The 40,605-nt window shown below is 71.0% G+C and carries 33 protein-coding genes, 1 tRNA gene and 1 pseudogene; 18 read left to right on the top strand and 17 right to left on the bottom strand.

Going from position 1 to position 40,605, the window contains the following annotated elements; translation table 11 throughout:
* Positions 1-310: 310 nt before the first annotated feature.
* A complete protein-coding gene (locus ABZ484_RS10840; RefSeq protein WP_358865553.1) occupies positions 311-1,717 on the top strand; it encodes a pyridoxal-dependent decarboxylase in 1,407 nt (468 codons plus the stop codon).
* The gene (locus tag ABZ484_RS10835) at positions 1,714-3,216 is read left to right on the top strand and encodes a SidA/IucD/PvdA family monooxygenase (RefSeq protein WP_358865552.1); all 1,503 of its coding nucleotides are present in this window, start codon (positions 1,714-1,716) and stop codon (positions 3,214-3,216) included. The genes ABZ484_RS10840 and ABZ484_RS10835 overlap by 4 nt, the downstream gene beginning before the upstream one ends.
* A 24-nt stretch (positions 3,217-3,240) precedes the next feature.
* Here the strand turns inward: ABZ484_RS10835 and ABZ484_RS10830 are convergent, their stop codons facing one another.
* Positions 3,241-5,067: a 5'-nucleotidase C-terminal domain-containing protein gene (locus ABZ484_RS10830; RefSeq protein WP_358865551.1), complete on the bottom strand. Its 1,827-nt coding sequence runs from the start codon at positions 5,065-5,067 to the stop codon at positions 3,241-3,243.
* A gap of 268 nt (positions 5,068-5,335) precedes the next feature.
* On the opposite strand from ABZ484_RS10830, the gene pyk reads away from it, so the two are divergent.
* Complete coding sequence (pyk, locus tag ABZ484_RS10825) at positions 5,336-6,772, top strand: pyruvate kinase (protein ID WP_358865550.1); 1,437 nt, start codon at positions 5,336-5,338, stop codon at positions 6,770-6,772.
* A gap of 6 nt (positions 6,773-6,778) precedes the next feature.
* Here pyk and ABZ484_RS10820 read toward each other — a convergent pair whose 3' ends face one another.
* Both ABZ484_RS10820 and ABZ484_RS10815 read right to left on the bottom strand, forming a co-directional pair.
* Positions 6,779-7,546, bottom strand: coding sequence for a helix-turn-helix domain-containing protein (locus tag ABZ484_RS10820; RefSeq protein WP_358865549.1), 768 nt, complete (start codon positions 7,544-7,546; stop codon positions 6,779-6,781).
* Positions 7,547-7,651: 105 nt separating this feature from the next.
* A tRNA-Leu gene (locus tag ABZ484_RS10815) sits at positions 7,652-7,724 on the bottom strand.
* Between the two features lie 107 nt (positions 7,725-7,831).
* On the opposite strand from ABZ484_RS10815, the gene ABZ484_RS10810 reads away from it, so the two are divergent.
* Positions 7,832-8,506 (top strand): response regulator, encoded by a 675-nt coding sequence (locus ABZ484_RS10810; RefSeq protein WP_358865548.1) that lies wholly within the window; start codon positions 7,832-7,834, stop codon positions 8,504-8,506.
* Positions 8,507-8,591: 85 nt separating this feature from the next.
* On the opposite strand, the gene ABZ484_RS10805 is transcribed toward ABZ484_RS10810, so the two are convergent.
* From ABZ484_RS10805 to ABZ484_RS10775, 7 genes are all read right to left on the bottom strand, one after another.
* Positions 8,592-9,308, bottom strand: coding sequence for an ABC transporter ATP-binding protein (locus tag ABZ484_RS10805; RefSeq protein WP_358865547.1), 717 nt, complete (start codon positions 9,306-9,308; stop codon positions 8,592-8,594).
* The gene (locus ABZ484_RS10800) at positions 9,305-10,297 is read right to left on the bottom strand and encodes an ABC transporter ATP-binding protein (RefSeq protein WP_358865546.1); all 993 of its coding nucleotides are present in this window, start codon (positions 10,295-10,297) and stop codon (positions 9,305-9,307) included. The genes ABZ484_RS10805 and ABZ484_RS10800 overlap by 4 nt, the downstream gene beginning before the upstream one ends.
* Positions 10,298-10,303: 6 nt before the next feature.
* Entirely contained in the window at positions 10,304-12,082 is a 1,779-nt protein-coding gene (locus ABZ484_RS10795; RefSeq protein WP_358865576.1) for a branched-chain amino acid ABC transporter permease, read from the bottom strand.
* A gap of 5 nt (positions 12,083-12,087) precedes the next feature.
* Positions 12,088-13,026 carry a branched-chain amino acid ABC transporter permease gene (locus ABZ484_RS10790; RefSeq protein WP_358865545.1) on the bottom strand — a complete coding sequence of 313 codons (939 nt, stop codon included), beginning with the start codon at positions 13,024-13,026 and terminating at the stop codon, positions 12,088-12,090.
* 109 nt (positions 13,027-13,135) lie between these two features.
* Complete coding sequence (locus ABZ484_RS10785) at positions 13,136-14,359, bottom strand: branched-chain amino acid ABC transporter substrate-binding protein (protein ID WP_358865544.1); 1,224 nt, start codon at positions 14,357-14,359, stop codon at positions 13,136-13,138.
* Between the two features lie 638 nt (positions 14,360-14,997).
* Positions 14,998-15,489, bottom strand: a complete 492-nt coding sequence (locus ABZ484_RS10780) for a hotdog fold thioesterase (protein WP_358865543.1) — start codon at positions 15,487-15,489, stop codon at positions 14,998-15,000.
* A gap of 77 nt (positions 15,490-15,566) precedes the next feature.
* Positions 15,567-17,858, bottom strand: a complete 2,292-nt coding sequence (locus ABZ484_RS10775) for an FdhF/YdeP family oxidoreductase (protein ID WP_358865542.1) — start codon at positions 17,856-17,858, stop codon at positions 15,567-15,569.
* Positions 17,859-18,025: 167 nt separating this feature from the next.
* On the opposite strand from ABZ484_RS10775, the gene polA reads away from it, so the two are divergent.
* Together polA and ABZ484_RS10765 are read left to right on the top strand one after the other, a co-directional pair.
* Entirely contained in the window at positions 18,026-20,752 is a 2,727-nt protein-coding gene (polA, locus tag ABZ484_RS10770) for a DNA polymerase I (protein ID WP_358865541.1), read from the top strand.
* 349 nt (positions 20,753-21,101) lie between these two features.
* Entirely contained in the window at positions 21,102-21,689 is a 588-nt protein-coding gene (locus ABZ484_RS10765; RefSeq protein WP_358865540.1) for a hypothetical protein, read from the top strand.
* 445 nt (positions 21,690-22,134) lie between these two features.
* Here ABZ484_RS10765 and ABZ484_RS10760 read toward each other — a convergent pair.
* Positions 22,135-22,914, bottom strand: a pseudogene (locus ABZ484_RS10760) (DUF4184 family protein); the annotation flags it as partial.
* A 285-nt stretch (positions 22,915-23,199) separates the two neighbouring features.
* Between ABZ484_RS10760 and ABZ484_RS10755 the strand changes: the two are divergent.
* Positions 23,200-24,960: a lytic transglycosylase domain-containing protein gene (locus tag ABZ484_RS10755; protein ID WP_358865539.1), complete on the top strand. Its 1,761-nt coding sequence runs from the start codon at positions 23,200-23,202 to the stop codon at positions 24,958-24,960.
* 202 nt (positions 24,961-25,162) lie between these two features.
* Here ABZ484_RS10755 and ABZ484_RS10750 read toward each other — a convergent pair whose 3' ends face one another.
* Positions 25,163-27,910, bottom strand: a complete 2,748-nt coding sequence (locus ABZ484_RS10750) for an ATP-dependent helicase C-terminal domain-containing protein (RefSeq protein ID WP_358865538.1) — start codon at positions 27,908-27,910, stop codon at positions 25,163-25,165.
* Positions 27,911-27,965: 55 nt separating this feature from the next.
* Positions 27,966-28,787, bottom strand: a complete 822-nt coding sequence (locus tag ABZ484_RS10745) for a class I SAM-dependent methyltransferase (protein ID WP_358865575.1) — start codon at positions 28,785-28,787, stop codon at positions 27,966-27,968.
* A 371-nt stretch (positions 28,788-29,158) separates the two neighbouring features.
* Here ABZ484_RS10745 and rpsA point away from each other — a divergent pair, with 371 nt between their 5' ends.
* The 4 genes from rpsA (at position 29,159) to ABZ484_RS10725 (ending at position 32,878) form a co-directional block, all read left to right on the top strand.
* Positions 29,159-30,649, top strand: coding sequence for a 30S ribosomal protein S1 (gene rpsA / locus ABZ484_RS10740; protein WP_030167530.1), 1,491 nt, complete (start codon positions 29,159-29,161; stop codon positions 30,647-30,649).
* Between the two features lie 175 nt (positions 30,650-30,824).
* Positions 30,825-31,763 carry a PAC2 family protein gene (locus ABZ484_RS10735; protein ID WP_358865537.1) on the top strand — a complete coding sequence of 313 codons (939 nt, stop codon included), beginning with the start codon at positions 30,825-30,827 and terminating at the stop codon, positions 31,761-31,763.
* Positions 31,764-31,808: 45 nt separating this feature from the next.
* Positions 31,809-32,447 carry a dephospho-CoA kinase gene (gene coaE / locus ABZ484_RS10730; RefSeq protein WP_358865536.1) on the top strand — a complete coding sequence of 213 codons (639 nt, stop codon included), beginning with the start codon at positions 31,809-31,811 and terminating at the stop codon, positions 32,445-32,447.
* A 50-nt stretch (positions 32,448-32,497) separates the two neighbouring features.
* On the top strand, positions 32,498-32,878 hold the full coding sequence (locus tag ABZ484_RS10725) for a tetratricopeptide repeat protein (protein WP_358865535.1): 381 nt from the start codon (positions 32,498-32,500) through the stop codon (positions 32,876-32,878).
* Between the two features lie 40 nt (positions 32,879-32,918).
* On the opposite strand, the gene ABZ484_RS10720 is transcribed toward ABZ484_RS10725, so the two are convergent.
* Entirely contained in the window at positions 32,919-33,185 is a 267-nt protein-coding gene (locus tag ABZ484_RS10720) for a DUF6343 family protein (RefSeq protein ID WP_358865534.1), read from the bottom strand.
* Between the two features lie 272 nt (positions 33,186-33,457).
* Here ABZ484_RS10720 and ABZ484_RS10715 point away from each other — a divergent pair, with 272 nt between their 5' ends.
* Positions 33,458-33,907: a DoxX family protein gene (locus tag ABZ484_RS10715; protein ID WP_358865533.1), complete on the top strand. Its 450-nt coding sequence runs from the start codon at positions 33,458-33,460 to the stop codon at positions 33,905-33,907.
* A 59-nt stretch (positions 33,908-33,966) separates the two neighbouring features.
* On the opposite strand, the gene ABZ484_RS10710 is transcribed toward ABZ484_RS10715, so the two are convergent.
* The gene (locus ABZ484_RS10710; RefSeq protein WP_358865532.1) at positions 33,967-34,512 is read right to left on the bottom strand and encodes an RNA-binding S4 domain-containing protein; all 546 of its coding nucleotides are present in this window, start codon (positions 34,510-34,512) and stop codon (positions 33,967-33,969) included.
* A gap of 66 nt (positions 34,513-34,578) precedes the next feature.
* Here ABZ484_RS10710 and ABZ484_RS10705 point away from each other — a divergent pair, with 66 nt between their 5' ends.
* The 4 genes from ABZ484_RS10705 to ABZ484_RS10690 all read left to right on the top strand — a co-directional run bounded on the left by ABZ484_RS10705 (position 34,579) and on the right by ABZ484_RS10690 (position 37,525).
* Positions 34,579-35,277 carry a uracil-DNA glycosylase gene (locus ABZ484_RS10705; RefSeq protein ID WP_358865531.1) on the top strand — a complete coding sequence of 233 codons (699 nt, stop codon included), beginning with the start codon at positions 34,579-34,581 and terminating at the stop codon, positions 35,275-35,277.
* A gap of 95 nt (positions 35,278-35,372) precedes the next feature.
* Positions 35,373-36,380 (top strand): prolyl aminopeptidase, encoded by a 1,008-nt coding sequence (gene pip, locus ABZ484_RS10700; RefSeq protein WP_358865530.1) that lies wholly within the window; start codon positions 35,373-35,375, stop codon positions 36,378-36,380.
* Positions 36,377-37,162 (top strand): nucleotidyltransferase domain-containing protein, encoded by a 786-nt coding sequence (locus ABZ484_RS10695; RefSeq protein WP_358865529.1) that lies wholly within the window; start codon positions 36,377-36,379, stop codon positions 37,160-37,162. The genes pip and ABZ484_RS10695 overlap by 4 nt, the downstream gene beginning before the upstream one ends.
* Positions 37,163-37,339: 177 nt before the next feature.
* Positions 37,340-37,525, top strand: coding sequence for a hypothetical protein (locus tag ABZ484_RS10690; RefSeq protein ID WP_358865528.1), 186 nt, complete (start codon positions 37,340-37,342; stop codon positions 37,523-37,525).
* 126 nt (positions 37,526-37,651) lie between these two features.
* Here the strand turns inward: ABZ484_RS10690 and ABZ484_RS10685 are convergent, their stop codons facing one another.
* Together ABZ484_RS10685 and ABZ484_RS10680 are read right to left on the bottom strand one after the other, a co-directional pair.
* Positions 37,652-38,143 (bottom strand): hypothetical protein, encoded by a 492-nt coding sequence (locus tag ABZ484_RS10685; protein WP_358865527.1) that lies wholly within the window; start codon positions 38,141-38,143, stop codon positions 37,652-37,654.
* The gene (locus ABZ484_RS10680; RefSeq protein ID WP_358865526.1) at positions 38,134-38,850 is read right to left on the bottom strand and encodes an ATP-binding protein; all 717 of its coding nucleotides are present in this window, start codon (positions 38,848-38,850) and stop codon (positions 38,134-38,136) included. The genes ABZ484_RS10685 and ABZ484_RS10680 overlap by 10 nt, the downstream gene beginning before the upstream one ends.
* A gap of 288 nt (positions 38,851-39,138) precedes the next feature.
* Between ABZ484_RS10680 and ABZ484_RS10675 the strand changes: the two genes are divergently transcribed.
* Complete coding sequence (locus ABZ484_RS10675) at positions 39,139-39,999, top strand: helix-turn-helix transcriptional regulator (RefSeq protein ID WP_358865525.1); 861 nt, start codon at positions 39,139-39,141, stop codon at positions 39,997-39,999.
* Positions 40,000-40,290 carry a DUF397 domain-containing protein gene (locus ABZ484_RS10670; protein ID WP_030167484.1) on the top strand — a complete coding sequence of 97 codons (291 nt, stop codon included), beginning with the start codon at positions 40,000-40,002 and terminating at the stop codon, positions 40,288-40,290.
* The last annotated feature ends 315 nt before the right edge of the window (positions 40,291-40,605 follow it).

The following is a 40,605-nucleotide window of genomic DNA, read 5'->3' as shown; positions in this document are numbered from 1 at the left end:
TCACGTGGCCTGTGCCGCACGTGGCCTGTGCCGCACGTGGCCTGTGCCGCACGTGGCCTGTGCCGCACGTGGCCTGTGCCGCACGTGGCCTGTGCCGCACGTGGCCTGTGCCTCACGCGGCCCGCACCCCACCGGGCCCCGCCCACCTCACCCGGCCCCGACGTGTCGGCCCCCGCACCCCACCACGCCAACACGTTCTGCCCGCACGGCAGTACCCACTTTCGGGTTCCCCCCGCACGGCATTCCGGGCGCGTCGGACTCCAGGCGTACAAGCTGGACCCCCCAGGCCCCGCGCCCCGGAGGACAGCCGATGAGTACGCCGCCCCCACCCCCGTCCCCAGCGCGCCTCGCCTCCGGCGCCGAAGGCCCCGACGCCCTGCGCCCGCTGCTCGACACCGTCCTCGACGCCCTGCACAGCGGCCGTCAGGCCCGCGGAGGACCACTGCCCGTCGGCGGCCCCGACACCGTCACCGCCAAGTTGCGCGCCGCCGTCGGCGACGTCCTGCCCGAGCACGGCGACCCCGACGCTCTGCGCACCCTCGTCCACGCCCTCGCCGAAGGCGCGGCCGACCCCGCCGACCCCCTGTGCGCCGCCCACCTGCACTGCCCGCCCCTCGCCGTCGCCGCCGCGGCCGACCTCGCCGCCAGTGCCCTCAACCCCTCACTCGACTCCTGGGACCAGGCCCCCGCTGCCTCCGCACTCGAAGCCCTCGTCACCCGCGAACTCGCCCACACCACCGGCCTCGCCGATGCCCTCGTCACCACCGGCGGCACCGAGTCCAATCAACTCGCCCTGCTCCTCGCCCGCGAAACCCGCCCCGGCGGCGTCCGCCTCGTCTGCGGCGCCAACGCCCACCACTCCCTGCCCCGCGCCGCCTGGCTGCTCGGTCTGCCCGAACCCGTCGTCGTCCCCGCCCCCGCCGGCACCCTCGACCCCGCCGCCCTCCACCAAGCCCTCACCGACCTCGCCGGCCCCCACGGCGCCGGCAGCCCCCGCACCCCCCTCGTCGTGGCCGCCACCGCGGGCACCACCGACGCCGGCCTCATCGACCCCCTCCCCGAGATCGCCGGACTCTGCGCCGCCCACGGCGCCCGCCTCCACATCGACGCAGCCCACGGCGGAGGCCTCCTGTTCAGCGACCGCCACCGCGACAAACTCACCGGCCTAGAAGCCGCCCACACCATCACCCTCGACCTGCACAAACTCGGCTGGCAACCCGTCCCTGCCGGACTCCTCGCCGTCCGCCACCCCCGCGACCTCACCGCCCTGCACCACCACGCCGACTACCTCAACGCCGACGACGACACCGAAGCAGGCATCCCCGACCTGCTCGGCCGCTCCCTGCGCACCACCCGCCGACCCGACATCCTCAAGATCGCCGTCACCCTCAAGACCCTCGGCCGCAGCGGCCTCGGCGCCCTCGTCGACCAGGTCTGCGCCCGCGCCCGCGAACTCGCCGACCTCATCCACGCCCACCCCGGCCTCGAGCTCTACGACCGGCCCACCATCAGCACCGTCCTCTTCCGGCCCACCGGCGCCACCGACGACACCGTCGCCGCCGTCCGCCGCACCCTCCTCACCGACGGCCGCGCCGTCCTCGGCCGCGCCCGCCTCGACGACCGGCTCTGGCTCAAGGCCACCCTCCTCAACCCCCAGACCCGGCCCGAAGACCTGGCCACCCTCCTGAAACTGGTGGAAGGAAACACCCCCGCATGAACCCCCCGAACGACCTGACCCGCCCGAACCACCTCAACCCCCGGAACCACCTCAACCCCCCGAACCACCTCAACCCCCCGAACCACCTGAGCCACCCCACCCCCCGAACCCCCCACGACCTCGTCGGCATCGGCATCGGCCCCTTCAACCTCTCCCTCGCCGCCCTCGCCCACCCCCTCACCCACCTCGACACCGCCTTCTACGAACAACGCCCCCGCTTCCACTGGCACCCCGGCCTGCTCATCGACGACGCCCGCGTCCAGGTCCCCTTCCTCGCCGACCTCACCACCCTCGTCGACCCCACCAGCCAGTGGACCTTCCTCAACTACCTCAAGACCCGCGAACGGCTCTTCCCCTTCTACTTCGCCGAACACCTCCACATCCGGCGCACCGAATACGACGCCTACTGCCGCTGGGTCAGCGACAACCTCCCCACCGTCCACTTCGGCCACCAGGTCGACGCCGTCCGCTGGAACCCCGAACACCGCCTCTTCGAGATCGACTACACCCAACTCGACACCGACGGCGAAGCCGAAGCACTCGGTCGCACCTACACCCGCAACATCGTCCTCGGCATCGGCACCCAACCCCACATCCCCGACGCCCTCAAACCCCTCGCCGACGCCCCCGGCGCCCCCGTCATCCACGCCGCCGACTACCTCGACCACCGCGACACCCTGCTCACCGCCGCACACATCACCGTCGTCGGCACCGGACAGTCGGGCGCCGAGATCTTCCTCGACCTGCTCCGCCACCGCCCCACCGGCCACGAAGGACTCCACTGGATCGGCCGCACCGAGGCCTTCGCCCCCATGGAGTACTCCAAACTCGGCCTCGAACACTTCACCCCCGACTACACCCACTACTTCCACGCCCTGCCCGAACCCGTCCGCGACCGGCTCCTGCCCGCCCAGTGGCAACTCCACAGAGCCGTCGACGCCACCACCCTCGCCGCCATCCACGACGAGCTCTACCACCGCACCCTGCACGGCGGCTGGCCCGACACCGTCCTCACCCCCGGCGTCCGCGTCCGCACCGCCGGCCGCGTCGCCGGCACCAAGATCGAACTCCACCTCGAACACACCCAGCAGGCCACCCGCACCCGCCTCACCACCGACGCCGTCGTCCTCGCCACCGGACACCGCCCCCGCCCCCTCACCCCCCTCCTCGCCGGCCTCGACCCCTACCTGCGCCGCGACAGCGCCGAACGCCCCCGCATCGACGACCAGTACCGCCTCGTCCTCGACCCCTCCATCACCGCCACCGGCTGCCACGCCTACGTCCAGAACGCCGAACTCCACACCCACGGCATCGGCACCCCCGACCTCGGGCTCGCCGCCTGGCGCAGCGCCACCATCCTCAACGCGATCACCGGCACCGACCCCTACCCGCTGCCCACCCGCACCGCCTTCACCACCTTCGGCCTCACACAGCAACGGCCCCAGATCCCGCCCGTGCGCCAGATCAGGACACTGACACCCCTGGCAGACGGAATCTGAGGCCGTCCCCACCCAACCGAACCGCTAGAACACCGGCGTACCGTTCCGCGTCAGCCGCCAGTCCACCGAAGCGAAGTCCTTCGGATCCAGCTCACCCTTCGCCGTCACCCACTCGGCGATCCGGGTACGGATCTCCGTCGACTCCGACCACAACTCCTTCGCCGACGCCACGAACGGGAACGCCCCACCGCCATTGGCACGGTAGTTGTTCACCGCCAGCACGAACTGCTGCGCGTCGTCCAGCGCCGCCCCGCCGAACGTCAGGTTCCTGATCCGCGAACCGACCGGCTGGGCCACGTCGATGTCGTACCGCAGACCTGACACATAGTCGTAGTTGTAGTCCGGACGCCCGCCCGCGTTCGTCAGCTTGTCCACGTCGACCGCCGCGTCCGCCGCCGTCTGCACGTAGTACCCGGCGGAGTACTCCAGGTACGCACGCACCTGGGCACCCGTCATCAGCTTCGCGACCAGCGTGTTGTCGTACACGTACAGACCCGACAGATCCCGGATCGTCACATCGCCGGCCGGGATCTCGGACGTCCGCGAGAACGGCGAGGCCTGCGCGATCACCGGCAGCGAGGCGTACTCGGTGCCGGCCAGCGCCGCCTTCACCACGTCCTCCTGCACCTTGGTGATCAGATCGATGATCGGCGCGTCCTTGTACCGGGCCTCCACCGTCGTCAGCGTCTGAGTCGCCCGGCCGACCACCTGGTTTACGTACGCCACGACTTTCTCGTGCTCGTCGTCCAGCAGCTTCGTGATCGCCGGATCGTCGGCCACCGAGTTGGAGTTGCGCAGCGACGCCGCCACCGACTCCACCTCCCAGCGGCCCTTGACGAACACCAGCTCGATGTCGAACAGCGACAGCCGCTCCGCGAAGCACAACGGCTCCGACAGCACCACCGTCTTCCCGGTCTCCTCGTTGACGACCTTCAGCTCCGGAATCTCCAGATGCGCGTGACCCACCAGGATGGCGTCGATCCCCGGCACCTGCCGGGCCACGTTCGCCGCCGCGTCCTCCACATACGGCAACTGGTCACCGTACGACGACTGACCCGACGTACCCGAATGCGCGGACACGATCACCACGTCCGCACCCATCGAACGCAGCTTCGGCACCCACTTCGCCGCCTGCTCCTCCAGCCCCGGGAACGTCAACTTCCCCTGTACATACGCCTTGTCCCAGATCGCGATGCCCGGATTGGTCAGGCCCAGCACCGCCACCTTCACCGGCGGCGCACCGTGCGGACGGAACTCCTTGATGAAGTACGGCGCGAACGCCGGCCGCTGCGTCTTCGCGTCCAGCGCGTTCGCACCCAGCAGCGGGAAGTCGCACTGCTGCTCGAACTTCCGCAGCGTCTCGATGCCGTAGTTGAACTCGTGGTTGCCCAGCGCCGCCGCGTCGTACCCGATCGCGTTCATCGCCTGCGCCATCGGGTGCACCGGACCACCCGTGGCCGTGATCGGATCCACCTTGGCGTAGTAGTACGTCAACGGCGTGCCCTGGATCGTGTCACCCGCGTCCAGCAGCAGCGTGTTGCGACGGCCCTTCTCCTCACGGACCTGGTTCACCAGCGTCGAGATCCGCGCCAGACCCTGTGCGTTGCCCGCCTTGTCGGCGTACTCGGCGTCCTTGAAATAGTCCCAGTTGAAGACGTGCCCGTGCAGATCCGTCGTGCCCATCACGGTCAGCGAGTACCGCTTGGGATGCCTGCCCGGACCATGCGCCGCCGCGGAATCCGTCGAGGCCTCCGCGGCGTGCGCCGCCGGAGCCGCCGCCGCACCCGCCAGCGCCACCCCCGCCCCCGTCGCGGCCGACTTCTTCAGGAACTTCCGGCGGTCCAACGCCATGCTGGCTCTCCTCGCGAGAAGGGGCAAAAGGTTTCACAACGCGCGTAGATGCGCCCGCACAAACACACGGACGCGCGTAGATTCTGACCGGAGCACGGTGAACGGAACAGCCCCTGGACATTGCGATCTGATGACCGACACCGACATGCAATCAGATGAGCGCCACCCCGCACAGTTCAACAAGTGTCAATGACGGTTCACCCAAAGGCCGTTGAGTGGTCACGTCACACCAAGTCTCTACCGACCGGTAAGGCCTAGGCTCGATACCATGCGCCGAGCAAAGATCGTCTGTACATTGGGGCCCGCCACAGCCACGTACGACCAGATCAAGGCACTGGTCGACGCCGGAATGGACGTCGCCCGCCTCAACCTCAGCCACGGCCGACACGCCGAACACGAGGAGCTCTACCAGCACGTACGCACAGCCGCCGACGAAACCGGCCGCAGCGTCGGAGTCCTCGCCGACCTTCAAGGCCCGAAGATCCGCCTCGGCCGCTTCCACGAAGGACCCGTACTCCTCGAACGCGGCGACACCTTCACCATCACCGTCGAAGAAGGCGTCGAAGGCGACCGCCACATCTGCGGCACCACCTACGCCGGCCTCGCCGACGACGTCACCCCCGGCGAACGCATCCTCGTCGACGACGGCCGCGTCGCCCTCAAGGTCACCGCCGTCGACGGCCCCCGCGTCCACACCCAAGTCGTCGAGGCCGGCATGGTCTCCGACCACAAGGGCCTCAACCTCCCCGGAGTCGCCCTCTCCGTCCCCGCCCTCTCCAAGAAGGACGAGGACGACCTCCGCTGGGCCCTGCACACCGGCTTCGACGTCATCGCCCTCTCCTTCGTCCGCAGCGGCCGCGACATCCTCGACGTCCACCGCATCATGGACGACGAGGGCCGCCGCCTCCCCGTCATCGCCAAGATCGAGAAACCCCAGGCCGTCGAGGCCATAGACGACATCGTCGCCGCCTTCGACGGCATCATGGTCGCGCGCGGCGACCTGGGCGTCGAAATGCCCCTCGAACAGGTCCCCATCGTCCAGAAGCGAGCGATCAAACTGGCCAAACGCAACGCCAAACCGGTGATCGTCGCCACCCAGATGCTCGACTCCATGATCGACAACGCCCGCCCCACCAGGGCGGAGGCATCGGACGTGGCCAACGCCGTCATCGACGGCACCGACGCGGTGATGCTCTCGGGGGAGACCAGCGTCGGCAACTACCCCGTCCAGACGGTCCGCACCATGGCGAAGATCGTCGCGGCGGCGGAGGAGGACATCCTGGCGAAAGGCCTGCCACCCCTCACCGAACGCAACAAACCCCGCACCCGGGGCGGCGCCGTCGCCCGCGCCGCCGCCGAGATCGGCGACTTCCTCGGCGCCAAGTTCCTGGTCGCCTTCACCCAGTCCGGCGACACCGCCCGCCGCCTCTCCCGCTACCGCTCACCCATCCCCCTGCTGGCCTTCACCCCGGAACCGGCCACCCGCTCCCAGCTCAGCATGTCCTGGGGCGTGGAAACGTTCCTGGGTCCCCACGTCGACTCCACGGACGCGATGGTCGCCCAGGTGGACGAGCTGCTCCTGAAGTACGGCCGCTGCGAGCGGGGCGACGCGGTGGTGATCACGGCGGGGTCCCCTCCGGGGATCCCGGGCGCGACGAACATGGTCCGCGTCCACCACATCGGGGAGGACGACAGTCCCAAGTAGGGGGCTTCAGTATTTGGGGCCTACGTGGGCGTCCATGAGGGCTACGGAGGCCTTCTTGGCGACGGAGATGTTGTACGGGTTGCCGTTGCGGGTGCAGTGCGTCCACGCGATGCCGAGCTTGTCGAGGGTGTTGGTGTAGAGCTGTCGGATGTCGTCGGACACGTTGGTGAAGAAGTACCTGGGATATTCGTAACGCTTGCGCTCACCGCCGACGAGGCGAGTCGTCCAGTTGGTGAAACGGCAGCCGTCCGAGTGAATAAGACCCCGGATGAGCTCCCAGGGGTGCTCGTCGACGATCTCCTGCTGCCAGGGTTCGAGGGCGATGTGACGCTCGTGCTTCTTGCCGGGACCGTGTTGTGGGAACAAGCAGACCCAGTGCTGCGTGTAGGACTTGACGTCGACGCAGCCTGTGCGTTGTAGACGGCTCACGTTGGGCCAGGGCAGGACCTTGCGCATGGCGTCTTCGGCGGCTTCGACGAGCCCTGGCCATGAAGCCGTACATGTGACCATGAGGTAGCGCTGCTTGGGCTTGCAGATGATGTAGCCGTCGCCCAGGTACAGGCCCAGCAGGTAGGCGTACGCGGCGGGATCTCCAGGCGACTCGGGCGTCTTTTGGCACCGGACGCAGAGTGGGGTTCGTGATACGGGTTCCAGCCGACTCAGCCAGCACGTGATCGCGTGCCGAGAGATGCCCATCTCTTTGCTGACCGAGTTCAGGCTGCGGCCTTGCGCCACCAGTGCAACGGCTCGCTTACGTGTGCTGAGGTCGTACATGTGCACACTCTGTGAGAGTGGTCGTGTCGACACACAGCGAAAAGCGGAAGTTCACCGGTACGTGAACATCCGCTTCAGATTGTGACCTTGGGATCGATGGAAAAGTACCCCGGGTCGGATTCGAACCGACGCTGGATGGTGTTTGAGACCATTGCCTCTACCGCTGGGCTACCGGGGCGCCCTTCAAAATGAAGATCGACGGTCACCCGCCGTGCCCCCACCTTACCGCAGCTAGGTAGGCTCTTGGCAGCAGGATCTGCCTCCCCCGAAACAAGGAGCGCCCCCGTGACCGCCCCCGAGTCGCCCCAGCCCGTAGACGTGCCCGACGACGACAAGTCGCACGTGCCTCCGCTGACGACGCGTGTCGTCATCGCGGAGGACGAGGCGCTGATCCGGCTGGATCTCAAAGAGATGCTGGAGGAGGAGGGGTACTCCGTCGTCGGTGAGGCCGGGGATGGTGAGCGGGCGGTGGAGCTGGCTCGGGAGCACCGGCCTGATCTGGTGATTCTTGATGTGAAGATGCCGAAGCTGGATGGCATCTCGGCGGCGGAGAAGATCGCTGAGGAGCGGATCGCGCCGGTGTTGATGCTGACGGCGTTCTCGCAGCGTGATCTGGTGGAGCGGGCTCGGGACGCGGGTGCGATGGCGTACCTGGTGAAGCCGTTCAGCAAGAGTGATGTGGTTCCGGCGATCGAGATGGCCGTGTCGCGGTTCACGGAGCTGAAGGAGCTGGAGAAGGAGGTCGCGGACCTCTCTCAGCGTCTGGAGACGCGGAAGCTGGTGGATCGTGCGAAGTCGATCCTGCAGACGGAGTACGGGCTGACGGAGCCGGCGGCGTTCCGCTGGATCCAGAAGACGTCGATGGATCGTCGTATGTCGATGCAGCAGGTGGCGGAGGCGGTCATTCAGGACAGCGAGGAGAAGAAGGCGGCGAAGGGCTGGAAGTCCGAGAAGGGCTGAGCGCGCCCGTCTTCTTCGATGTGTGCGGCGAGGCCCGCACCCCTTCACTGGGGTGCGGGCCTCGTTGTCGTTGTGCGGTGTGGTGCTAGTCCTCGCCGAGGTAGGCCTTGCGGACGGATTCGTCGTGGAGGAGTTCCTGTCCGCTGCCGGAGAGGACGATGTTGCCGACCTCCATGACGTGGCCCTGGTCGGCGAGGGAGAGTGCCGCCTGGGCGTTCTGTTCGACGAGCAGGATGGTGGTGCCCTGGGACTTGAGTTCCGAGATGGTGGCCATGATCTTCTGCATCATGATCGGCGAGAGGCCCATGGAGGGTTCGTCGAGCATGAGGAGTTTGGGCTGGGACATGAGGGCGCGGCCCATGGCGAGCATTTGCTGTTCGCCGCCGGAGAGGGTGCCCGCGGCCTGCTTTCTGCGTTCCCCGAGGATGGGGAAGAGGTCGTAGGCGCGCTGGATGTCCTTTTCGATGCCTTCCCTGTCCTTGCGGAGGAAGGCGCCGAGCTGGAGGTTCTCGGCGATGGTCAGGCGCGGGAAGATGTGCCGGCCTTCGGGGGAGTGGGCGAGTCCGAGGGCGACGATCTTGTGGGCGGGGACGCCGGTGAGTGGCTTGCCGTCGAAGACGATCTTGCCGGATGTGGGCTTGAGCAGGCCTGAGAGGGTGCGCAGGGTGGTCGTCTTGCCGGCGCCGTTGGTGCCGATGAGGGTGACGACCTGGCCGGCTTCGACGCTGAACGAGATGCCTTTGACGGCTTCGATCTTGCCGTAGGCGACCCTGAGGTCCTCGACCTCCAGCAGTGCGGTCACTGGGCCTCTCCCTTGGTGGTGCTGTCGTTCTCCTCGCCGGTGCTGTCGGCGTCGCCCGTGTCGTCCGTGCCGGCGGGGCGGTCCGCTTCGCCGCCGCTGTCGGAGTCGGCGGTGTCGTCCGCGTGGCCGCTGTCGTCCGCGCCCGCGGTGTTGTCCGCGTCGGCGGTCTCGGCTGCGGCCTCCGCGGCCTCGACCTCGGCCGCTTCCGCTTCGCCGGGGTCGCCCTCGAAGGGTTCGCCCAGGTAGGCGGCGACGACGCGTTCGTCGGCCTGGACGACGTCGGAGGTGCCCTCGACGAGCTTCTCGCCCTGGACGAGGACGGCGACGCGGTCGCACAGGTTGAAGATGAAGCGCATGTCGTGCTCGATGACGAGCACGGCGATGCCCTTGTCGCGGATGGCGAAGACGAGTTCCTCGGTGGTCCGGGTCTCCTGCGGGTTCATGCCGGCGGTCGGTTCGTCGAGCAGGAGCAGGCCGGGTTCGCTGGCGAGGGCTCGGGCGATTTCCAGCTTGCGCTGCTCGCCGTAGGGCAGGTTGCGGGCGAGGTGGTCGCGTTTGGCGGCGAGGCCGACGAACTCGAGGAGTTCCATGGCTTTCGTCTCGGAGGCCTTCTCGGCCTTGCGGAAGCCGGGGCCGCGCAGCAGTGCGGACCACAGGCCTTCCTTGGTCCGGGTGTGGCGGCCGACGAGGACGTTCTCCAGCACGGTCATGTTGGCGAACAGCCGGATGTTCTGGAAGGTGCGGGCGATGCCGGCCTGGGTGACCAGGTGCGGTTTGGGCGGCAGCACTTTGCCCTGGTAGGCGACGGTGCCCTCGGTGGGGACGTACAGGCCGGTGAGGCAGTTGAAGAAGGTGGTCTTGCCGGCGCCGTTCGGGCCGATGAGGCCGACGATCTCGCCGCTGTTGACCGTGAAGTCGACGGATCGGACGGCGGTGAGGCCGCCGAAGCGCATGGTGACGTCACGGGCTTCGAGTACAGGTGTCGTCATGGTGTCTTACGCCCCTGCCTTGGTGACGGCCGGTTCGTCGGTCAGCGTCTTCTGTTCTGGTAGGTCGAGTTGGTCGCTCTCGTGGAACTCGAGCTGGCGGCGGCGGTTGGCGATGATGCCTTCCGGCCGGAAGCGCATGAGCAGCACGAGTGCGATGCCGAAGGCGAAGAGCTCGTAGTTCTGGAGGAACTGGAGCTTTTCGGGGACCAGGTAGAGGACGCTGGCGCCGAGCAGGGGGCCGCTGACGGTGCCCATGCCGCCGAGGACGACGGCGGCGAGGAGGAAGGCGGAGTTGGGCGGGGCGGCGCCGGCGAACTGGTAGGGCTGGGGGTTGACGCTGTAGTTGACGTGGGCCATGACGCTGCCGGCGAGGCCCGCGAGGGAGGCGCCGAGGGCGAAGGCGATGAGTTTGACGCGGAAGCCGTTGATGCCCATGGCGGTGGCGGCGGTCTCGTCCTCGCGGATGGCGATCCAGGAGCGGCCGATGCGGGAGTCGGCGGCGCGGGTGAAGACGAGGACGACGATGGCCGTGACGATGAGCATCAGGAACAGGTAGTTGGCGAATCGGCCGAGGGTGAATCCGCCGATGTCGTGTGCTTCGCCCAGGTGGAATCCGAGGATGTCGAGGTCGGGGATCTGGGTGATGCCGTTGGGGCCGCGGGTGATGTTGGGTCCGGAGTCGCCGTCGAGGTTGTTGACGGTGATGCGGAAGATCTCACCGAAGCCGAGGGTGACGATGGCGAGGTAGTCGCCGCGCAGTCGCAGGGTGGGTGCGCCGATGAGTACGCCGAAGACGAGTGAGGCGGCCATGCCGGTGAGGGCGGCGGCCCAGAAGGGGAAGTGGACGCCGGAGAACCGGGAGTACTCGGAGCCGGAGACGAGGGCGGCGGCGTAGGCGCCGACGCCGAGGAAGGCGACGTAGCCGAGGTCGAGGAGGCCGGTGAGGCCGACGACGATGTTCAGGCCGAGGGCGACGGTGGCGAAGATGAGGATGTTGACGCCGACGTTGGCGTTGTGGTCGTCGCTCTGGGTGAAGGGGAAGATCACGGCGGCGACGAAGGCGAGGGCCGCGGCGAAGCCCTTGTGCTGTGCGGAGATCGTCGCGTAGCGGTCGACGAGGCCGGTGTGGATGAGTCCCCAGGCGGCGAAGACGACGAGCAGCAGGTAGCCGATGAAGGTTTCGCTGGCGTCGTTGTCGATGCCGATGCCGTAGGTGAAGGCGATCAGGGCGATCGCGGTGCCGGCGGTGATGATGCCGCGTTCGGCGATCGGGCTGATGCCGCGGGGGCGGGGCTGCTGGGGCTTGGTGAGGTAGCCGCGCAGGCCGGTGCCGGGGGCCGGGTGGGGCAGGGCGAGGGCGCCGAGGACGGGGAGTGCTGAGGCCGCCATGGCCACGTAGGCGCCGGGGTCGAGGTTGACCAGGCCGCCGAGGTCGACGGCGATGGCGATGCCGGTGAACCAGCAGACGGTGAACGCCGACATGGCGGTGAGGAGCACCGGCGAGGAGGCGTTCGACGGGTTCAGCCAGCGCAGCCCTTTCACGTTCCACTGGTTGAGTGCGAACAGCAGGGTGAGGACGCCGGCCACGAGGGCGAGGATCTGCAGGCCCGCGGGGTAGCCGTAGACGGTGAGGTCGCCGGGGAATTCGGACGTCCAGGTCCAGCTGAGGAAGGTGCTGGCGACGGTGGCGACGGCGCCGGCGGCGATGAGCGGGCGGGCGAGGGCGGCCGGCAGCGGGATGGGTCCGCGTCCGGTGCCGGCGGGGGTCTTGGTGGTGTCGGTCATGCTGTTCACGCCCTGTCCGCGACGCGTTCACCGAGCAGGCCTTGTGGCCTGAAGAGGAGTACGAGGATGAGGAGGACGAAGGCCCATACGGCGGCCCAGCCGCCGCCGCCGAGCTGCTGCATGCCGGGGATGTCGGCGATGTAGGCGGTGGCCATGGCCTCGGCGACGCCGAGGACGAGGCCGCCGAGCATGGCGCCGTAGATGTTGCCGATGCCGCCGAGGACGGCCGCGGTGAACGCCTTCAGGCCGGCGATGAAGCCCATGTCGTAGGAGACGGAGCCGTACTTGAGGCCGTAGGAGACGCCGGCGACGGCGGCGAAGAAGCCGCCGATGGCGAAAGCGATGACGATGATGCGGTTGGTGTCGATGCCCATCAGCTGGGCGGTGTCCGGGTCCTGGGCGGTGGCCTGCATGGCGCGGCCGGTGCGGGAGAGGCGGACGAAGAAGGCGAGGACGGCCATGCACACCGGGGCGGCGATGATCAGGAAGACGTCGCCGCTCTGCACGGTGACGGAGCCGATGTGCAGGGGGCCGAACGGCAGTTGCGGGAAGACGCGGGCCGACTTGGCGTCGCCGCCGACCTTGTACCAGTTGAAGACGGCCTGCTGGAGCGCGAGGGAGAGACCGATCGCGGTGATCAGCGGGGCGAGGCGTGGTGCGCCGCGCAGTGGCCGGTAGGCGAAGCGCTCGGCGCCGACGGCGATGAGCACGGCGACCAGTGCGCCGCCGATGAGCATCGCCGGCAGGGCTATCCACATGGATATGCCGTCCGGCAGGACGAGGTAGACCGTGAGGGCTCCGAAGCCTCCGGTCATGAAGATCTCGCCGTGGGCGAAGTTGATGAGCTGGACGATGCCGTAGACCATCGTGTAGCCGATGGCTATCAGCCCGTACATCGAGCCGAGGAACAGCCCGTTGGCCAGCTGCTGCGGCAGGGTGTTCACCGCATGGCCTCCATGTGGTGGGGAGAGTCAAGGGGGGCGTAGAAGGCGGGCCGCGCGGTGACGGTGGTCTGCGCCGCGCGGCCCTGGTGGTGCGGAGTGTCCGGCTTGGTTACTTCGGGGTGGCGATGCCGCTCTTGACGGACTTCCATTCACCGTTGGTGACCTGGTAGACGGTCAGCTGCTTGTTGGTGGTGTCGCCGTACTCGTCGAAGGAGATCTTGCCGGAGAGGCCGTCGAAGGAGGACTTCTGGACGCCGTCGACGACCTGCTGGCGGGCGTCGGCGGGGATCTTGCCGTCCTTCACGACCTGGCCGACGGCCTTGATGATGGCGGTGGTGGCGTCGTAGGCGTAGGAGCCGTAGGTGCCGTAGTCGCCGGGGTACTTCTTGGCCTTGTAGGTGGCCACGAAGTCCTTGGCGGCGGGCAGGGTGTCGACGGGGACGCCGATGGAGGTGACGAGGTCGCCCTCGGCGGCCTTGCCGGCGGTCTTGATGTAGGTCGGGGTGAACATGCCGTCGCCGCCGAACAGCGGGATCTTGGCTCCGGCGTCCTTGAGCTGCTTGGTCAGGACCTGGGACTCGTCGTACTGGCCGCCGTAGTAGAGGATGTCGGCGCCCGAGTTCTTGATCTTGGTGACGAGCGTGGAGAAGTCGCGGTCGCCGGTGTTGACGTGGTCGGTGCCGATGACCTTGCCGCCCTGCTTGACGAACTGCTCCTTGAAGATCTTGGAGAGTCCGGCGCCGTAGGTCTGCTTGTCGTCGACGACGAAGGCCTTCTTCTTGTGGATGCCGTTGTAGGCGTAGTCCGCGGCGTAGGCGCCCTGGAGCGCGTCGGTGGTGGCGGTGCGGAAGTACGTCTTGAACGGGCGGGACTTGCTGGTCTGCCAGTTCTTGCCCTGGGTCAGCTCGGGGGCGGTGTTGGAGGGGGAGATCTGCACCAGGTTGGCGGTGGCGAAGACCTGCTGCATCTGGGTGGCCACACCGGAGTTGAGGGGGCCGACGACGCCGAGGACGCTCTTGTCGGAGACGAGCTGGGTGGCGTTCTGCTGGCCGGTGGCCGGGATCGCCTTGTCGTCCAGCGCCTTGAGTTTGAAGGTGACGCCGGGGACGGCCTTGTTCTTGTTGGCGTCGTCGACGGCGATCTGCGCGCCGTACTGAATGCCGAGACCCGTCGCGGAGTTCTGGCCGGTCAGCGGGGCGTCGACGCCGATCGTGACCGTCACGTTGCCGCTGTCGCCGCCCTTGCTGTCGTCATTGCGGGAGCCGCAGGCGGTGAGAGTCAGAGCTCCGGTGGTCAGAACGGAGGTAAGAATCACCAGAGAACGCTGTCGCACAATCGATCCTTTCCGCAGGCACGTCCGCCCCTACTGCGGGGAACGGCGGGTGCCGCGCCGGTACCGAACTCCCGTTGGAGCGGTGACTGGCCGTGACTCTAAGCGTGTGTGGGGAACGTGGAGGAGTGCTTGACCAAGGCTGTGACGCTCTTGTTATGACACGAGGTAATGCAGAGCGGTACAGGGTGGGGGGAAGAGCTGAATTCAGGCCGATTCGCCCCGTCCGCATTGTGAGAATCCGCAGGACCCGCCGTGATCCGATCAGGCGTCTCAGGGGTTTTGGTGATTACGCGGCTTTGTTGCCGCGGGCGCCTTTCGGGGCCGGTGAAGGGTGCTGTGCGCAGGGGGTGGCGGCAGTGAAAGAGTGAATGTGTATTGCACGCGTATTACATAGAGTTACCGCGAAGCAAAGGATTCGCGACTCAGGCGCTTTTCCGCATTCCGGCCATGGGTGATGGTGTGGTGATTTGCCGGAAGAATGCGCCTATGCCGCGAAAGGGTGCGCATGTGTACGCGGGCGCGGCCATGTCCGTGCCTACCTGACAGGCCGTCAACTCGCTGGTGTGGGTGGCCCGGTGAGGGTCGCCGCGAGAGGGCGGACCCCGGCGGGGCTCGACGGCCCCGCCGGGGTGGGGGCGTCAGGCGCCGGTGTTCGGCAGCTGCGCCTCGTCGCTCTTGGGGATGTCGCGCAGCAGGCAGGTCAGGCGGGCGCTGCACACGCGGCGTCCCTGCTCGTCACTGATCACGATCTCGTACGTGGCCGTCGAGCGTCCCCGGTGCACGGGTGTGGCGACACCGGTGACGAGGCCCGAGCGCACCCCGCGGTGGTGCGTGCAGTTGAGGTCCACGCCGACCGCGATCTTCGAGGTGCCGCCGTGCAGCATGGAGCCGACCGAGCCCAGTGTCTCGGCCAGCACGGCGGAGGCGCCGCCGTGCAGCAGCCCGTACGGCTGGGTGTTGCCCTCCACCGGCATGGTCCCGACGACCCGCTCCGCCGACGCCTCCAGGATCTGCACGCCCATCCGTGTCCCGAGGTGCCCCGCCGAGAACAGCGCCTGGAGGTCTACGCCGAGCGCGGCGTACTCGTCGATGACCTCCTGCGGGAACTTCACGTGCTGCTGCTCACCCATGGGCCCGGCTCCGTTCGTCGTACACCTGGTTCGGCGTACGTCTGGTTCGTCGCTGCATCTGTCTGCTGAGCGAACGCTCAGTCGGTCGCCGATTGTTCCAGACGGGTCTCCAGGCGGACCACCACGGACTTGCTGGCAGGGGTGTTGCTGGTGTCCGCGGTGGCGTCCAGCGGGACGAGCACATTGGTCTCCGGGTAGTAGGCCGCCGCGCAGCCCCGGGCCGTCGGGTAGTGCACGACGCGGAAGCCGGGCGCCCGCCGCTCGACACCGTCCCTCCACTCGCTCACCAGGTCGACGTAGGAGCCGTCGGGGACGCCGAGGGCCCGCGCGTCCTCGGGGTGCACCAGCACCACCCGGCGGCCGGCGGTGATGCCGCGGTAGCGGTCGTCGAGGCCGTAGATCGTGGTGTTGTACTGGTCGTGCGAGCGCAGCGTCTGGAGCAGCAGCCGGCCCTCGGGCAGCTCCGGGTACTCCACCGGCGCCGCGGTGAAGTTGGCCTTGCCGGTGGCCGTCGGGAAGCGGCGCTCGTCGCGCGGGGCGTGGGGCAGCGCGAAGCCGCCGGGGCGGGCCACGCGCGCGTTGAAGTCCTCGAAGCCGGGGACCACGCGGGCGATCCGGTCGCGGATCGTGGCGTAGTCCTTCTCGAACTCCTCCCACGGCACCACGCTGTCCTCGCCCAGCACGCGGCGGGCCAGGCGGCAGACGATGGCCGGCTCCGACAGCAGGTGCGGGCTCGCGGGCTCCAGACGGCCGCGCGAGGCATGCACCATGCCCATGGAGTCCTCGACGGTCACGAACTGCTCGCCGCCGTCCTGGACGTCCCGCTCGGTGCGGCCGAGGGTGGGCAGGATCAGGGCGCGCGCGCCGGTGACGACGTGGGAGCGGTTGAGCTTGGTCGACACGTGCACGGTCAGCCGGGCCCGGCGCATGGCGGCCTCGGTGACGTCGGTGTCGGGGGAGGCGGAGACGAAGTTGCCGCCCATGGCGAAGAACACCTTCGCCTCGCCGTCGCGCAGGGCGCGGATGGCCCGGACGACGTCGTAGCCGTGTGCGCGCGGCGGCGCGAAGCCGAACTCCTTCTCCAGGGCGTCCAGGAAGGCCGGGGCCGGACGCTCGAAGATGCCCATCGTGCGGTCGCCCTGGACGTTGGAGTGGCCGCGCACCGGGCACACGCCCGCTCCCGGACGGCCGATGTCGCCGCGCAGCAGCAGGAAGTTCACGACCTCGCGGATGGTGGGCACCGCGTGCTTGTGCTGCGTCAGGCCCATCGCCCAGCACACGATGGTGCGCTTCGAGGCCAGGACCATCTCCAGCGCCCGGTCGATCTGCGCGCGCGTGAGGCCGGTCGCGGTGAGCGTCTCGTCCCAGTCGGCGGCGCGGGCGGCGGCGGCGAACTCCTCGTAGCCGTGGGTGTGTTCGCGGACGAACTCCTCGTCGACCGCGCCCTGTGTCTCGATGATCAGCTTGTTGAGGAGGCGGAAGAGGGCCTGGTCGCCGCCGATGCGGATCTGCAGGAACAGGTCGGTGAGCGCGGCGCCGGTGGTCAGGCCCTTCGGCGTCTGGGGGTTCTTGAAGCGCTCCAGGCCCGCCTCGGGCAGGGGGTTGACGCTGATGACCTTCGCGCCGTTCGCCTTGGCCTTCTCCAGGGCGGAGAGCATGCGCGGGTGGTTGGTGCCCGGGTTCTGGCCGGCCACGATGATCAGGTCGGCCCGGTACAGGTCCTCCAGCAGGACGCTGCCCTTGCCGACGCCGATGGTCTCCGACAGGGCCGAGCCGGAGGACTCGTGGCACATGTTGGAGCAGTCGGGCAGGTTGTTGGTGCCCAGCTCGCGCGCGAACAGCTGGTAGAGGAACGCGGCCTCGTTGCCGGTGCGGCCCGAGGTGTAGAAGACGGCCTCGTCGGGGGAGGAGAGGGCGGCGATCTCCTCGGCGACGATGCCGAAGGCGCGCTCCCAGGTGACGGGCTCGTAGTGGTCGGCGCCCTCGGGCAGGTACATGGGGTGGGTCAGGCGCCCCTGCTGGCCCAGCCAGTAGCCGCTGCGGCCGGCCAGGTCGGCGACGGAGTGCGCGGCGAAGAACTCCGGGGTGACCCGGCGCAGGGTGGCCTCCTCGGCGACGGCCTTCGCGCCGTTCTCGCAGAACTCCGCCTTGTGCCGGTCCTCCGGCTCCGGCCAGGCGCAGCCCGGGCAGTCGAAGCCGTCCTTCTGGTTGACCCGCAGCAGGGTCAGCGCGGTGCGGCGCACGCCCATCTGCTGCTGGGCGATGCGCAGGGTGTGCCCGACGGCCGCCAGTCCCGCCGCCGCGTGCTTCGGCCCGGCGACCCGCGGTGCGTCCTGAACCGGGTCGCCCTTGGGCGGCTTCGTGGCCATCGCGCCCTCCCCTTCGACTGCGCTGTTGAAGTCGTACGCCGCCGATCCTGCCACGGGGCACCGACAACGGGACCGGCCGCCCCGAAGGCCTTGTCGCCGTGACGGCGCTCACGTCCGCCGGGGCCGCGCGGCCCCGGCTGTCAGTGGGGCGTGGCAGGATCGAGGGCGTGGCAGAGACAGCATCGAAGAAGACCGACACGACCTCCGGCGGTACCCGTCCCCGGCTGATGCTCATGGACGGGCACTCGCTGGCCTACCGGGCGTTCTTCGCGCTGCCCGCGGAGAACTTCACCACCGCGACGGGCCAGCCGACGAACGCGATCTACGGCTTCGCGTCGATGCTGGCCAACACCCTGCGTGACGAGGCGCCCACGCACTTCGCGGTCGCCTTCGACGTCTCGCGCAAGACCTGGCGCTCTCAGGAGTTCACCGAGTACAAGGCGAACCGCTCCAAGACCCCGGACGAGTTCAAGGGCCAGGTCCAGCTGATCGGCGAGCTGCTCGACGCGATGCAGGCCCCTCGCTTCGCCGTCGACGGGTTCGAGGCGGACGACGTCATCGCCACCCTCGCCACCCGGGCCGAGGCCGAAGGCTTCGACGTGCTGATCGTCACCGGCGACCGCGACTCCTTCCAGCTGGTCTCCGAGCACACCACGGTGCTGTACCCGACCAAGGGCGTCTCGGAGCTGACCCGGTTCACTCCGGAGAAGGTCTTCGAGAAGTACGGGTTGACGCCGGCCCAGTACCCGGACTTCGCGGCGCTGCGCGGCGACCCGTCGGACAACCTGCCGGGCATCCCGGGCGTCGGCGAGAAGACGGCCACGAAGTGGATCAACCAGTTCGGTTCGTTCGCCGAGCTGGTCGAGCGCGCCGAGGAGGTCAAGGGCAAGGCCGGGCAGAACCTGCGCGACCACCTGGAGGCCGTCAAGCTCAACCGCCGGCTCACCGAGCTGGAGCGGAACGTGGAGCTGCCCAAGGCGGTCACCGACCTCGCCCGGCAGCCCTACGACCGCAAGGGCGTCGCGACGCTCCTGGACAGCCTGGAGATCCGCAACCCGTCCCTGCGCGAGCGGCTCTTCGCGGTCGACCCCGGCGCCGAGGAGGCCGAGACCACCCCGATCGCCGCCGACGGCGTGGAGCTGGACGGCACGGTGCTCGCCACCGGCGAGCTCGCCGGCTGGCTCGCCGAGCACGGCGCACAGCCCCTGGGCGTCGCCACGGTCGACGCCTGGGCGCTGGGCGCGGGCTCGGTCGCCGAGGTCGCGCTGGCCGCGCCCGGCGGTGCGGCCGCCTGGTTCGACCCCTCTGAGCTGGACGAGGCCGACGAGCGGGCGTTCGCGAGCTGGCTGGCCGACGCCGAGCGGGCCAAGACCTTCCACAACGCCAAGGGCGCGATGCGGGTCTTCGCCGAGCACGGCTGGCGTGTCGAGGGCGTCACCATGGACACCGCGCTCGCCGCCTACCTGGTCAAGCCTGGCCGCCGCTCCTTCGACCTGGACGCGCTGTCCCTGGAGTACCTGCACCGGGAGCTGGCGCCCGCCGCCGCGGCCGACGGGCAGCTGGCCTTCGGCGCGGACGACGCCGCCCAGGCCGACGCCCTGATGATCCAGGCCCGCGCCGTCCTCGACCTCGGGGAGGCGTTCGAAGGCCGGCTGCGGGAGGTCGGCGCCGCGGATCTGCTGCGCGACATGGAGCTGCCCACCTCCGCGCTGCTCGCCCGCATGGAGCGGCACGGCATCGCCGCCGACCGCGCCCACCTCGAAGCCATGGAACAGATGTTCGCCGGCGCGGTGCAGCAGGCCGTGAAGGAGGCGCACGCGGCGGCCGGGCACGAGTTCAACCTCGGCTCGCCCAAGCAGCTCCAGGAAGTCCTCTTCGGCGAGCTGGCCCTGCCGAAGACCAAGAAGACCAAGACGGGCTACACCACCGACGCCGACGCCCTGGCATGGCTGGCCGGCCAGACGGACAACGAGCTGCCGGTGATCATGCTCCGCCACCGTGAGCAGGCCAAGCTCCGGGTCACCGTCGAGGGCCTGATCAAGACGATCGCGGCGGACGGCCGTATCCACACCACGTTCAACCAGACGGTCGCCGCCACCGGCCGCCTGTCCTCCACCGACCCCAACCTCCAGAACATCCCGGTCCGCACCGACGAGGGCCGGGCCATCCGCCGCGGCTTCGTGGTCGGCGAGGGCTTCGAGTCGCTGATGACGGCCGACTACAGCCAGATCGAGCTGCGGGTGATGGCCCACCTCTCCGAGGACGCGGGCCTGATCGAGGCGTTCTCCTCCGGAGAGGACCTGCACACCACGGCGGCCTCCCAGGTCTTCGGCGTCGAGCGGTCGGCGGTGGACGCGGAGATGCGCCGCAAGATCAAGGCGATGTCGTACGGCCTGGCCTACGGGCTGTCGGCCTTCGGCCTCTCCCAGCAGCTGAACATCGAGGCGGCCGAGGCCCGCGCCCTCATGGACGCCTACTTCGAGCGCTTCGGCGGCGTACGGGACTATCTGCGCCGGGTGGTCGACGAGGCGCGGGCCACGGGTTACACGGCGACGCTCTTCGGGCGCCGCCGCTACCTCCCCGACCTCAACAGCGACAACCGTCAGCGCCGCGAGGCGGCCGAGCGCATGGCCCTCAACGCGCCCATCCAGGGCACGGCCGCCGACATCGTCAAGATCGCCATGCTGAACGTGGACCGGGCCCTGCGCGAGGCCGGGCTCGCCTCCCGCCTGCTTCTCCAGGTCCACGACGAAATCGTCCTGGAGGTAGCCCCCGGCGAGCGTGCCTCGGCGGAGGAGATCGTCCGCCGCGAGATGTCCGGCGCGGTCCGCCTCCGGGCGCCGCTGGACGTCTCGGTGGGTGTGGGCCCGGACTGGGAGTCGGCGGCGCACTAGGAACCGCACGGCACGGCACCCGGTGCCGCACGGGCCGCCGGGGCCGGATGCGGCGCGAAACCCCGCCGGGGCAGGGCCTGCCCGGCGTGCCTGCTCGGCGTGCCTGCCGGGCCGTGGCGGGAGAGGAGGCCCTCCGCCGCGGCGCGGCACCCGCGGCGCCTCATGCCCGGGACGGGCGGTCGTGACGGGGACGGGCGGTCGTGACCGGGACGGGCGGTGCGGGCGGCCCTCGGACGGGCGGTCGTGACGGGGGAGGGCGGTGCGGGCGGCCCTCCGTGCCGTCGGGGCCCGTCACTCACGTGGCCCCCGCAGAGACGCACCGGCCACCCCGGCCCGCCAGGATGCGGGCATGGGTATACGCATGCTCAACCACCGGCCGGCGGTGTCCCCGACAGCCGTCGGCGCGGCCCCCGCCGCGCCGCCCCCGCCGGTCCCGGCCCTCGCGGCCGACGCAAGCACCGCCCGCATTCCCGCCGATCCCGCGGCCGCCGTGCGCCGGGCCGTGACCGGCCTGCGCCGTCGAGCCGTACCCGGCGAGTCCCGTCCGTGGCGGATGTGGGCCGATCTGACACGCGGCTACGTCGCGCTCCTCCTCGCACGCCTCCCGCGCCCGGCCCCGGCGCGCACCGTCACCGTCTTCGTGGCGCCCCCGATCCCCCGCGCCGACCGCGCCGACCGCGCCGACCGCGCCGACCGCGCCGACCGTGCGGACCGCACGGACCGTCCGCTGGGCCCACCCGCGCACCGGCCACGCCCGGACGGCCGGCCCGGCCGGGACGAACCTGCCCGCCGGGACGAATCCGCACGCCGGGAAGAATCCGCCCGCCGTGACGGGCGATCCCGCCGAGAGGAGCCGTCCCTCCCGGACGAGCCCAACCGCCACGACCGGAGCCCCCAGCAGAACGGGCAGAACCGTCCGGGCCGCCGCGACTGGTAGCGCCGCCGGGCGATGAGGGGGCCCGTACGGCCGGGACCCGCACCGCCGCCCCACCGCCGGGGAGCAGCCCACGCCCCGCAGCCGTCCGAATCTCCCGCACCCTTCGGACTTTCCGAGCCCGCGCCCTTCAAGCTTTCCGAGCCGGCCCTCCGGACTTTCCGAGCCCTCCGGACCTCCCAGGCCTTCCGGCCCGTCCGAGGCGTTCCGAAGCGTGCCCTCAGTCCGAGCGCACGGAAACGCCCGCTTGGTCCGCCTCCCCGCCGGAGCGACCCGAGCGACCCGAGGCGCCCGAGCGGCCCGGGCGACCGAACCATCCGGAGCCCACAGAGCCACCCACTCGACTCACGCGACTCACGTCACCCATGCCACCCGCGCCATCCCCGCCATCCGTGCCACCCGCGCCGCTCAAGCCGTCGAAGTCCCCGTACCCGGACGCCCGACGCGCCCTGACCCCCACCGCGTAGGCCGCCAGGCCGAGCGTCAGCCCGGCGCCCGCGCCGAAGCACAGGGTCGGGACGAGATCCCGGAGGTCCGCCGCCGAGGGCGGCCCCGCCCAGGACTGCGCGACCCGCTGCACCGCCCCGGCCGCCGCGCAGCCGCCGATGACGGCCCCGGCCCACCACCGGTCCCGCGCCGACAGCACGGGCACCCCGGCCGGCTCGCCCGACGGCGCCCGCCGCAACGCGCGGACGAGGAACAGCACGATCACGACCCCGGCCACCGCCGAGCCGCCGTACTGCAGGTACCAGTAGAGCGGTGCGCCCGCCAGCCGCTGCCCCAGCACCGGGAACAGCCGCATCCCCCACCGGTCGTGATGCGTGAACGCGTCCCACACCACGTGCGTCAGCGCTCCCAGCGTGGCGGAGACGTACCACCACAGCACCGAGGCCGGTGCCACGCGCGCGCGGGGAGCCCCGCACCGGGTCAGCGCCGCCGGCCGCCCCTGCCGGGCCCTCGGCAGCAGCGCCACCAGCGGCTCGCGCATCAGCAGCCACAGCCACACCAGCGCCCAGGCGATGAGGACATCGACGGTGAAGACCCCGGGGAAGGAGTGCGTGACCGTGCCGAACTCCATCGCCCCAGGTAGGGCATTCGCCATGTAATAGGTCATGTCCGGCGAGAAGGAGCCGGCCACCAGCACCGCCGGCACCAGCCGGCCCCGCCCCGATCCGTCGCCGCGCACCGCGGGCAGCACGGCGGCCGCATGGCTCAGAGTGAACGGCAACTGGGCCCCCCGGAAAGCGCGTTGAACCGGGCCCGGCGGCCCGGTGATCACCGTGTCCAGTATGCGGGACAGGTCCGCGGTGCGCCTCATCACCCGACGTCCAGGGCCAACCGGTAAAAACCGGACACGAACCGTTCCCGGTACAAAGGAAGTTGTCGTAGGGTCACCTGGGTCGTACACCCGAAGAGCTCCACGAGGGCAACCAGTACCGCGGGTCAACCGTCACAACAGGGCGAACAGACAGGACAGAGGGACGCTCGGACGTCCACGGGAGGGGTTCACTCCATGGCGGCGCAATTCGGCAGGAGGCTCTACAAGGGGGCGGCGACCACGGCCGTGGCCGCGGCGGCGGTGGCGGCTCTCACCGCCTCCCAGGCCCCGGGCGCGACGACGGACGGTCCGGGAACACCGACCGCCACCGGTGCGACACCCGCCCCCGACGTCAACGCCGACGGCGACGGCGCCGCGACCGGCAACTCGCCGTACTACACGGACCTGCCCCCGCTCAACAGCCCCGATCCCGCGCCCAGCGCCGGCGCCCCGTCGTCCGGGACGTCGTCCGAGGCGGGCATACCCGCCACCGTCCTCGACGCCTACAAGAGGGCCGAGGCGGAGCTGCGCACCTCCAAGCCGGGCTGCAACCTGCCCTGGCAACTGCTCGCCGCCATCGGCAAGGTCGAGTCCGGCCAGGCGCGCGGCGGCCGTGTCAAAGCCGACGGCACGACCGTCTCGCCGATTCTCGGCCCGGTCCTCAACGGCAGCGGCTTCGCCCACATCAGCGACACCGACCACGGCGTCTACGACGGCGACACCAGGTACGACCGTGCGATCGGTCCCATGCAGTTCATCCCGTCCACCTGGGCGTGGGCGGGACGCGACGGCAACGGGGACCGCAGGAAGGATCCCAACAACATCTACGACGCCGCCCTCGCCGCGGGCCACTACCTGTGCCGCAACGGCTGGGACCTGGCCGACGATGCCGATCTGCGCAGGGCGATCCTCAGTTACAACAACTCCCAGGACTATCTGAACACCGTCCTGTCGTGGCTGGAGTACTACCGCAAGGGCACCCACTCGATCCCCGACGGAACCGGCAGGATCCCCTCCGGGCGCAGCGACGACAGGCCCGGGTCCCGGCCGGGGCCGTCGTCCTCCCCCAGGACGACCCCGCCGAGGGCGACCCCCGAGCCCCACGGTCCGGGCAAGCCCGGCGAGGCGGCCAAGCCGGGCGGTGGCAGCCCGAGCACCGACCCGAACCCGCCGTCGAAGACGACCTCGCCGCCCTTGCCTCCCTCGAAGCCCTCCACATCGCCCACGCCGACCGACACCGTGGACCACCTGGAGGACGCGGGCACCACCGAGCTCACCGCCATGGCCGGGGACACGTTCAGCCAGAAGATCAGCACCCGCGCCGAGACGAAGGCCGGCAAGGCGGTCGCCAAGGTCAGGGTCCGGTTCACGATCCTCGGTGACACCGACGCCACCTTCACCGGCGGCGAGACGGTCGCCACGGTCCAGACCGACTCCTCCGGCGTGGCCGCCGCACCGGCACTCCAGGCGGGCGAGCAGACGGGCTCCTTCACCGTCCGCGCCCTGGTCATCGGCCGTACGATCTCCGGCCTCGACTACACGGCCACCGTCACCGCGCGCGCCGCCGACACTCTCACCCGCACCAGCGACACCGCGCTCACCTGCACCCCGGGCGGTGAGTTCGCCGACCAGGTCGAGGTCAAGGCCACCTACAAGGGCGCCGTCGCGGACAAGGTCGCGGCCACCGCCACCCTCATCAAGGCCGCCGACGACGCGACCGAGAACGACAAGGGCCCCTACTTCAAGGACGCCGACGGCAAGCCCGTGCGCACCCTGAAGGACCTTCAGACGGACACCGACGGCCTGCTGAAGCTGCCGAAGCTGTACGCGGACGACACCACCGGCACCTTCCTGCTCCGGATCACCACCACCGGCGGCGCCACGCTGACCGTGGAACTGAAGGTGGCGGCGGCCGACAGCTCGGCGGAGCCGTCACCCAGCCCCTCGGCGTCGTAGACCCGGACCGGACCGGTCCGACCGACCGCCCGGCTTGACCGGCCGCCACACCCGACCGGCCCGACAGACCTGACCGGCCGGCAGATCTGAGCGGCCCGGCCGGTCCGCCGACTCCACCGGGCCGGCGGGCCGGCGGGCCGTACCCGTCAGGCCGTACCCGTCAGGCCATACCTGTCAGGCTGCCGTCAGGCCGCCGTACCCGTCAGGCCCGCCGGAGCCGGGCGTTGGTGTGCCGGGTCGGTTCCGCCGTCGCCGGGTCCTCCGGCCAGGGATGCTTCGGATACCGCCCGCGCAGCTCCGCCCGTACGCCCTTGTACCCGTCCCGCCAGAACGAGGTCAGGTCGGCGGTGACGGCGGCGGGCCGCCCGGCGGGGGAGAGCAGGTGTACGAGGACCGGCACCCCGGCGAGCACCGGCGACTGCCGCGCCCCGAACATCTCTTGCAGCTTCACCGCCAGCACGGGCCGCTCGGGATCCGAGTAGTCGACGCGGATCCTGGACCCGCTGGGCACGGTGATCCGCTCCGGGGCGAGCTCGTCCAGCCGGGCGGCCGCACCGGAGGCCCAGGGCAGCAGCCGGGCCAGTGCCTGCCCGGCGTCGATCCGGGCCAGGTCGGCGCGCCGCCGGGCCCGGCCCAGTTCCGGCTCCAGCCACTCCTCCACGCGCTCGTGCAGCGCCTCGTCGCCGACGTCGGGCCACGGCTCCCCGAGATGCCGGTTAAGGAACGCGAGCCGCAGCCGCAGCACCTCCGCGTCCGGCGACCAGCGCAGCAACCGGAACCCCTCCTGCCGCAGCCCGTCCAGCAGGGCCTCCCGTACGCGGCCGGGGGCCGGGTCGGGCAGGGGGCGGACCGTCATCTCCACCGCGCCCAGCCGCTCGACCCGCCGGGCCACCACGTCCCCGTCGGCCCAGCGGACCTCCTCGCGCTCCTCGTGCAGCGCCGCGGCCGCCCGCCGCGCGACGTCCTCGTCGACGGCCGCGGCGAGCCGCACGCGCGCGTGCCCCCTGCCGAGCGGCCGGTCCGCCACGGCCACGGCGATCCAGGGAGCCCCCCGCAGCCCCGACCCCTCGGCCAGTTCGGCGCGCGTACCGGAGACCATGAGATACGACCCCCCGTCCAGCCTGGCCACCCGCTCGGGAAAGGCAAGCGCGGCAACAACCCCGACGACGCCGTCCTCCCCGGCACCGGCCCGCCGCGTGCCGCGAGCGTCCGCCCGGGCGCCTTCCCGGGCACCGGGCCGCTGCTTGTCGCGGTGTCCCGCATCGCCGCCCGGGTCCGCGCCCGGGTCCGGGTCCGCGCCCGTCCCGGCAGCCGGCCGGCGGCCGCGACCGGCGTTCGTACCGGCGTGGGTGCCGGCGTTCGTATCGGTGTTCGTATCGGCGTTCGCATCGGCGCCGGCTCCGGCGCTCGTTCCGGAGGGAGACTCGTCGGCAGGGCGGTCACCGGCGCCTGTCGCGGCGGCCCGCAGGCGCCGGGACTCCGCGCGCCAGCGTGACGCGTACGGGTCGGCGCCGCGCCGGGCGGTCCGCAGCGCGGTGGCGAGGTCGTCGCCGTACTCCCGGGGCAGCTCCTCGCTGAGCAGGGCGACCACCTCCGCCACGGGTTCGGCCCCGCCCGGAACCGTCGCGTCGAGCAGGGCGCGGCCCAGCCGCGGATGCACGCCCAGCCGCGCCAGCCGCAGTCCCCGCGGTGTGGCCCGCCCGGCCGGGTCCACCGCTCCCACGGCCGTCAGCACGTCCCGTGCCGCCGCCATCGCGCCCTGCGGCGGCGGATCCAGCAGCGCCAGCCCGGAGGCGTCCGGATCGCCCCAGCAGGCCGCCTGAAGGGCGAACGCGGTCAGGTCGGCCACCTTGATCTCCGGGGCGGGAAAACGCGGCAGCCGCCCGTCCTCGGCCTCCTCCCAGCACCGGTACACCGCGCCCGGCGCCTCGCGCCCGGCACGGCCCGCCCGTTGCCGTCCGGACGCCTGCGAGGCCCGTACCGTCGCCAGCGCGCTCAGCCCGCGCGCGTGGTCCACACGCGGCTCCCGGGCCAGCCCCGAGTCGACGACCACCCGCACCCCGGGCACCGTCAGCGACGACTCCGCGACGGAGGTGGCGAGGACCACCCGGCGGCGCCGCCCCGGCGCCAGCACCGCGTCCTGCACGGCCGCCGGCGCGCGCCCGTGCACCTGGAGCACCTCCACGTCGCCGAGATCCCCCAGCTGTCCGGCGACCCGCGCGATCTCGCCCACGCCCGGCAGGAAGCAGAGCACGTCCCCGGCCCGCTCGGCGAGCGCTCGCCGCACCACCGACGCCACGTGCGTCAGCAGCGCCGGGTCCACCCGCATCCCGTGCGGCGGCCGTACCGGGCGCGCGGGCGGGGCCCACACCACCTCCACCGGATGCGACGCACCCTCGGCCTCGATCACCGGAGCCCCGCCCAGCAGTCGTGCCCAGCCCTCGGCGTCCGTGGTCGCCGACGCGGCGACCAGCCGCAGCTCGGGCCGCAGCGTCTCGCGCACGTCCCAAAGGAACGCCGCCGCGGTGTCCGCGTCCAGATGCCGTTCGTGACACTCGTCGAGCACCACCACGTCGACACCCGCCAGCTCCTGGTCGCGCTGGAGCCGCTGGAGCAGCACACCGGTCGTGACGACCTCCACGCGCGCGTGCCGCCCGACGACCCGCTCTCCGCGGACGGTGTAGCCGACGCTCTCGCCGGTCTTCTCGCCCAGCAGCCAGGCCATCCGCCGTGCCGCCGCCCGCGCGGCGATCCGCCGCGGCTCCGCCACGACCACCCGCCGCGCCGGTCCCTCGCCCAGCAGCCCGGCCAGCGCGAGCGGCACCAGCGTCGTCTTGCCCGTGCCGGGCGGGGCCACCAGTACGGCGGTCCCGTGCCCGTCCAGGGCCTCGTGCAGACCGGGCAGGGCGCCGCGCACCGGCAGCGCGTGCAGGGCGTCGTAACGGATCACGGATGTCTCGGTCCTGGTCGTCTCACTGGTCCCGCTCGTCCCGCTCGTCCCGTTCTCAGTCCCGCTCGCAGACGAAGATCGCCGTGCCCGGGATCAGGTGCCCGCGCAGCGGGGACCAGCCGCCCCACTCGGAGGTGTTCCAGTCGGGCCACTCCGGCTCGACCAGGTCCACCAGGCGCAAGCCCGAGGCCACGACGTCCCGGACGCGGTCGCCGAGGGTGCGGTGGTGCTCGACGTAGACCGCGTTGCCGTCGTCGTCCTGCTCCACGTACGGCGTGCGGTCGAAGTAGGAGGCGGACACGCTCAGCCCCTCCGGGCCGGGCTCGTCGGGGAAGGCCCAGCGGACCGGGTGCGTCACCGAGAAGACGAACCGCCCGCCCGGCCGCAGCACCCGGCGCACCTCCCGCAGCACCAGTCGCGGGTCGGCGACGAAGGGCAGCGCCCCGTACGCCGAGCACGCCAGGTCGAAGGAGCCGTCCGCGAAGGGCAGGGCACCCGCGTCGGCGCACACCAGAGGGAACGATCCGCCGATCCGCAGCGCGTGCTGGAGCTGCCGGTGGGACAGGTCCAGGGCGACGGGGCGAGCGCCCTGCGCGGCCAGCCAGCGCGCACACTGGGCCGCGCCGGCGCCGATCTCCAGGACGTCCTTGCCCTTGAGGTCCTCGGCCGGGCCGAGGAGCTCCGCCTCCACCTCGTCCAGGCCCTCGGGGCACCACACGAAGCGGTCGTCGCCGAGGAAGGTGCCGTGCTCGGTCTGGTACTCGTCCGCGTTGCGGTCCCACCAGCCCCGGTTGGCCCGGGCGCTCTCGGTGACACCGGCCGCCCGGCGGGTGGCCTCCGGTTCGGACGATGCGAACGGTGCTGGCTCTTGGATGATCGGCTCCCTCGTCGTACTCTTCCGTCCAACCCGCCGCCCCGGTGTGCGCGCCGTCGGAGTGACGCGCTGGTGTCGGCGTGGCCTCGGGAGACAGGTTTTGTGCCGGATATGCGGCGATACGCCCCGGGTGGGTGACTTCGCGCATTGACCCTGCCCGGCTGCCCCCGTATGCTACAAGTTGCGCTGCGGGCCTGCGCACCTCAGACGTAGCAGGCTGCGCTCGCATCTGTTGTATGTCCCCTCGGTTGTCGAGGCGCCACCAGTGGTTTGGTGTGGCGCTTCCTTGGCTGTCCGGCTTCTGCAGAGCGAAACGGGCTCCCGGCGTAAGCAGTACCTACGACTTCAATGTCCGTACCGGAGCCCTTTCCCACATGACGAGCAGCACCGAGACCACCGCCACCACCCCGCAGGTAGCGGTCAACGACATCGGTAACGAGGAAGCCTTCCTCGCAGCGATCGACGAGACGATCAAGTACTTCAACGACGGCGACATCGTCGACGGCGTCATCGTGAAGGTCGACCGGGACGAGGTCCTGCTCGACATCGGTTACAAGACCGAAGGTGTCATCCCGAGCCGCGAGCTCTCGATCAAGCACGACGTCGACCCGAACGAGGTCGTCGCCGTCGGCGACGAGATCGAGGCCCTGGTCCTCCAGAAGGAGGACAAGGAAGGCCGCCTGATCCTCTCGAAGAAGCGCGCCCAGTACGAGCGTGCCTGGGGCACCATCGAGAAGATCAAGGAAGAGGACGGCATCGTCACCGGTACCGTCATCGAGGTCGTCAAGGGTGGTCTCATCCTCGACATCGGCCTCCGTGGCTTCCTCCCGGCCTCCCTGGTCGAGATGCGCCGCGTCCGCGACCTCCAGCCGTACGTCGGCAAGGAGCTCGAGGCCAAGATCATCGAGCTGGACAAGAACCGCAACAACGTGGTCCTGTCCCGCCGTGCCTGGCTCGAGCAGACCCAGTCCGAGGTCCGCCAGACGTTCCTCACGACCCTCCAGAAGGGTCAGGTCCGCTCCGGCGTCGTCTCCTCGATCGTCAACTTCGGTGCCTTCGTGGACCTGGGTGGCGTCGACGGTCTGGTCCACGTCTCCGAGCTGTCCTGGAAGCACATCGACCACCCCTCCGAGGTCGTCGAGGTCGGCCAGGAGGTCACCGTCGAGGTCCTCGACGTCGACATGGACCGCGAGCGTGTCTCCCTGTCGCTGAAGGCGACCCAGGAAGACCCGTGGCAGCAGTTCGCCCGCACCCACCAGATCGGCCAGGTCGTGCCCGGCAAGGTCACGAAGCTGGTTCCGTTCGGTGCGTTCGTCCGCGTGGACGAGGGCATCGAGGGTCTGGTCCACATCTCCGAGCTGGCCGAGCGCCACGTGGAGATCCCGGAGCAGGTCGTCCAGGTCAACGACGAGATCTTCGTCAAGGTCATCGACATCGACCTCGAGCGCCGTCGCATCAGCCTCTCGCTGAAGCAGGCCAACGAGTCCTTCGGTGCCCACCCGGAGGAGGTCGAGTTCGACCCGACCCTCTACGGCATGGCCGCGTCCTACGACGACCAGGGCAACTACATCTACCCCGAGGGCTTCGACCCGGAGACCAACGACTGGCTGCCGGGCTACGAGAAGCAGCGCGAGGAGTGGGAGCGCCAGTACGCCGAGGCGCAGGCCCGCTTCGAGCAGCACCAGGCGCAGGTCATCAAGTCCCGCGAGGCGGACGCCGCTGCCGCCGCCGAGGGTGGCGAGGCCGCCGCTCCGGCCGCGACCGGCGGTTCGTACTCCTCCGAGGGTGGCGACACCTCCGGCGCCCTGGCCTCGGACGAGGCCCTGGCCGCCCTGCGCGAGAAGCTGGCCGGCGGCCAGAGCTGACCGCTCACCGCTAGGCACCAGCCGACGACCGCGGCCCGTACCCCCTGCGTGGGGGTACGGGCCGCGGCCGCGTTCCGGACGCACGCGCGCGCCCCGGACCGTTTGTCAGGAGTCGGGGAATGCCACGGTCCCGTCTCTCGTTGTGAATGTACGAACACGAGGAGGGGCGGTCACAGTGCTTGATCCGCAGGGTTTGTACGCATGGGAGCCGAAGGGCCTGGCGGTCGTCGACATGGCGCTCGCCCAGGAGTCGGCCGGTCTGGTCATGCTCTACCACTTCGACGGATACATCGACGCGGGCGAGACCGGCGACCAGATCGTCGAGCGGCTTCTGGACTCACTGCCCCACCAGGTCGTGGCGCGCTTCGACCACGACCGGCTCGTCGACTACCGCGCCCGCCGCCCGCTGCTGACCTTCAAGCGCGACCGCTGGACGGCGTACGAGGAGCCCGCCATCGAGGTGCGGCTCGTCCAGGACGCCACCGGCGCGCCCTTCCTGCTGCTGTCCGGGCCCGAGCCCGACGTGGAGTGGGAGCGCTTCGCCGCCGCCGTACGGCAGATCGTGGAGCGCCTCGGCGTACGCCTGTCGGTGAACTTCCACGGCATTCCCATGGGCGTCCCCCACACCCGCCCGGTGGGCCTGACCCCGCACGGCAACCGCAGCGACCTCGTCCCCGGCCACCGCAGCCCCTTCGAGGAGGCTCAGGTGCCCGGCAGCGCCGAGGCGCTGCTGGAGTACCGCCTGATGGAGGCCGGTCACGACGTCCTCGGGGTCGCCGCGCACGTCCCGCACTACATCGCCCGCTCGCCGTACCCGGACGCGGCCCTGACCGTCCTGGAGGCCGTCACCGCGGCCACCGGCCTGGTCCTGCCGAGCATCGCGCACGCCCTGCGCAACGACGCCCACCGCACCCAGACGGAGATCGACCGGCAGATCCGTGAGGGCGACGAGGAGCTCACCTCCCTCGTCCAGGGCCTCGAGCACCAGTACGACGCCGCCGCGGGCGCGGAGACCCGCGGCAACATGCTCGCCGAACCCGTCGACATCCCGTCGGCCGAGGAGATCGGCCGCGAGTTCGAGAAGTTCCTGGCGGAGCGCGAGGGCGAGAACTGAGCTCCGCCGGGCGGCCCGTCAGCGGCACCGCCTAAGCTTCGGCTCATGCTGAAGGTAGGCCTCACCGGGGGCATCGGAGCCGGTAAGAGCGAGGTGTCGCGGCTGCTCGTCGAGTGCGGGGCCGTGCTGATCGACGCCGACCGCATCGCGCGCGAGGTCGTCGCCCCGGGCACGCCCGGCCTCGCCGCGGTCGTCGACGCCTTCGGCCCGCAGGTGCTCGCCGCCGACGGCGGCCTGGACCGGCCCAAGCTGGGTTCCATCGTCTTCGCCGACCCGGAGAAACTGGCCGTCCTGAACTCGATCGTGCACCCCCTGGTGGGCGCCCGCTCCCGCGAGCTGGAGGAGGCCGCGGCCGACGACGCCGTCGTCGTCCACGACGTCCCGCTCCTCACGGAGAACGGCCTCGCCCCGCTGTACGACCTCGTGGTCGTCGTCGACGCCTCCCCCGGGACCCAGCTGGACCGGCTGGTACGGCTGCGCGGCATGACCGAGGAGGACGCACGCGCCCGCATGGCCGCCCAGGCCACCCGGGAGAAGCGCCTGGAGATCGCGGACATCGTCATCGACAACGACGTGCCGCTGGAACGCCTCCGGCAGCGGGTGAGAGACGTGTGGTCCGAGCTCGTCCGCAGGGCCGCAGACACCCCGCACTCAGGGCCCGGGGCCGCCGGACCTCCGGAATAGGGGTGTCCGGCAGGGGCGTTGAACTCTCCCAGTGAGGGAAGGACTTTGCCGTGCCCGAAACCAGCGGTTCGCCCGGACGTACTCCGGAGACGCATGTCATCGACTTCCGCGCCGCCGAGCAGCTGCTCGCCGCACGGGACCCCCGGGGCGCGGTGAAGCTGCTCGACGGGGTCATCGCCGCCCATCCCGAGAACACGGCCGCCCGGCTGCTGCGCGCCCGCGCCTTCTTCGCCGCCGCGCAACTGCGGCCGGCCGAGCTGGAGTTCAGCATCGTCCTGGAGCGTGAGCCGGACAACGCGTTCGCGCACTACGCGCTCGCCCGGACCTTCGAGCGGCAGGGCCGCCCCGACCAGGCCAAACGCCACTTCCGGCTGGCCGCCGCGCTGGACCCGAACCCGGAGTACCTCCAGCGCGCCCGCTTCGACACCTGACCTCCGGACAGGCCTTACCGGCAGGCCTCACCGGCGCGCCCTAGCGGCGCCGCCGCTCGGGCGGCCAGTACGGCGGTACGTCGCGTCCCGGCTGGTAGTGCGGCCCCTGCCGCAGATGCCGGACGACCAGGGCGAAGTCGACGGCGATCACCAGCCACAGCACCCCGAACGCGGCCGCCCATCCGGGCCGCCCGACCAGCACGAACACCGCCGTACCGAACATCGCCCAGAACAGCCCCCACACACTCAGCCAGAACCGCGCCCGCAGCGCACTCCGGGCGGTCGTCGGCTCACTGCCCGTACGCATCGCCGATCACCACTCCTCCTTGCAACGTACTCCCCGCGAGGGCCGTACGCGGCAGGGGAGCCGACCGGAGCGCAGACGAGGCGGGGAGCCGACCGGAGCGCAGACAAGGCGGGAGAGCCGACCGGAGGAGGACAGGGCAGGGGAGCCGGCCGGCGCCGAGAAGGCGCACGGGGCACGGGAAATCCGTCCGGCGGCGATGAGTCCCAGGGGCGAGGGCGGTCTACCTCTGCGACAGCACACGGCCCACGAACCGCTTCCCGGAGGAGACCCCCATGTCCGAGACCGCCGCTTCCGCCCCGTCCGTCGCCACCGGCCCGTCGACCGGGTCCGCCCGTCGCCGCCGTACCGCCCGCATCGCCCTGCGCGCCGTGCAGGTGCTGCTCGCCCTGTTCTACGCGATCGCGAGTGCGCTGCCGAAGCTCATCGCGCATCCGTCGGCCGCCGAAGCCTTCGACAAGATCGGCTGGGGCAGTGCGGGCATGTACACCATCGGCGCGCTGGAGCTGGCCGGAGGCATCGCGCTGTTGATCCCGGTGCTTCAGTCGGTGGCGGCGCTGGCACTGAGCGCGCTCATGGTCGGCGCGTTCGTCGTCCAGCTCACCGTCTTCGACGGGCAGAACGCGGCGACACCGATCATCCTGATCGTGCCGCTCGCCCTCATCGCCTGGGCCCGCCGCGCGCACAACGCGGAGCTGCTGCGGCTGCTGCGGCGGCAGGGGTGACCAACGGACAGGGGCCGTGCGGCTCCGCAGGCGTCACCGGTCGCGTGGCTCCGCAGGCGTCACCGGCCGCGCGGGCGGCCGGCGGGGCCGCTCGGACCGTCCAGGCCGCCCAAGTCGCGCAGCCGCTCCAGTTCACGCCGGTCGCGCTTGGTGGGCCGGCCGGCACCCCGGTCGCGTACGGCGATCGGAGCGACGGCCTCGCGGGGCGGAGGCGGCGGGGAGTTGTCGACGTAGCACTGCACCGCCACGGGCGCGCCGACCCGCTTGCGGATCAGGCGCCTGACGACCACGATCCGCTCGCGGCCCTCCTGCCGCACGCGCACCTCGTCGCCGACGCGGACCGAGTGGGACGGCTTGACCCGCTCGCCGTTCACCCGGACGTGCCCGCCCCGGCAGGCGGTGGCACCGACGGAACGGGTCTTGACGAGACGCACGGCCCAGATCCAGCTGTCGATCCGCACCGTCTCACCGCTCGCCGGACCGGCCGCCTCGGCGGCGGCGATGGCGGCGGCGACCTTCGGATCCACGGCCGGAGCGGGCGCCTCGCCGGCTTCGGCCCCGCTCCCGTCCCCGTCGCGGTCCTTGACGTCGTCCTCGCTAGCCATGGCTCAGACCTTAGTCTCCTCAAGTGGCTTGGACCGGCCGCACCGGACCACTCTACGGTGGGGAGCATGGACAGCAGCAGCCTGTGCGCCCTCGATGAGCGGATTTCGCACTGCCGTGCCTGTCCGCGCCTGGTCGCCTGGCGTGAGGAGGTGGCCCGCACCAAGCGGGCCGCGTTCGCCGACTGGACGTACTGGGGCCGGCCGGTGCCGGGCTTCGGGCCGGCGGACGCCCGGCTGCTGATCGTCGGACTCGCCCCGGCCGCGCACGGCGGGAACCGTACCGGCCGCATGTTCACCGGGGACCGGTCCGGGGACGTGCTGTACCAGGCGCTGTACGACGTGGGGCTCGCCTCCCAGCCCACCTCCGTCACCGCCGACGACGGCCTGGAGCTGTACGGGGTGCGGATCACCTCGCCCGTGCACTGCGCCCCGCCCGCCAACAAGCCGACCCCCGGCGAGCGGGACACCTGCCGGCCCTGGCTGGTCCAGGAGCTGCATCTGCTGCGGCCCACCCTGCGGGCGGTGGTCGTGCTCGGCGCGTTCGGCTGGCAGGCCGCGCTGCCGGCGTTCACCGAGGCGGGCTGGACGGTGCCCCGGCCCCGCCCCGCCTTCGCCCATGGAACACGGGTGCCGCTCGACGGCCTCGACCTCTTCGGCTGCTTCCACGTCAGCCAGCGCAATACCTTCACCGGCAGACTCACCCCCGCGATGCTCCGCGACGTCCTGCGCACGGCGGCGGGAGCGGCGGGACTGACGCCGACGTAGCGTCCACGCCGACGTAGCGGCCACGGGGAAGCCGACGTAACGGCCACGGGGAAAATGAGGCGACGCGGCCGGCGAGAGGCGGTTACGTTCCCCCGATGGGCCTGTATCCGGAGATCGAACCGTACGACCAGGGCATGCTCGACGTCGGTGACGGCAACCTCGTGTACTGGGAGACCTGCGGAAACCCGCGGGGCAAGCCGGCGGTGATGCTGCACGGCGGTCCGGGGTCCGGCTGCACGCCGGGGCACCGGCGCTACTGCGATCCCGCCGCGTACCGGATCGTCCTCCTCGACCAGCGCGGCTGCGGACGCTCCACACCGCACGCGAGCGCGTACGACACCGACATGAGCGTCAACACGACCGACCACCTGCTCGCCGACCTCGAACTGCTGCGACGCCACCTGGATATCGAGCGGTGGCTGGTGTGGGGCGCCTCCTGGGGCTCGGTGCTGGCGCTGCGCTACGCCCAGACCCATCCCTCGGCCGTCTCCGAACTCGTCCTGACCGGCGTCGCGACCGGCTCGAACGCCGAGGTCACGCTGCTGACCCACGGCCTGGGCAGGATCTTCCCGCAGGACTTCGCACGCTTCCTCGCCGAACTGCCCGAGGACACCGACCGCACCGGGAACCTCGCGGCCGCCTGCAACCGGCTGCTCGAATCGCCCGACCCGGCGGTGCGCGAACGGGCGGCGCGCGCCTGGACCGACTGGGAGACCGCGATGATCCCCGCGCCGCCGCGCTCCGTCGCACGGTACGAGGACCCCGCCTTCCGCATGGGCTTCGCCCGCACCGTCACCCACTACTTCGGCAACGACCACTTCCTCGGGCCGGACGACGACGAGGGCGTGGTGCTGCGCGACGCCCATCTGCTGCGCGGCATCCCCGGCACCCTCGTCCAGGGCAGCCTGGATTTCGGCAACCTCCTCGGCATCTCCTGGCGCCTGCACCACGCCTGGCCGGACAGCGAACTGGTCGTCGTCGACCAGGCCGGGCACGACTCCGGAGCACCGGGTGTGGTGGAGGCGCTGGTCGCGGCGACGGACAGGTACGCGCGGCGCGAGCGCGAGGACACGCGCACACGGCAGGAGGCGGGCCGACGATGAGCCACCCGGACGAGCTCTTCCTCGACTCCACCGCCGATCGCCTCGCCGCGCTCCCCGGAGTCCGGGCCGTGGCCCTCGGGGGCTCCCGCGCCCAGGGCATCCACCGTCCGGACAGCGACTGGGACCTCGCCGTCTACTACCGGGGCCGTTTCGACCCGGACGACCTGCGCGCCGTCGGCTGGGAGGGGGAGGTCTCCGAGCTCGGCGGCTGGGGCGGTGGCGTCTTCAACGGCGGAGCCTGGCTGACGATCGACGGCCGCCGCGTCGACGTGCACTACCGGGACCTCGACGTCGTCGAGCACGAGTGGGCCCAGGCGCGGGAGGGACGCTTCCGGGTGGAACCGCTGCTGTTCCATCTCGCGGGCATCCCCAGCTATCTGGTGGTCGCCGAGCTCGCGGTCAACCGGGTGCTGCGAGGCGACCTGCCCCGCCCGGCCGTCTACCCGCCCGCACTGCGGCGCAGCGCACCCGAACACTGGTACGGCATGGCCACCGCCACCCTCGCCTACGCCAAGGCGGGCCACGGCCCCAAGGCATCCGTCACCCAGGTCGCCGGCGCGATCGCCCTGGCCGCCACCCAGACCGCCCACGCGGTACTCGCCGCACGCGGCGAGTGGACCACCAACGACAAGGGGCTCGTGGCCCGCGCCGGCCTGCGGGACGTCGACGGCATCCTCAGCGGACTGACGGCGTCTCCCACGGCCCTGGTCCGGGCGGTGACCGAGACGGAGACGGTCCTGAGCACCGCCGTGAAGAGGCCGCCCACCACCACGGACGTGTGAACACGAGGTGTACGCGCGTTGACGCGCAAGGTGATCGAATTGGTCGAAAGTGTGAGGTGAGACGCACTTTTGGCGTTGAACTCGTGTCGAGTACGTCTCAGTACCGTCACTGGACGAGGCGTTCGCCCCATGCTTGGCGTTTAACTCTACGAGTACAGCGCTACATGGAGGTGCAGGGTGAACGGGCGAACGGTGCTCGAGCGCTTTCCCGCCGGTGGTCCGCGCGGGTCGTGGCCGGCGGAGGAGTTCGCGCACGCGCGGCGCCTGGAGGGCCTGCCCGCGGAGGTCGTCATGGACCTCGCGACGGACACGTTCCTGGTGATCGTCCGGGGCGGCGAGAGCGGTGGTGACGTCACCGCCTGAGGGCCGTGCGGCTGGCGGGCCCTCAGGGTGACGTGAACACGACTTAAGTGGGTTCGTCTCCGCAACGTGCGTCGGTTCGTCTCCGCAGCACCGGCGCGGGAAGGACCCGGTGCCGTTGCGCCGCGCTCACGCGCTGATCGGACGGCACCATGACGGGGTCGTGCCCGTGACCCTGCACAGCGCGAGGTACAGAGGGATCGGCGGGGTGTACGGAACCGTGCCGTCCGGTCGGTGGATGAGCGCGGGCAGTGCACCCCGGGAGGTGTCGGGAAGCACCGCTCCGTTGGCGTAGTGCGCGGGCGAGGGCCACCGCAGGGCGTAGTCGGAGTCGGCCGGGACGATCCACCACCAGTGCGTCTCGTCGGCGTAGACGCACCCCACACGGGGCAGCCGCGGCATCAGCAGGGCGCCGAAGCGGGCGGGCACCGCCACCGCGTCGCAACCCAGCGGGACCACCATGCCGTCGGGAAGGGGCAGCCGCCGGGGCGGCGTGGAGCCGCCGTCCGGTGCGGTGCCGCCGGGCGTGGCGGACCTGCCCGTCGCGCGTCCCAGACGTACGAGCGTGTCCAGACTGAGCGCCTGGCCTGAGCCGGAGGCGCGGGCACCGCTCACAGCCATACGGCCCCCGATCCGTGCGTGTCGTGCGCGTATGCCCTGTGGGGCTGTGCCCCTTGGGGGTCGCCCTCGTCGTCCGCGGGAGGAGCCGGGTGCGGGGCCGGAGGGGCCGGATGGGACGGAGGGGCCGGATGAGGATCCGGGACCGGATACGGCTTCGGTCGGGCGCCCCAGCCGAGGTCGCCCCGGGCGTCATGGCTGTCCCGGGTGTCCCGGGTGTCATGGCCGTCCCGGGTGTCACGCGCCAGTTCCGCCCACACCACCAGCCCCCGGCCGTGCTGCTGCGCGCCCCAGGAGAGGCACATGGCCTCGACGAGGAGCAGCCCCCTGCCGTGCTCCTCCTCCGGCCGCTGCGGGGACGGGTGCGGTTCCCCCGGGGCGCGGCCCTCGTCGCGCACGGCTATGCGCACCAGTTCCCCGGCGTCGTGCAGTTCGCAGACGACCCGGCTGCTCGCGGTGTGCACGATGGCGTTGGTGACCAGCTCGGAGATGACGAGGTCGGCGGTGTCACAGGTGTCCTCGCACACCGACCAGGCCGTCAGCCGGGCTCTGGTCAGACGTCTGGCCTGGGCGGGGGAACCCGGGTGCGCGGCCAGCTCGAAGTGGAACCGGCGCTCGGCAGCGGCCCCGCCGGGGCCGGCTCCCGCGAGAGCGCCGGGGGCGAGAAGGCCCGCGGCGGCGTCTGTTCCTAAGGGCGGGGACGGAATCACGCTTGCCACTATCTCCCCGCCGTGAACACTTGGCAAGTGCCACTATGAAAAATGCAGAGTGCTGTGTGACGCGGTGAGGGGCCGTGGCACACTGCTCGCAACAGCACGTCGCGCGGCGCCAGTTGGGATCGCCGGAGATCCGCCGGATCTTCGAACTGATCTTCGAATGGCGCCGTAGGGCTGTCAGGATTCCTTCAGTCCGCGGGGACTGGTCCCCGGGCCCGCGGGACTCCTCCGGCCCGACGGAACTCCTCGGCAAAGTCCCGGATTCTTCGGTGGAGGTGGAGCATGAGCGAACCGCGGTCGGCACCGACCGTCGGGCAGGTCGTGCTCGGTCGGCGCCTGCACGACCTGCGGGAACGCGCCGGACTCAAGCGCGAGGAGGCCGCCCGCGTCCTCCGCGTCGCCCCGGCCACCGTCCGCCGTATGGAGACGGCCGAAGTCGCCCTCAAAATCCCGTACCTGCAACTGCTGCTCAAGGCCTACGGTGTCTCCGACGACGAGACCGAGGCCTTCGTGCAGCTGGCCGAGGACGCCAACCGCCCCGGCTGGTGGCAGCGTTTCCACGACATCCTGCCGGGCTGGTTCTCGATGTACGTCAGCCTGGAGGGCGCGGCGGCACTCATCCGGTCCTACGAACCCCACTTCGTACCCGGCCTGCTCCAGACCGAGGACTACGCGCGCGGGGTGCTCACATCGGGCGCCGTCGGACAGACCAGCCCCGACGACATCGAAGGCCATGTCGCCCTGCGCATGCAACGCCAGGAACTGCTCACCCGTCCCGACGCGCCCCGGTTCTGGTTCGTGTTCGACGAGACCGCGCTGCGCCGCCCCGTCGGCGGCCCGGAGGTGATGCGTGCTCAGATCGACAGACTGCTCGACGCCGCGAAGCTGCCCAACGTGACCCTTCAGGTCGCCCCGTTCTCCTCGGGGCCGCACCCGGGCACGTACGGGCCCTTCGTGCTGTTCCGATTCGCCATGCCCGAACTGCCGGACATGGTCTACAGCGAGTACCTGACCGGCGCCGTCTACCTGGACGCGCGCGAGGAGGTGGCGACCCACCTCGAGGTCATGGACCGCATGGCGGCGCAGGCCGCTACGGCACATCGCACGAAGGAGATCCTCCGGGATCTCCGCAAGGAGCTGTGAATGGATCGCATCACGTCCCAGCCCGCCTCACGAGGCCGCGGCGACCGGACCCGCGGCGAGCGGATCTACAACGGCATGCCCGCCAGGGAACTGGGCAGTGAGGGCTGGCACAAGCCGTGGAGCGGCGGCAACGGAGGCAACTGCCTGGAGGCGATGAAGCTGGCCGACGGGCGGATCGCGGTGCGCCAGTCCACCGACCCGGACGGGCCGGCCCTCATCTACACCACCGACGAGATGACCGCCTTCATAGAAGGCGCCAAGGCGGGGGAGGCCGACTTCCTGCTCTCCTGACCGTGCCTGGATTTTCCGCTGCCCCAACGCCTTAATTCTGGTGCCACCTTGAACGCCTTGAACGCCTCGAACGCTCGGAACGCCCTGACACCTCGAACACGTCCGAGACCACACCCGGCTACCGGCTCCGAAACCAAGTCCGGGATCACGGGCGAGACCGCGTCCGTCGGCTTCATTCATCGGCTGACGTCTTCCGACGTCGGCTGACGCCGACTGGCATCGGCTGACGCCGACTGGCATCGGCTGACGCCGACTGGCATCGGCTGACGCCGACTGGCATCGGCTGACGCCGACTGGCATCGGCTGACGCCGACT

The sequence above is a fragment of the Streptomyces sp. NPDC006393 genome (assembly GCF_040628575.1).
In the GTDB taxonomy this organism is placed as follows: Bacteria; Actinomycetota; Actinomycetes; order Streptomycetales; family Streptomycetaceae; genus Streptomyces.
The sequence above is the reverse complement of the archived record's forward strand: the minus strand, read 5'-3'. Positions and strand labels throughout refer to the sequence as shown.

Excerpts from the sequence above, each read along its gene's own strand:
- ABZ484_RS10830 (WP_358865551.1), bottom strand. The coding sequence starts at position 5,067 with ATGGCGTTGGACCGCCGGAAGTTCCTGAAGAAGTCGGCCGCGACGGGG.
- ABZ484_RS10775 (WP_358865542.1), bottom strand. The coding sequence starts at position 17,858 with ATGGCCACGAAGCCGCCCAAGGGCGACCCGGTTCAGGACGCACCGCGG.
- ABZ484_RS10800 (WP_358865546.1), bottom strand. The coding sequence starts at position 10,297 with ATGACGACACCTGTACTCGAAGCCCGTGACGTCACCATGCGCTTCGGC.
- ABZ484_RS10755 (WP_358865539.1), top strand. The coding sequence starts at position 23,200 with ATGGCGGCGCAATTCGGCAGGAGGCTCTACAAGGGGGCGGCGACCACG.
- ABZ484_RS10795 (WP_358865576.1), bottom strand. The coding sequence starts at position 12,082 with ATGACCGACACCACCAAGACCCCCGCCGGCACCGGACGCGGACCCATC.
- ABZ484_RS10720 (WP_358865534.1), bottom strand. The coding sequence starts at position 33,185 with ATGCGTACGGGCAGTGAGCCGACGACCGCCCGGAGTGCGCTGCGGGCG.
- ABZ484_RS10670 (WP_030167484.1), top strand. The coding sequence starts at position 40,000 with ATGGATCGCATCACGTCCCAGCCCGCCTCACGAGGCCGCGGCGACCGG.
- ABZ484_RS10705 (WP_358865531.1), top strand. The coding sequence starts at position 34,579 with ATGGACAGCAGCAGCCTGTGCGCCCTCGATGAGCGGATTTCGCACTGC.
- ABZ484_RS10695 (WP_358865529.1), top strand. The coding sequence starts at position 36,377 with ATGAGCCACCCGGACGAGCTCTTCCTCGACTCCACCGCCGATCGCCTC.
- ABZ484_RS10765 (WP_358865540.1), top strand. The coding sequence starts at position 21,102 with ATGGGTATACGCATGCTCAACCACCGGCCGGCGGTGTCCCCGACAGCC.
- pyk (WP_358865550.1), top strand. The coding sequence starts at position 5,336 with ATGCGCCGAGCAAAGATCGTCTGTACATTGGGGCCCGCCACAGCCACG.
- pip (WP_358865530.1), top strand. The coding sequence starts at position 35,373 with ATGGGCCTGTATCCGGAGATCGAACCGTACGACCAGGGCATGCTCGAC.
- ABZ484_RS10780 (WP_358865543.1), bottom strand. The coding sequence starts at position 15,489 with ATGGGTGAGCAGCAGCACGTGAAGTTCCCGCAGGAGGTCATCGACGAG.
- ABZ484_RS10685 (WP_358865527.1), bottom strand. The coding sequence starts at position 38,143 with ATGGCTGTGAGCGGTGCCCGCGCCTCCGGCTCAGGCCAGGCGCTCAGT.
- ABZ484_RS10675 (WP_358865525.1), top strand. The coding sequence starts at position 39,139 with ATGAGCGAACCGCGGTCGGCACCGACCGTCGGGCAGGTCGTGCTCGGT.
- ABZ484_RS10820 (WP_358865549.1), bottom strand. The coding sequence starts at position 7,546 with ATGTACGACCTCAGCACACGTAAGCGAGCCGTTGCACTGGTGGCGCAA.
- coaE (WP_358865536.1), top strand. The coding sequence starts at position 31,809 with ATGCTGAAGGTAGGCCTCACCGGGGGCATCGGAGCCGGTAAGAGCGAG.
- rpsA (WP_030167530.1), top strand. The coding sequence starts at position 29,159 with ATGACGAGCAGCACCGAGACCACCGCCACCACCCCGCAGGTAGCGGTC.
- ABZ484_RS10835 (WP_358865552.1), top strand. The coding sequence starts at position 1,714 with ATGAACCCCCCGAACGACCTGACCCGCCCGAACCACCTCAACCCCCGG.
- ABZ484_RS10710 (WP_358865532.1), bottom strand. The coding sequence starts at position 34,512 with ATGGCTAGCGAGGACGACGTCAAGGACCGCGACGGGGACGGGAGCGGG.
- ABZ484_RS10715 (WP_358865533.1), top strand. The coding sequence starts at position 33,458 with ATGTCCGAGACCGCCGCTTCCGCCCCGTCCGTCGCCACCGGCCCGTCG.
- ABZ484_RS10840 (WP_358865553.1), top strand. The coding sequence starts at position 311 with ATGAGTACGCCGCCCCCACCCCCGTCCCCAGCGCGCCTCGCCTCCGGC.